General features: G+C 73.8%; 45 protein-coding genes and 1 pseudogene (1 of these 46 running past the window's edge). 24 read left to right on the top strand and 22 right to left on the bottom strand.

The window, feature by feature from the left end; all coding sequences use genetic code 11:
- The 3 genes from thrC to secA all read right to left on the bottom strand — a co-directional run.
- On the bottom strand, nucleotides 1-768 hold the 5' portion of the coding sequence (gene thrC / locus ACIBBF_RS15815) for a threonine synthase (protein ID WP_397415193.1). It extends 348 nt beyond the left edge of the window; only the first 768 of its 1,116 coding nucleotides appear in the window; its start codon is at nucleotides 766-768; its stop codon lies beyond the left edge, outside the window.
- 9 nt (nucleotides 769-777) lie between these two features.
- On the bottom strand, nucleotides 778-2,076 hold the full coding sequence (locus ACIBBF_RS15810) for a homoserine dehydrogenase (protein ID WP_397414945.1): 1,299 nt from the start codon (nucleotides 2,074-2,076) through the stop codon (nucleotides 778-780).
- A gap of 201 nt (nucleotides 2,077-2,277) precedes the next feature.
- Nucleotides 2,278-5,223: a preprotein translocase subunit SecA gene (gene secA / locus ACIBBF_RS15805; RefSeq protein WP_397414943.1), complete on the bottom strand. Its 2,946-nt coding sequence runs from the start codon at nucleotides 5,221-5,223 to the stop codon at nucleotides 2,278-2,280.
- A 298-nt stretch (nucleotides 5,224-5,521) separates the two neighbouring features.
- Between secA and ACIBBF_RS15800 the strand changes: the two genes are divergently transcribed.
- The 6 genes from ACIBBF_RS15800 to mnhG are packed head-to-tail and all read left to right on the top strand — an operon-like array spanning nucleotide 5,522 to nucleotide 12,032.
- On the top strand, nucleotides 5,522-8,575 hold the full coding sequence (locus tag ACIBBF_RS15800; protein WP_397414941.1) for a Na+/H+ antiporter subunit A: 3,054 nt from the start codon (nucleotides 5,522-5,524) through the stop codon (nucleotides 8,573-8,575).
- Nucleotides 8,572-9,081 (top strand): Na(+)/H(+) antiporter subunit C, encoded by a 510-nt coding sequence (locus tag ACIBBF_RS15795; RefSeq protein ID WP_397414939.1) that lies wholly within the window; start codon nucleotides 8,572-8,574, stop codon nucleotides 9,079-9,081. The genes ACIBBF_RS15800 and ACIBBF_RS15795 overlap by 4 nt, the downstream gene beginning before the upstream one ends.
- Complete coding sequence (locus tag ACIBBF_RS15790; protein WP_397414936.1) at nucleotides 9,078-10,745, top strand: Na+/H+ antiporter subunit D; 1,668 nt, start codon at nucleotides 9,078-9,080, stop codon at nucleotides 10,743-10,745. The genes ACIBBF_RS15795 and ACIBBF_RS15790 overlap by 4 nt, the downstream gene beginning before the upstream one ends.
- Nucleotides 10,742-11,374 (top strand): Na+/H+ antiporter subunit E, encoded by a 633-nt coding sequence (locus tag ACIBBF_RS15785; RefSeq protein WP_397414934.1) that lies wholly within the window; start codon nucleotides 10,742-10,744, stop codon nucleotides 11,372-11,374. Before ACIBBF_RS15790 ends, ACIBBF_RS15785 begins: the two co-directional genes overlap by 4 nt.
- Entirely contained in the window at nucleotides 11,371-11,685 is a 315-nt protein-coding gene (locus ACIBBF_RS15780; protein ID WP_397414932.1) for a monovalent cation/H+ antiporter complex subunit F, read from the top strand. The genes ACIBBF_RS15785 and ACIBBF_RS15780 overlap by 4 nt, the downstream gene beginning before the upstream one ends.
- Nucleotides 11,682-12,032, top strand: a complete 351-nt coding sequence (mnhG, locus tag ACIBBF_RS15775) for a monovalent cation/H(+) antiporter subunit G (protein WP_397414929.1) — start codon at nucleotides 11,682-11,684, stop codon at nucleotides 12,030-12,032. The genes ACIBBF_RS15780 and mnhG overlap by 4 nt, the downstream gene beginning before the upstream one ends.
- Before the next feature lie 29 nt (nucleotides 12,033-12,061).
- Here mnhG and ACIBBF_RS15770 read toward each other — a convergent pair whose 3' ends face one another.
- Nucleotides 12,062-13,783 carry a cation:proton antiporter gene (locus ACIBBF_RS15770; RefSeq protein ID WP_397414927.1) on the bottom strand — a complete coding sequence of 574 codons (1,722 nt, stop codon included), beginning with the start codon at nucleotides 13,781-13,783 and terminating at the stop codon, nucleotides 12,062-12,064.
- Between the two features lie 25 nt (nucleotides 13,784-13,808).
- Entirely contained in the window at nucleotides 13,809-15,071 is a 1,263-nt protein-coding gene (locus tag ACIBBF_RS15765; protein WP_397414925.1) for a winged helix-turn-helix domain-containing protein, read from the bottom strand.
- Nucleotides 15,072-15,159: 88 nt separating this feature from the next.
- On the opposite strand from ACIBBF_RS15765, the gene ACIBBF_RS15760 reads away from it, so the two are divergent.
- A complete protein-coding gene (locus ACIBBF_RS15760; protein WP_397414923.1) occupies nucleotides 15,160-15,960 on the top strand; it encodes a ComF family protein in 801 nt (266 codons plus the stop codon).
- A gap of 234 nt (nucleotides 15,961-16,194) precedes the next feature.
- Nucleotides 16,195-16,860, top strand: coding sequence for a ribosome hibernation-promoting factor, HPF/YfiA family (hpf, locus tag ACIBBF_RS15755; RefSeq protein WP_397414920.1), 666 nt, complete (start codon nucleotides 16,195-16,197; stop codon nucleotides 16,858-16,860).
- Between the two features lie 52 nt (nucleotides 16,861-16,912).
- Here the strand turns inward: hpf and ACIBBF_RS15750 are convergent, their stop codons facing one another.
- The 3 genes from ACIBBF_RS15750 to mtrA are packed head-to-tail and all read right to left on the bottom strand — an operon-like array spanning nucleotide 16,913 to nucleotide 21,083.
- Complete coding sequence (locus ACIBBF_RS15750; protein WP_397414917.1) at nucleotides 16,913-18,637, bottom strand: LpqB family beta-propeller domain-containing protein; 1,725 nt, start codon at nucleotides 18,635-18,637, stop codon at nucleotides 16,913-16,915.
- Nucleotides 18,637-20,403 (bottom strand): MtrAB system histidine kinase MtrB, encoded by a 1,767-nt coding sequence (gene mtrB, locus ACIBBF_RS15745; RefSeq protein ID WP_397414915.1) that lies wholly within the window; start codon nucleotides 20,401-20,403, stop codon nucleotides 18,637-18,639. Before mtrB ends, ACIBBF_RS15750 begins: the two co-directional genes overlap by 1 nt.
- Nucleotides 20,403-21,083: an MtrAB system response regulator MtrA gene (gene mtrA / locus ACIBBF_RS15740; RefSeq protein ID WP_171103320.1), complete on the bottom strand. Its 681-nt coding sequence runs from the start codon at nucleotides 21,081-21,083 to the stop codon at nucleotides 20,403-20,405. Before mtrA ends, mtrB begins: the two co-directional genes overlap by 1 nt.
- Nucleotides 21,084-21,276: 193 nt before the next feature.
- On the opposite strand from mtrA, the gene ACIBBF_RS15735 reads away from it, so the two are divergent.
- Together ACIBBF_RS15735 and ACIBBF_RS15730 are read left to right on the top strand one after the other, a co-directional pair.
- A complete protein-coding gene (locus ACIBBF_RS15735) occupies nucleotides 21,277-22,662 on the top strand; it encodes a sensor histidine kinase (protein WP_397414912.1) in 1,386 nt (461 codons plus the stop codon).
- Entirely contained in the window at nucleotides 22,659-23,345 is a 687-nt protein-coding gene (locus ACIBBF_RS15730) for a response regulator (protein WP_397414910.1), read from the top strand. The genes ACIBBF_RS15735 and ACIBBF_RS15730 overlap by 4 nt, the downstream gene beginning before the upstream one ends.
- 29 nt (nucleotides 23,346-23,374) lie before the next feature.
- On the opposite strand, the gene ACIBBF_RS15725 is transcribed toward ACIBBF_RS15730, so the two are convergent.
- The 6 genes from ACIBBF_RS15725 to ACIBBF_RS15700 all read right to left on the bottom strand — a co-directional run bounded on the left by ACIBBF_RS15725 (nucleotide 23,375) and on the right by ACIBBF_RS15700 (nucleotide 29,962).
- Nucleotides 23,375-24,727, bottom strand: a complete 1,353-nt coding sequence (locus ACIBBF_RS15725; protein WP_397414908.1) for a DUF58 domain-containing protein — start codon at nucleotides 24,725-24,727, stop codon at nucleotides 23,375-23,377.
- A gap of 10 nt (nucleotides 24,728-24,737) precedes the next feature.
- A complete protein-coding gene (locus tag ACIBBF_RS15720; protein ID WP_397415190.1) occupies nucleotides 24,738-25,667 on the bottom strand; it encodes an AAA family ATPase in 930 nt (309 codons plus the stop codon).
- Between the two features lie 95 nt (nucleotides 25,668-25,762).
- The gene (locus ACIBBF_RS15715; RefSeq protein WP_397414906.1) at nucleotides 25,763-27,034 is read right to left on the bottom strand and encodes a DUF4350 domain-containing protein; all 1,272 of its coding nucleotides are present in this window, start codon (nucleotides 27,032-27,034) and stop codon (nucleotides 25,763-25,765) included.
- Entirely contained in the window at nucleotides 27,031-27,654 is a 624-nt protein-coding gene (locus ACIBBF_RS15710) for a DUF4129 domain-containing protein (protein ID WP_397414904.1), read from the bottom strand. Before ACIBBF_RS15710 ends, ACIBBF_RS15715 begins: the two co-directional genes overlap by 4 nt.
- Nucleotide 27,655: 1 nt before the next feature.
- Complete coding sequence (locus ACIBBF_RS15705) at nucleotides 27,656-28,873, bottom strand: hypothetical protein (RefSeq protein WP_397414901.1); 1,218 nt, start codon at nucleotides 28,871-28,873, stop codon at nucleotides 27,656-27,658.
- A 99-nt stretch (nucleotides 28,874-28,972) separates the two neighbouring features.
- Nucleotides 28,973-29,962: a stage II sporulation protein M gene (locus ACIBBF_RS15700; RefSeq protein ID WP_397414899.1), complete on the bottom strand. Its 990-nt coding sequence runs from the start codon at nucleotides 29,960-29,962 to the stop codon at nucleotides 28,973-28,975.
- 55 nt (nucleotides 29,963-30,017) lie between these two features.
- On the opposite strand from ACIBBF_RS15700, the gene ACIBBF_RS15695 reads away from it, so the two are divergent.
- Nucleotides 30,018-30,845, top strand: a complete 828-nt coding sequence (locus tag ACIBBF_RS15695) for an RDD family protein (protein ID WP_397415188.1) — start codon at nucleotides 30,018-30,020, stop codon at nucleotides 30,843-30,845.
- A 40-nt stretch (nucleotides 30,846-30,885) separates the two neighbouring features.
- Here the strand turns inward: ACIBBF_RS15695 and ACIBBF_RS15690 are convergent, their stop codons facing one another.
- From ACIBBF_RS15690 to ACIBBF_RS15675, 4 genes are all read right to left on the bottom strand, one after another.
- Nucleotides 30,886-32,058: an acyltransferase family protein gene (locus tag ACIBBF_RS15690; RefSeq protein WP_397414896.1), complete on the bottom strand. Its 1,173-nt coding sequence runs from the start codon at nucleotides 32,056-32,058 to the stop codon at nucleotides 30,886-30,888.
- A 40-nt stretch (nucleotides 32,059-32,098) separates the two neighbouring features.
- On the bottom strand, nucleotides 32,099-33,340 hold the full coding sequence (locus tag ACIBBF_RS15685) for a glycosyltransferase (protein WP_397414893.1): 1,242 nt from the start codon (nucleotides 33,338-33,340) through the stop codon (nucleotides 32,099-32,101).
- A complete protein-coding gene (locus ACIBBF_RS15680) occupies nucleotides 33,337-34,533 on the bottom strand; it encodes a glycosyltransferase (protein WP_397414891.1) in 1,197 nt (398 codons plus the stop codon). The genes ACIBBF_RS15685 and ACIBBF_RS15680 overlap by 4 nt, the downstream gene beginning before the upstream one ends.
- 89 nt (nucleotides 34,534-34,622) lie before the next feature.
- Nucleotides 34,623-35,576 (bottom strand): hypothetical protein, encoded by a 954-nt coding sequence (locus ACIBBF_RS15675; protein ID WP_397414889.1) that lies wholly within the window; start codon nucleotides 35,574-35,576, stop codon nucleotides 34,623-34,625.
- Nucleotides 35,577-35,747: 171 nt separating this feature from the next.
- Between ACIBBF_RS15675 and ACIBBF_RS15670 the strand changes: the two genes are divergently transcribed.
- Complete coding sequence (locus ACIBBF_RS15670) at nucleotides 35,748-36,695, top strand: alpha/beta fold hydrolase (protein ID WP_397414886.1); 948 nt, start codon at nucleotides 35,748-35,750, stop codon at nucleotides 36,693-36,695.
- A gap of 6 nt (nucleotides 36,696-36,701) precedes the next feature.
- Here ACIBBF_RS15670 and ACIBBF_RS15665 read toward each other — a convergent pair whose 3' ends face one another.
- Complete coding sequence (locus tag ACIBBF_RS15665) at nucleotides 36,702-38,018, bottom strand: Nramp family divalent metal transporter (RefSeq protein ID WP_397414884.1); 1,317 nt, start codon at nucleotides 38,016-38,018, stop codon at nucleotides 36,702-36,704.
- 175 nt (nucleotides 38,019-38,193) lie between these two features.
- Here ACIBBF_RS15665 and ACIBBF_RS15660 point away from each other — a divergent pair, with 175 nt between their 5' ends.
- The 6 genes and pseudogenes from ACIBBF_RS15660 to ACIBBF_RS15635 all read left to right on the top strand — a co-directional run bounded on the left by ACIBBF_RS15660 (nucleotide 38,194) and on the right by ACIBBF_RS15635 (nucleotide 46,156).
- A complete protein-coding gene (locus tag ACIBBF_RS15660; protein ID WP_397414882.1) occupies nucleotides 38,194-39,849 on the top strand; it encodes an ABC transporter substrate-binding protein in 1,656 nt (551 codons plus the stop codon).
- Nucleotides 39,850-39,851: 2 nt separating this feature from the next.
- A complete protein-coding gene (locus ACIBBF_RS15655; protein ID WP_397414879.1) occupies nucleotides 39,852-40,805 on the top strand; it encodes an ABC transporter permease in 954 nt (317 codons plus the stop codon).
- Nucleotides 40,802-41,689 (top strand): ABC transporter permease, encoded by an 888-nt coding sequence (locus ACIBBF_RS15650; protein WP_397414876.1) that lies wholly within the window; start codon nucleotides 40,802-40,804, stop codon nucleotides 41,687-41,689. The genes ACIBBF_RS15655 and ACIBBF_RS15650 overlap by 4 nt, the downstream gene beginning before the upstream one ends.
- Nucleotides 41,690-41,694: 5 nt before the next feature.
- Nucleotides 41,695-43,581 carry a gamma-glutamyltransferase family protein gene (locus tag ACIBBF_RS15645; protein ID WP_397414874.1) on the top strand — a complete coding sequence of 629 codons (1,887 nt, stop codon included), beginning with the start codon at nucleotides 41,695-41,697 and terminating at the stop codon, nucleotides 43,579-43,581.
- A gap of 273 nt (nucleotides 43,582-43,854) precedes the next feature.
- Nucleotides 43,855-45,390 (top strand): annotated as a pseudogene (locus tag ACIBBF_RS15640) (dipeptide ABC transporter ATP-binding protein); the annotation flags it as partial.
- 55 nt (nucleotides 45,391-45,445) lie between these two features.
- The gene (locus tag ACIBBF_RS15635; protein WP_397414871.1) at nucleotides 45,446-46,156 is read left to right on the top strand and encodes a GntR family transcriptional regulator; all 711 of its coding nucleotides are present in this window, start codon (nucleotides 45,446-45,448) and stop codon (nucleotides 46,154-46,156) included.
- On the opposite strand, the gene ACIBBF_RS15630 is transcribed toward ACIBBF_RS15635, so the two are convergent.
- From ACIBBF_RS15630 to ACIBBF_RS15620, 3 genes are all read right to left on the bottom strand, one after another.
- Nucleotides 46,142-47,917 carry a glycosyltransferase family 61 protein gene (locus tag ACIBBF_RS15630; RefSeq protein WP_397414868.1) on the bottom strand — a complete coding sequence of 592 codons (1,776 nt, stop codon included), beginning with the start codon at nucleotides 47,915-47,917 and terminating at the stop codon, nucleotides 46,142-46,144. The two genes, ACIBBF_RS15635 and ACIBBF_RS15630, sit on opposite strands and share 15 nt — an antisense overlap.
- 107 nt (nucleotides 47,918-48,024) lie before the next feature.
- Nucleotides 48,025-49,524, bottom strand: coding sequence for an amidohydrolase family protein (locus tag ACIBBF_RS15625; RefSeq protein ID WP_397414865.1), 1,500 nt, complete (start codon nucleotides 49,522-49,524; stop codon nucleotides 48,025-48,027).
- Nucleotides 49,521-50,165: an FMN-binding negative transcriptional regulator gene (locus ACIBBF_RS15620; RefSeq protein ID WP_397414863.1), complete on the bottom strand. Its 645-nt coding sequence runs from the start codon at nucleotides 50,163-50,165 to the stop codon at nucleotides 49,521-49,523. The genes ACIBBF_RS15625 and ACIBBF_RS15620 overlap by 4 nt, the downstream gene beginning before the upstream one ends.
- Before the next feature lie 161 nt (nucleotides 50,166-50,326).
- Here ACIBBF_RS15620 and ACIBBF_RS15615 point away from each other — a divergent pair, with 161 nt between their 5' ends.
- From ACIBBF_RS15615 to ACIBBF_RS15590, 6 genes are read left to right on the top strand one after another with little or no spacing between them, the layout of a single operon-like run.
- Nucleotides 50,327-51,937 carry an ABC transporter substrate-binding protein gene (locus ACIBBF_RS15615; protein ID WP_397414860.1) on the top strand — a complete coding sequence of 537 codons (1,611 nt, stop codon included), beginning with the start codon at nucleotides 50,327-50,329 and terminating at the stop codon, nucleotides 51,935-51,937.
- Complete coding sequence (locus ACIBBF_RS15610; RefSeq protein ID WP_397414857.1) at nucleotides 51,934-53,358, top strand: M14 family zinc carboxypeptidase; 1,425 nt, start codon at nucleotides 51,934-51,936, stop codon at nucleotides 53,356-53,358. The genes ACIBBF_RS15615 and ACIBBF_RS15610 overlap by 4 nt, the downstream gene beginning before the upstream one ends.
- Entirely contained in the window at nucleotides 53,355-54,281 is a 927-nt protein-coding gene (locus ACIBBF_RS15605) for an ABC transporter permease (protein WP_397414854.1), read from the top strand. The genes ACIBBF_RS15610 and ACIBBF_RS15605 overlap by 4 nt, the downstream gene beginning before the upstream one ends.
- Nucleotides 54,274-55,185 (top strand): ABC transporter permease, encoded by a 912-nt coding sequence (locus ACIBBF_RS15600; protein ID WP_397414851.1) that lies wholly within the window; start codon nucleotides 54,274-54,276, stop codon nucleotides 55,183-55,185. Before ACIBBF_RS15605 ends, ACIBBF_RS15600 begins: the two co-directional genes overlap by 8 nt.
- Before the next feature lie 22 nt (nucleotides 55,186-55,207).
- On the top strand, nucleotides 55,208-55,735 hold the full coding sequence (locus ACIBBF_RS15595) for a GbsR/MarR family transcriptional regulator (protein ID WP_397414849.1): 528 nt from the start codon (nucleotides 55,208-55,210) through the stop codon (nucleotides 55,733-55,735).
- The gene (locus ACIBBF_RS15590; protein WP_397414846.1) at nucleotides 55,732-57,417 is read left to right on the top strand and encodes a dipeptide ABC transporter ATP-binding protein; all 1,686 of its coding nucleotides are present in this window, start codon (nucleotides 55,732-55,734) and stop codon (nucleotides 57,415-57,417) included. Before ACIBBF_RS15595 ends, ACIBBF_RS15590 begins: the two co-directional genes overlap by 4 nt.
- Nucleotides 57,418-57,671: the final 254 nt, after the last annotated feature.

Raw genomic sequence — 57,671 nt, 5'->3', positions numbered from 1 at the left:
GGTCGCGATGGTGTCCGGCTCGTCGACCGGGTGCCCCTTGACGATCGGGGCGGCGCCGGCGGCCTGGAAGCCCCACATGGCCGGCGTACGGCTCGCGACACCCGCCTCGGCGTACTCGGTGAAACCCTTCCAGTAGGCCGTGATATTCCCGGCGTTGCCGACGGGCAGCACGTGGATGTCCGGGGCGTCGCCCAGCGCGTCCACGATCTCGAACGCGGCCGTCTTCTGGCCCTCGATCCGGTCCGGGTTCACCGAGTTCACGAGCTCGACCGGGTGGGTGTCGGCGAGCTTGCGCGCGGCCACCAGGCAGTCGTCGAAGTTGCCGTCCACCTGGAGCAGGCGCGCGCCGTGCGCGACGGCCTGGCTCAGCTTGCCCATCGCGATCTTGCCGTCCGGCACGAGCACGGCGCAGACCATCCCGGCCCGCGTCGCGTACGCGGCGGCCGACGCCGACGTGTTGCCGGTCGACGCGCACACCACGACCCGGGCGCCCCGCCCGGCGGCCGCCGAGATCGCGGTGGTCATCCCCCGGTCCTTGAAGGAGCCGGTGGGGTTCATGCCCTCGACCTTGACGTACACGTCGGCGCCCGTGCGCTCCGACAGCGCGGGAGCGGGGACGAGCGGCGTGCCGCCCTCGCCGAGCGTCACGATCTTCTGCTGCAGGTGGGCGGGCAGGCGGTCGGCGTACTCGGCGATCACGCCACGCCACAGGCGTGAGGTGGGTGCGCCGGGAGCGGCGGACGGGAGGTTCGGTTCAGCGGGCAGCACGGGCACGGTTCAGCCTTCGACTCTCAGGACGGACGTGATCTCGCGGACCGGTTCGAGCGTGCGGACCGCCGCGATGGTGGCGGCCAGCGACGCCTCGCGGGCCGCGTGGGTGGTCAGGAGCAGCTCGGCGGTGCCCTCGGAGGGTCCGGTCTGGCGCACGGTGTCGATCGACACGCCGTGGTCGCCCACGACCCCGGCGACCTGGGCCAGCACCCCCGGCAGGTCGGCCACCAGCAGGCGGACCTGGTAACGCGTCACCGCGGCGTCGGGCGGGAGCAGCGGGCGGGCCGCATAGGTGGACTCCTGCGGGCCCTTGCCGCCGAGCACACGGTGGCGCGCCGCCGAGACGACGTCGCCGACGACGGCCGACGCCGTGGGGCGCCCTCCGGCGCCCTGCCCGTAGAACATGAGCGGGCCTGCGGCGTCCGCCTCGACGAAGACCGCGTTGAAGGCACCCTTCACGCCCGCCAGCGGGTGGTCCAGCGGGACGAGCGCCGGGTGCACCCGGACGGAGACGCCCTCACCGGTCTGCTCGGCGATGGCCAGCAGCTTCACGGCGTGCCCGGTCCGGGCCGCCCACGCGACGTCGTCGGACGTGATGCCGCGGATGCCCTCACGGGCCACGTCGTCCGCCGAGACCCGGGTGTGGAAGGCCAGGCTGGCGAGGATCGCGGCCTTCGCCGCGGCGTCGTACCCGTCCACGTCGGCGGTCGGGTCCGCCTCGGCGTAGCCGAGCTCCTGGGCCTGCTTCACCGCCGCGTCGAGGTCCAGCCCGCTCGTGGCCATCTGGTCCAGCACGTAGTTGGTGGTGCCGTTGACGATGCCGAGCACGCGGCGCACGTGGTCGCCCGCCAGGGACTCCCGCACGGGCCGCACGATGGGGATGGCGCCCGCGACGGCAGCCTCGTAGTAGATGTCGACGCCGGCGGAGTCGGCCGCCTTGTAGAGCGTGGGCCCGTCCGCCGCCAGCAGCGCCTTGTTCGCCGTGACCACGGCCGCGCCGCCCTCGATGGCCCGCAGCAGCAGGCCGCGCGCGGGTTCGGTACCACCGATCACCTCGACGACGATGTCCGCGCCGTCCACGAGCGACTCCGCGTCCTGCGTCAGCAGCTCGCGCGGGATCGCCGGGTCACGGGGCTGGGCCGTGCTGCGGACGGCGATGCCCACGAGCTCCAGCGGGGCACCCGCGCGGGCGGCCAGGTCGGCACCCTGCTCCAGCAGGATCCGGGCCACCTCGGTGCCCACGACGCCGCAGCCGAGCAGAGCGACACGCAGCCCGCGCGCGGGCTCGGAGACGTGGACGGGCACGGCGATCCTGCTTTCGTCGGGGGACTCATCGAGGCGGGCGGTCCGGTCCGGTGCGGGCCCGCACGGAGAGCTCCGGCCGTTGCGATCAGGGTAACCGGACCGTCCGACACCGGAGACCGCTGTCTCACACGGGGAACGCCGAGGCGGTCACCCGGCGGGCGGGCGACCGCCTCGGCGGACGGACAGGGTGACGGCGGGCCGTCAGGCCTCGTTGACCCCGTGGCAGACCTTGTACTTCTTGCCCGACCCGCACGGGCACTGCGCGTTGCGCGGCGTGCCGGGGAACGTCCGGCCGTCGCTCGCGACGGCGCTGGCCTCGCCGTGCAGCGCAGCGCGCCGGCGGGCGCCGTCGGACGACTGCATGAACGCCGAGCCCGAGCCGTCCTCGCTCGGTGCCGAGTAGGTCAGCGGCTGCTGCCGGTTCGGGGTGTCCAGGCCCTTGGCCAGCAGGATCGGCTCGGTCGCCGCACCCGCCGCACGCCGCGGCCGGGGGGCCGGTGCCTGCTGTGCCGCCGCGGCCGGCTGCACCGCGGGGATCTGGGTCGTGGGCGGCGCGTCGGGCTGTCCGGTGCCCAGGCGGCCACGCGGCGGCACCGGGCCGACGGTGGGCAGCTCCGGGGCGCCGTCGGCCTGCTCGGCGTCGGGCTGCTGCACCGTGACCTCGAGGTTGAACAGGAACCCGACCGACTCCTCCTTGATGGCGTCGGTCATCGCCTGGAAGAGCTGGAAGCCCTCGCGCTGGTACTCGACCAGCGGGTCGCGCTGCGCCATGGCGCGCAGCCCGATGCCCTCCTTGAGGTAGTCCATCTCGTAGAGGTGCTCGCGCCACTTGCGGTCCAGCACGGAGAGCACCACGCGGCGCTCGAGCTGGCGCATCGCGGGCGACGTCAGCTCGTCCTCGCGCGCCTGGTAGGCCACGCGGGCGTCGGACAGGATCTCCTCCAGCAGCATCTCGCCCGTGAGCCGGTCGAGGCCGCCGGCCTCCTCCGCGATCTCCTCCGGGGTCAGCGACACCGGGTAGACCGCCTTGAGCGCCGTCCACAGGGCGTCGAGGTCCCACTGCTCACCGGTGCTGCCGTCGGCCGTCGCGTTGGTGACGTAGTCGGTGATGGTGTCGGTCAGGAAGTGCTGCACCTGCTCGCGCAGGTCCTCCCCCTGGAGCACCCGCAGCCGCTCGGCGTAGATGACGCTGCGCTGGCGCGAGAGGACGTCGTCGTACTTGAGGACGTTCTTGCGGATCTCGAAGTTGCGGGACTCCACCTGGCCCTGCGCGGACATGATGCCGCGCGTGACCATCTTGGACTCCAGCGGCATGTCGTCCGGAAAGCCCGCGCGGTTCATCATCGACTCGGCAAGGCCCGAGTTGAACAGGCGCATCAGGTCGTCCTGCATCGACAGGTAGAACCGGGACTCACCCGGGTCGCCCTGACGGCCGGAGCGGCCGCGGAGCTGGTTGTCGATGCGGCGGGACTCGTGCCGCTCCGTGCCGAGCACGTAGAGGCCGCCGGCCTCCTTGACCTCGTCGTGCTCGGCGGCCACGCGCGCCTTGGCCTTCTCGAGGGCCTCCGGCCAGGCCGCCTCGTACTCCTCGGGGGTCTCGACCGGGTCCAGGCCGCGCTCGGCGAGCTCGGCCACCGCGAGGTACTCGGCGTTGCCGCCGAGCATGATGTCGGTACCGCGGCCGGCCATGTTGGTGGCGACCGTGACGGCGCCCTTGCGGCCCGCCATGGCCACGACCGCGGCCTCACGCTCGTGCTCCTTGGCGTTCAGCACGTTGTGCGGCACGCCGGCCTTCTTGAGCTTGGCGCTCAGGAGCTCCGACTTCTCGACGCTGGTGGTACCCACCAGGACCGGCTGGCCGTAGGCGTGCCGCTCCACGATGTCGGCCACCACCGCGTTGAACTTACCCTCCTCGTTCTTGTACACGAGGTCGGGCTGGTCGATGCGCTGCGGCGGCTTGTTCGTCGGGATCGGCACCACGCCCAGCTTGTACGTGCCCTGGAACTCGGCGGCCTCGGTCTCGGCCGTACCGGTCATGCCGGACAGCTTGGTGTAGAGGCGGAAGTAGTTCTGGAGGGTGATCGTGGCGAGCGTCTGGTTCTCCGCCTTGATCTCCACCCCCTCCTTCGCCTCGATGGCCTGGTGCATGCCCTCGTTGTAGCGACGGCCCGCGAGGATACGGCCCGTGTGCTCGTCGACGATCATGACCTCGCCGTTCAGCACGACGTAGTCCTTGTCGCGCTTGAACAGCTCCTTCGCCTTGATGGCGTTGTTCAGGAACCCGATCAGCGGCGTGTTCAGCGACTCGTAGAGGTTGTCGATGCCGAGGTAGTCCTCGATCTTCGCGATGCCCGGCTCGAGCACGCCGACGGTCCGCTTCTTCTCGTCGACCTCGTAGTCGACGGTGGGGACCAGGCGGCGCACCACCTTGGCGAACTCGTTGTACCAGCGGTTCGCGTCGCCGGCGGCGGGGCCGGAGATGATCAGCGGCGTGCGGGCCTCGTCGATGAGGATGGAGTCCACCTCGTCGACGATGGCGAAGTTGTGCCCGCGCTGGACCAGGTCGTCGGTGGACCACGCCATGTTGTCGCGCAGGTAGTCGAAGCCGAACTCGTTGTTGGTGCCGTAGGTGATGTCGGCCGCGTACATCTCGCGGCGCTGCGCCGGCGTCTGGCCGGACAGGATGACACCCGTGGTCATGCCCATGAACCGGAAGACGCGGCCCATCAGGTCACCCTGGTACTTGGCCAGGTAGTCGTTGGTGGTGATCACGTGCACGCCGTCGCCGCTCAGGGCGTTGAGGTAGGCGGCCGTGGTGGCCACCAGCGTCTTGCCCTCACCGGTGCGCATCTCGGCGATGTTGCCGAGGTGCAGCGCCGCGCCGCCCATGATCTGCACGTCGAAGTGCCGCTGGCCGAGCGTGCGGTGCGCCGCCTCGCGGATCGCCGCGAACGCCTCCGGCATGAGCTCGTCCAGGGTCGCGCCGTGCTCCAGGCGTTCCCGGAAGCGCGCGGTCTCCTCACGCAGCTCGGTGTCGCTCAGCTCGACAAAGCTGGGCTCCAAGCGGTTGACCTGCTCAGCCACGGAATGCAGCTTCTTCAGGACACGTCCTTCGCCGATGCGCAGGACCTTGTCGAGGATGGACACGCGGGTTCTCCCAGCTCGTCGTCACGTTTCGCCGTCGCCCATGGTAGGCCGTAAACCTGGGCCCGTGGCCCAGAGCCGGAGGCGGACCGGCGGGGTTCGCTCTCGGGGTAACGATCACGGGAAGCCCGCGGTTCCGGCGGACCGGTGTCCGCCCCATGCGGCGGTACCAGATAAAGTGGGTCGCACCGCCCACCCGCCCGCGCTCGTGGGGCAGGCCGCACCGTGCTCTCCCTCGGGGTTCCGCCCCGGCAAGGCCACGACGGCCGGCGCCCGCGAACCCTGACAGGACGGTACGGACGTGCTCCTCGTACTGCTTGCCCACGGGGCCCTGGCTCTCGCCGCCCCCGCACTCGTCGCAGCCCTGGGCCGGCGCGCCTTCTGGGTGCTGGCCCTCGGCCCTGCGGCGGCCGCCCTCTACGCCCTGTCCCGGACCCGTGCCGTGCTGGACGGCGACGTCCCCACCGAGCACGTGCCGTGGATCCCCGCGCTCGGTCTCGGCATCGACCTCCGGCTGGACCTCCTGTCGTGGGTCATGCTCCTGGTGGTGGGCGGCGTCGGCGCACTGGTGATGCTCTACTGCGGCGCCTACTTCTCCCGCGAGGCCCGCGGCCTGGGCCGGTTCGGCGGGTTCCTCGTGGCCTTCGCCGGCTCGATGGCGGGCCTCGTGGTGGCCGACGACATGCTCCTCCTCTTCGTGTTCTGGGAGCTCACCACCGTCTTCTCCTACCTGCTGATCGGCCACTACGCGGACCGCACCTCGTCCCGCCGGGCCGCCATGCAGGCCATCGTCGTCACCACCGCCGGGGGCCTGGCCATGCTGGTCGGCGTGGTCGTGCTCGGCGTGACCGCGGGCACCTGGAGCCTCTCCGCCGTCGTGGCCGACCCGCCGTCGGGCCCCGCCGTCACCGTGGCCGTGGTCTGCCTGCTGGCCGGTGCCGCCACCAAGTCCGCGCTCGTGCCGACGCACTTCTGGCTGCCCGCCGCGATGGCCGCCCCCACCCCCGTCTCCGCCTACCTGCACGCCGCTGCGATGGTGAAGGCGGGCATCTACCTGATCGCCCGCTTCGCGCCCGCGTTCTCCGACCTGCCGGCCTGGCGCGTGGTCGTGCTCGTGCTGGGCGGCGCCACGCTCCTGCTGGGCGGGTACCGGGCGCTGCGCCAGCACGACCTCAAGCTGGTCCTGGCGTTCGGCACCGTCTCCCAGCTCGGCCTGCTGACCATGCTGCTCGGCTACGGCACCCGCGCCACCGCGCTCGCCGGGCTCGCCCTGCTCGGCGCGCACGCGCTGTTCAAGGCCTCCCTGTTCCTGGTGGTCGGCGTGGTCGACGCCGCCACCGGCACCCGTGACCTGCGCAAGCTCGCCGGCGTCGCCCGCCGGCTCCCGGTGACCGCGCTGGCCGCGACGCTCGCGACGGCGTCGATGATCGGCCTGCCGCCCTTCGCCGGCTACGTCGCCAAGGAGGCCGCGCTGGCGGCCTGGGCGCACGACGGCGATCCGCTGAGCACCGTCATGATCGTCGTGGTCGCGGTGGGCTCCGCGCTCACCGTCGCCTACGGGCTCCGCTTCCTCTGGGGCGCCTTCAAGCCGCGGCTGCCCGCAGCGAGCACACCCGGCACACCCGGCACCCCGGACGACGACGGCGCACCGACGACCGTGCACCCGCAGCCGTTCTGGATGGTGGCCCCGCCATTGGTCCTCGCCCTCGGTGGCCTCGCCGTGGCGCTGGTGCCCCAGGTCGGCCAGGAGCTGCTGGGCCGCCACGCCGACACCTACCCCTCGGGCGACCCCGGCCACCTCACCCTCTGGGACGGGTTCACGCCCGTCCTGGCGCTCACCGTCGCGGTCCTCGCCGTGGGCGCCCTCGCGTTCTGGCAGCGCGACCGCGTCGAGCGGCTGCAGGCGGCGCTCTGGTTCCCCGACGGCGCCGACGTCGTGTACCGGCGCATCATGCGCAAGCTGGACCGGCTCGCCAGCGACGTCACCGCGGGCACCCAGCGCGGCTCCCTGCCCTTCTACCTCGGCGTCATCCTGGTGGTCCTGGCGGTCGGTCCCGGGGTCGCCCTGGCCACGGGCCTGGTCGGCGCGAGCGGCGCGGACGCCCTTCCCGGCGCGGCGCTCACCGCCGACCGCGCCGACGTGCTCCGGCTGGGCCCCTTCGCGATCGTGCCGTGGGACGGTCCCGCCCAGGTCGCCGTCGTGCTCGTGATCGTGGTGGCCGCCGTGCTGACGGCCCGGGCCCGGCGCCGGCTCAAGGCGGTCTTCCTCGCCGGGGTCGCGGGCTACGGGAACGCCGCGCTGTTCCTGCTGCACGGCGCACCCGACCTGGCCCTCACCCAGGTCCTGTGCGAGACGGTGACGCTCGTCGTGATGGTGCTGGTGCTCCGCCGCCTGCCACCCCACTTCTCGGACCGGCCGCTGGCGGCCAGCCGCTGGGTCCGGCTCGCGATCGGCGTGCTCACGGGCCTGGTGGTCATGGCGTTCGTCGCCGCGGCCCCGCTGGTGCGCGTGCACGGGCCGATCTCGGTCGACTTCCCCGGGGAGGCCGAGACGTTCGGCGGCGGGCACAACGTCGTCAACGTGACGCTCGTCGACATCCGCGCCTGGGACACCGTGGGCGAGATCTCGGTGCTGCTGGTGGCGGCCACCGGCGTCGCGTCCCTCGTCTTCCTGCGCCAGCGCAGCGGCGACGTGCTGCGGCTCGACCCGGGAGGCGACGAGCCGGCCGACCCGACGGGGCGGTCCCGCTCCCGGCAGACGCGGCCGGGCACCTGGCTGGTCGCGGGGCCGACCCTGGACCCCGGCGCACGGTCGGTGATGTTCGAGGTGGTCACCCGCCTGCTGTTCTACCCGATGATCCTGTTCGCGCTGTTCCTGCTGTTCAGCGGGCACAACGCTCCTGGCGGCGGGTTCGCCGCCGGGCTGGTGGCCGGCCTCGCGCTGGTGGTCCGCTACCTGGCCGGCGGCAGGTACGAGCTCGGCGAGGCGGCGCCCGTGCACCCCGGCCTCGTGCTCGGCACCGGGTTGTTCCTGTCGGCCGGCGTCGGGCTGGTCGCGCTGCTCGCCGGGCAGGCCGCGCTCGAGAGCACGATCCTCGACCTGCACCTGCCGGTGCTGGGCGACGTGCACCTGGTCACCAGCCTGTTCTTCGACATCGGAGTGTTCCTCGTGGTCGTCGGCCTGGTCATCGACATCCTGCGCTCCTTCGGGGCCGAGCTGGACCGGCAGGCCGAACCGTTCTCGGCGCGCGGCGCCCGCGAGCGCGTGCCGTTCGCCGTCGCGGGCACCCGGTCCGGTCCCCGGGCCGGGTCCCGAGCCGGGTCCCGTGCGCGGACGGGAGAGGAGGACGCATGATCGTGCTCGACAACGTCCCCTCCGGGACGCTCCTGGTGGCTGTCGGCGTGCTGGTCGCCGCCGGGGTCTACCTGCTGCTGGAGCGGTCGCTCACGCGCGTGCTGCTCGGGTTCGTGCTGCTGGGCAACGGGGCCAACCTCGCGCTCCTGCTGGCCGGCGGGCGCGCGGGTGCGCCGCCCATCACCGGTGTGACCACCGAGCCCATGAGCGACCCCCTGGCACAGGCGATGATCCTGACGTCGATCGTCATCACCCTCGCCCTGGTCGCCTTCGTCCTGGCGATGGCGTACCGGTCCTGGCAGCTCCACGGCCACGACGAGGTCCAGGACGACCTGGAGGACACCCGTATCGCGCGGCTCGCGGTCCAGGACGCACCGTCCTACGCGGACAGCGACGCCGACGAGCCCGCCGCGACGCTGGACGACGAGGCGGTGACGGCGCGCGACGAGGTCGCCCTGCCCGACCCGGTGACCGACCCGCGGCCTCGTGGAGGTGACGACGCGTGAACCTGTGGACCGTGCAGACCCTTGTACCGCTCCCCGTGCTGGTGCCGCTGTTCGCCGCGGGCCTGGCGCTCGCCCTGCACCGGCACGAACGGGCCCAGCGGATCATCTCGGTGGTGGCCCTCTCGGTGGCCGCGGCCGCCGCCGCGGGCCTGGTGGTCGCGGCCCAGGACGGCCCTGTCGTCAACGACCTCGGCGGCTGGGCCGCCCCGGTGGGCGTCAACCTGGTGGCCGACCCGCTGGCCGCACTGATGCTGCTGGTCAGCAGCATCATGCTGCTCTGCGTGCTGCTGTACTCGATGGCGCAGGGCATCGCGGACGGCAACGACCGCACGGCGCCCGCCGCCAAGGGCGCCGAGGCGCTGCGCCGCACCCTCGAGGCACAGGATGCGGACGCCGACGAGTCGGGGCGCCGCGACGTCCTGCCGGTCGCGATCTTCCACCCGACGTTCCTGATCCTGGCGGCGGGCGTGGCGGACGCCTTCCTGGCCGGCGACCTGTTCAACCTCTACGTCGGCTTCGAGATCCTGCTGGCCGCGTCCTACGTGCTGCTCACGCTCGGCGGCACCAGCGAGCGGATCCGCGCGGGCAGCGTCTACGTGGTCGTCGCCCTGCTCAGCTCGATCGTCTTCCTGCTCGCGGTCGGCCTCGTCTACGCGTCGACCGGGACCGTGAACATGGCCCAGCTCGCCGAGCGGCTGCCCGACGTCGACCCGGGGGTGCGGCTGGGCATCCAGGCGCTGCTGCTGCTCGCCTTCGGGATCAAGGCGGCCATCTTCCCGCTGTCGGCCTGGCTCCCCGACTCCTACCCGACGGCGCCCGCGCCCGTCACCGCCGTCTTCGCGGGCCTGCTCACGAAGGTGGGCGTCTACGCCATCCTGCGCACGCAGACCGTGCTGTTCCCGCAGAACGAGAAGCTGGAGGCGGTACTCCTGGTGCTGGCGCTCGCCACGATGCTCGTCGGGATCCTGGGCGCCGTGGCACAGGACGACGTCAAACGTCTCCTGTCGTTCACGCTGGTCAGCCATATCGGCTACATGATCTTCGGCGTGGCGCTGGCCACCCAGGCGAGCACCGCCGCGGCCATCTTCTACGTGGTGCACCACATCACCGTGCAGACCGCGCTGTTCCTGGTCGTGGGGCTGATCGAACGGCGCAGCGGCACCACGTCGCTGGAACGGCTGGGTGGGCTGGCCACGATGGCGCCCGGCCTGGCGATCCTGTTCTTCGTGCCCGCGATGAACCTCGCCGGCATCCCGCCGCTGTCCGGGTTCCTGGGCAAGGTCGGGCTCCTGGAGGCGGGCGTGGTGGACGGCTCGATGCTCGCCTGGGCCCTGGTGATCGGTTCGGTGGTCACGTCCCTGCTGACCCTCTACGCGGTGATCCGGGCCTGGAACAAGGCGTTCTGGCAGCCGTGCCCCGACAAGGAGAGCCTGCCGGCGGCGACCCCCCTGCCCTGGGGCATGGTCGGCCCGACCGCTGCCCTGGTCACCGTGGGCGTGAGCCTCACCGTGCTGGCGGGGCCGCTCTACGCCTACGCGGAACGGGCGGCCGAGATGGCCATGGACGGTCGCACGTACGTCGAGTCGGTGTTCCCCGACGGCGCGCCCCGGGGCACGGGCGAGTCCAACGAGGTGCGGGACCACGTCGAGGAGGGCGCACCATGACCGGCACAAACATGACCGGTACGAACAGGACCGGCACGGACGAGGCCGTCGCGGCGCAGGCCGCCCCCGGCACCGAGGGGCCGCGGCGCCGCTGGGCGCGGCGGCTGCGCAGGACGTGGCCCACGTCGGCCGTCGGCGCCGTGCTCTGGGTGCTCCTGTGGGGCGACCTGTCCTGGGCGAACCTGCTGTCCGGCGCCGTACTCGGCGCACTGGTGGCCGTCGCCCTCCCCCTGCCCCCGGTGGGTACGTCGGCGACCGTCCGGCCGGGCCCGCTGGCTCGGCTGGCGGGCCGGTTCGTCGCGGACCTCGTGGTCGCCTCCTTCCAGGTGGCCTGGCGGGCGGTCGCACCGGGCCCGACGCCGCGTGGCGGGCTCGTGACCGTCCCGCTCCGCGCGACCTCGGAGCTGTTCGTCGCGACCACCGCAGGGCTCTCGTCCATGGTGCCCGGCACCGTGGTGGTCGACCTGGACCGGAACCGCGGCACGCTGCGGCTGCACGTGCTCGACCTCGAACGGTCGGGCGGGCCGGACGCCGTCCGGCGGGAGACGCAGGCTCTGGAGGAGCGGCTGCTGCTCGCCTTCGCCCCCGGCGACGAGCTGGCCCGCCTGGCCCTGGGAGGAGAGCGATGATGATCGCCGTCGCCGTGGTGGCCACGGTCCTGCTCGCCGGCGCGGCGCTGCTCGCCGTCGTCCGGATGGAGCGCGGACCCTCGATGCTCGACCGCACGGTGGCGTTCGACGTGCTGACGACGGCGCTCGTCGGCGCGGTCGCGGTCGAGGCCGCGCTGTCCCGCCGCACCGAGTCCGTGCCGATCCTGGTGGTGCTGTCGATGGTCGGGTTCATCGGCTCCGTGGCCATCTCCCGGTTCGCCGCCGTCGAGCCGCCCAAGAAGGACCACACAGACCGCGACCACCCCGACCAGCAGGAGAAGACGCCATGACCGTCGTGACCGATGCCCTGGCCGCCGTCTGCCTGCTGCTGGGCGCCTTCTTCTCGTTCTCCGCGGGGATGGGTGTCGTGCGGTTCGACAGCCTGCTGTCCCGCCTGCACGTCGTGGCCAAACCGCAGGTCCTGGGCCTGCTGCTGCTCCTGGCGGGGGTCGCGCTCCGGCTGCGGGACACCGGGTCGGCGAGCATGCTCGTGCTGGTCGCGGTGTTCCAGCTGCTCACCTCGCCCGTGGCCGCGCACATGGTGGGCCGGGCGGGCCTGCGCACCGGCAAGGTGGACCCGGCCCTGCTCGTCTACGACGACGCCCGGCCCGGCGGACGCCCGGCGGACGACGCCTGATCCGACGGGCGGGCTCAGGTCGCGCGGGCTCAGGTCGTGCCGGTCACCTGCTCGGTGGCCGGCTCGTGGTCCGGGCCGTGTGCCCTGCCCCCGCTGCCCGCCGCGGTGCGCGGGGCCTCCGTGGCCGTCACCCGGCGTTCGGCCTGTGCGTCGCGCATCCGCTCGGCCGCGACGTAGCCGAGCGCCGCCTCGGCGGCCTCGTCGGCCAGCGCCTGCCCGGCGGTGCCGTACAGGTGGAACACCGCGTCGGCGCCGTGCCGCGCGAGCTCAGCCGCGTCGTCGTCGTACCGGGCGACCGCGGCCACCGTGCCCTCGAAGCCGCTCGCACGGAGCTGGGACAGGGCGATGAGGTTGGCCGCGTGGAACGGCATGGCGAGGATCGCGAGCCGCACGGCACCCGCGCTGCGGACCCGGCCCCAGAACTCGATGTCCGTCGCGTCCGCCTGCACCACCGTGAAGCCCTCGGTGCGCAGCGCGGCCACGCGCGCCGGGTCGTGCTCGACACCCACCACGTTCATGCCGTAGTCCTGCCGGAGCTGGCGCACCGCACCGCGCCCCACCCGGCCCATGCCGAGCACCAGCGCCTCAGCGCCGGAGACGTCGATGAGCCGTTCCTCGCGGTGCAACCACTCGTTGGGCTTGGAGGGGAAACGCCGGGCGAGCGCCGTCGCGAGCTCGTTGCCGCGGGTGTTGACGGCCGAGGACAGCACGAAGCTCGCGGCGACGGCCACCGCGAGCACGACGAGCCACTCGTCCTGCAGGAGGCCGGACTCCGAGCCGACCGCCACGACGATCAGGCCGAACTCGGAGTAGTTGGCCAGGACCAGCCCGGCCAGGATCGCCGTGCGCTTGCGCAGCCGCATCAGCCGCAGCAGCACCGCCGTCACGATCGCCTGCAGCGGCAGCATGAGCAGAAGGAGCAGGCCGATCATCCCGGCCTGCCAGGTGAGCTGCCCGGAGAAGCCGATCGAGACGAAGAAGCCGACCAGCAGCAGCTCCTTGACGGTGAACAGGTTGCGGGAGAGCTCGGTGGCCGCCGGGTGGCCGGCCAGGAGCATGCCCAGCACGAGCGCCCCGAGGTCGCCCTTGAGCCCGACCGCGTCGAACAGCGCGTACCCGGGACCGAGCGCGACCGCGACGCCGAACAGCGCCTGGAGCTCGCCGTGGCCCACGCGCGACCAGATCCTGCGCAGCAGCCAGGCGCCGGGGACGAGCAGCACCAGGGCGAGCGCCCACGGGCTCGGCGGGTGGTCGGAGGCCACCGACAGGAAGACGACGGCGATCAGGTCCTGCATGACCAGCACACCGATCGCGATCCGGCCGTAGAGCGCGGACTGGTCGGACCGGCCGTCCAGCACCTTGACCACGAACACCGTCGAGGAGAACGACAGGGCCAGCCCGAGCAGCGCGAGGACCCCCAGGCCCTCACCCGCGAGCATCGAGAACCCGACCACGCCGAGCAGGCCGAGGAACCCGACCGCGATGGCGATACTGACCAGCAGGTGCGCCACGGTGGTGAACCAGACGTCCTTGCGCAGGAGCGTCTTCACGTCGAGCTTGAGCCCGATGCCGAACAGGAGCAGCGTGACGCCCAGGTCCGCGATGGTCTCGAGGTACCCCGGGGCCTCAAGGCCCGCCGCGTGCAGGGCGAACCCGGCCACCAGGAAGCCGACCAGCGGCGGCAGCCGGAGCAGCACCGCGCCCAGCCCGGCCGCGACCGTGGCCACCAGGAAGATCGCAGCGGTCCCCATGACCAGAGTTTAGTTGTCGCGTGTTTCAGGGAGTCGTCACGGCCGCCCGCAGCGCGGGTGAAAGAGTGCCCTTGGCCTCGACCGACACCCCGTCCAGGCCCAGCCACCGGGCCATCGCGCGCAGCTCGTGCGCCAGCCGGTCCGGGGTGGCGGCGGTGAGCTCCGGTTCGGCGTGCGCCGACTGCACCCGCAGCACACCGGCCGCGCGGTCCGCCTTGAGGTCGACCCGCGCGGTGAGCCGCGAGTCCTCCAGGAACGGCAGCACGTAGTACCCGTCGACGCGCTGGGCCGCCGGTGTGTAGATGCCGATCCGGTACCGCATGCCGAACAACCGCTCCAGGCGCGCGCGCTCCCACACGAGCGGGTCGAACGGCGCCAGGAGCGCCTGGCCCGTGGCCCGCCGGGGCCGCGCGGCGTCCCGGTGCAGGAACCACCGCTCGGTGCCGCCCGCCACGCGCGCGGGCACGAGCACGCCGTCGGCCACGAGGCCGGCCAGAGCCTGGTCCGCGACGGGCCCCTTCAGCCGGTAGTAGTCCTTGATCGCCCGGGCCGTCCCGATCCACTGGGCCCGCGCGCCGAGCTCCAGCAGGGTGCGCTTGGCCTCGGCCTCGGGCACCTCCCCGAGGGCCGACGCCGGCAGGACCCGCTCCGGCAGGTCGTAGAGCCGCTCGAACTGGGCGTTGCGCCCCGCGGAGACCACCTCACCCGTGAAGAAGAGATGCTCGACCACGCGCTTCTCCGTGCTCCAGTCCCACCACGAGCCCCGCTTGCGGCGCACGGAGCGCCCCTCGGACACGAACCGGTCGTGGATCTGCGAGGCCGACACCGGGCCCTCCGCGGCCACCAGGGCCCGCACCTCGGCCACCTGCGGCGCGTCGGGCAGCCGTACGCCGTCGAGCTCGCCCCAGTCGTACTCCTGCGCGAACCACCGGCGGCGGAAGGCCAGCAGCGGCCAGACCCCGGGCGGGACGTAGGCCGCGACGTGCGCCCAGCTCTCGACGAGGCGACGGTCCGCGGCCGCCGCCCGGCTCGTGCGGCGGCTGTACCGGCCCGACGCCGTCGCCCGGTCCAGCAGGTCGGTGTCGTACGGTCCCAGCCGGGCGAACAGCGGTAGCAGGTGCGCCCGCGCGAGGACGTTCACCGAGTCGATCTGGAGCAGGCCGAGCCGGTCGATCACGCCCTGCACGTGCCGCATGGTGCGCGGCCCGTCGGTGCGCGCACGGTGCAGTCCCTGCGCGGCGACGGCGATGCGCCGGGCCTGGTCGAGTGACAACGAGATCGGTTCCACACCCCCATCCTGCCCGGCACCACTGACACTCCCCGGCGACGGCTGTGGACAGACGGCGCCGCCCGGGGCCGGCGGGCAGGGTGGTGGGATGCGCCCCGTCCGCGAGCTCGCCCGTCTGCTGCTGCCCGTCGCCTGCCCGTGCGGCGAGCCCGACGTGCACTGGTGCGCGCGCTGCGCCGCCCTCCTGTCCGGTGCGCCCCGCCGGGTGGAGCTGGGCGCACCACGGCTCGACCGGCTGGACGGCGTCGCCCCCGTACCCGTCTGGGCCCTCACCGCGTACACGGGGCCGGTGCGCGACGTCGTCGTGCACTGGAAGGACCGGGGGCGGGCCGACCTGGACGGGCTCCTCGCACCCGCCCTGCGGCGGGCCGCCGCACGCCTCGGGCCGGCGCTCGCGCCCGTGCTCTCCGGGCTGCCGGGCGACCCGCCCGCGGGCCCGGTCGCCGTCGTGCCCGTGCCCTCGACCGGGGCCGCACGCCGGGCCCGGGGCCGCGAACCCGTCGCCGTCCTGGCCCGGGCGGTGACCCGCGGCCTGCGGGACGGCGGCGTGCCCGCGGTGCTGGTGCCCGCCCTCGTGCGCCGGGGACGGGGACGGGACCAGGTGGGGCTGGGCGCCCGGGCACGCGGTCGCAACCTGGCGCGCGGGGTCCGCATGACGAGACGTGGGGCACGCTCCCTGGGACGAGGGGCCATGTGCCTCCTCGTGGACGACGTCCTGACGACCGGGGCCACCCTCGCCGCCGTCGAACGCACGCTGGAACGGTGCGGGCACGACGTGCTCGGAGCAACTGTGCTGGCTGCGACGCCGGCCCCGGGCGAGCGCCGCGGGAACCGACCGGAACCGGCGTCCGGCGCGCATCCGGAGCCTGTGCCGAACCTGAAAGTCTGACAGAGAACTCTCAGGTTGTTCACCGATGGTTGGGGCTGTCGTTACCCAGGAGAGAGAGTTAGCCTGAACGTTCCACGGCAAGATCCGAGCCCCGGCGACGTCGGCAGGGCTCGCGCGACGGGGAGGTGGTTCGTGCCCGGCACCCGGCAGCAGGGGTGCCACATCGAGTAGAGACGGGTGCACGCCGCCGGCAAGGGACGGCGTGGCCCAGATTCCCGGAGCGGAGTGACGCACATGGAGATTGTCGTTGTCGGCAGGCACACGGAGGTGGCGGACCGGTTCCGCCAGCACGTCGAGGAGAAGCTCGCGAAGGTAGAGCTGCTCTCTCCTTACGTACGTCGGGTCGACGTGGAGATCACGCACGAGAACAACCCCCGGCTGTCCGAGAACCGGGAACGTGTGGAGCTCACGCTGCGCGCCAAGGGTCCGGTGATCCGCGCGGAGGCCGCGGCGGACGACCGCTTCGGCGCGCTGGACCTCGCCATCGACAAGCTGAACGAGCGGCTGCGCCGCGCCCGTGACCGGCGCAAGGACCACCGGAACAACAAGGTGCTCGCACCTGTGGACGTCCGGCCGCTCGACGAGATCCTCACCGACGAGTCCGGCAGCGAGCCCGAGCCGCAGATCTCGGCCCCCGCCGCGCTGTCCGAGCCCGGCGACTCCGTGGAGACCACCATCGGCGACTCCCCCGTGGTGATCCGGCAGAAGCTGCACCACGCCGACCCGATGACGCTCGACGACGCCGTCTACGAGATGGAGATGGTCGGGCACGACTTCTACCTGTTCATCGACAAGGAGACGTCTCGTCCGTCGGTGCTCTACAAGCGCAAGGGCTGGACGTTCGGCGTGATCCAGCTCGACAACCCCTGCGGCGCCGCCCCGGTCACCGACCTGACGTGATCCCCGGACGCGGCGGAGCCCACCCGGGTTCCGCCGCGTCGGTCGTGCCCGGTCAGCCGGGGTAGGCGACGAGGTCGACGTCCTCGGCGAAGGGCTGCCAGACGCCCGTCTCTTCGTGCTCCAGGTGGCCGCCCTCGGTGATCACCAGGATCCCCTGGTCGGCCACGCCGGCCGCGAGCTGCTCGACGTCGGTGAGCCCCGTGAGCTGCCGGGCCGCACCACCCGTCCCGGCCAGCCCGCCGACCCCCGCCGTCCAGACGCCGGACGTGCCGTCCGCGGCCCGCGTGAGGAGCGCGAGCGTCGTGCTCCCGGACCAGCGGGCCTCCTCGATGTCGTCCACCGGTGCTGCGACGGACAGCCGCGGCGTGAGGCTGACCGGCTTGTCGGCCTCGTCGCGGACGATGCCCGCCACGTGCACCTGCGTACCCGACGGCGCCTCGCTCACGACCGCCACCCGCGACCCCTCCGGCGCCACCGAGACGCTGATGACCTTGCGGCCGGCGAGCCAGTCGGGCTTCAGGGAGAACTCGTCCGTCTCCTCGTCGCGCACGCGTAGCGCGCCCGTACCGCCGCTGGTCCAGACGTAGCCGAACGTGTCGACGGACGGCGCCGCCAGGTCGCCTCCCTCGAACATCTCCACGGCCCCCTCGTCGCCGAGGCTCACGATCCGGTCCGTGCCGTCGCGCACGACGATCGGCGAGCCCGCGGGGCTGACCGCGAACGCCGTCGGGTCGCCGACGGCGGACAGGTCCGCCGTCGTCTCGTACGTCTCCAGCACGCCGTCGGTCACCAGCTTGATCTCGCCGTCCTGCACGGCCAGGGCCTGGCCGGCGGTGCCGGGCACGGTCACGTCGGCCGCGTCGACCGCGAGGCGGTTGGTCCCGCTGTACAGGTCCACGGGCACGGTCCGGCCGGCGCCCTCGGAGAAGGTCGCCGACAGCTGCGCCGCGATGATCGCCCGGTCCGTGGCCGGGGCCGCGCTGACCTGCTCGCTGAGCCGGACCGCGACGGCCTCCTCGCCATCGGACTCCCGGACCGACGCCGAGCTGAGCTGGGTGCCCTCGGGCACGAGCGACTGCGTGGCGCCCTGCAGCCACTCGGGCGGGCCGGCCAGCACCTGCTGCACCGCCACGCTGCGCCACTGACGCCGCGGGAACCAGCGCAGGTCGGGCACGAAGCTCTTCGCGTCCGTGGCGGCAGGGAAGTACAGCCGGGTCGCCCGGTACTGGTTCGCGAACAGGTTGGCGGGCACGATCACGCCGTCGTCCAGGACGGAGATGCGCCACTCGTTGCCGACCCGGACCAGGGTGAACCGGTAGCCGAGCTCGCGCGGGTCCCCGACCTCCGTGTAGGACCCCACGCTGTCGACGGTGGCGATGGTCGTCGCGCGCACCACCACCTCGACGGTGTCCGCGCCCTCGATCTCCACGCCGGGGTCGGTGAGCTGCGCCAGCGGCGCCTCGCGGACCACCCGCACGGCCGCCTCGGCGTCCCAGGCCACGGAGACGTCCTCCGTGAGGAACTCACGGGCGGTCTGGAACTCCTTCGGGGACGTCGCGGCGGCCGCCGCGGCACGCAGGAACCCGGACACGATCGTCTGCGGCTCCGCACCGGAGGTCGGCCCCTCGGGCAGTATCGCGATGTCGACCTGCGGGTCCTCGTCCGCGTTGCCCTCCAGGACCGGGCCGGACATCGGGATCTGCGCACAGGCCCCGACTCCCGCGACCGCGGCCAGCACCACGACGGCGCCGAGAACGGCGCGGACCGCCCGGCGCATCAGCGCACCTCCACATCGGTCGTCCGGCCGGCCGGCCGGTCGGACGGCGTCGTCGTCGTGGCACCGGACAGGTCCGGGATCGCCGTCGGTGTCGGGCCCGTGGGCGGACGCACCGCCGGGACCTGCCCGGTCTGCGCACCGAACTCGTGCGAGGCGGGCGCGAGCGTGATCGGCGGCTCGCCGATCTGCACCCCGGCGCTGCGCGGCAGCGTGAGGCGGAAGCTCGCACCCTGCCCCGGCCGGCCCCACGCGTCGAGGCGCCCGGCGTGCAGGTGGGCGTCCTCCAAGGCGATCGCCAGCCCCAGGCCGGACCCACCGGTGGTGCGGGCCCGCGCCGGGTCGGCACGCCAGAACCGGTCGAACACGTGCTCCACCTCCTGCTTGGTCATGCCGACGCCGTAGTCGCGCACCACGACGGCGACCGACCGGTCGTCCTCCGCCACGGTCACCTCGACGGGGCGCTCCTCGGCGTGCTCGATCGCGTTGACCACCAGGTTGCGCAGGATGCGCTCGATGCGGCGCGGGTCGAAGTCGGCGGCCGCGTCGGCGTCGGGCAGGCGCACGGAGACCCGCACGTCCTTCGTCTCCGCCAGCGGCGACGCCTGCTCCACCACCGACATGACGAGGTCGCGCAGGTCGCGGCGCTCGGCGTCCAGCACGGCGGCGCCCGCGTCGAAGCGGCTGATCTCCAGCAGGTCCGACAGGAGGGACTCGAACCGGTCGATCTGGCCCAGCAGCAGCTCGGCCGAGCGGGCGGCGTCCTCGTCGAGCTGGTCGCGCGACTCGTGGACGATCTCGCTGGCCATGCGGATGGTCGTCAGCGGGGTGCGCAGCTCGTGCGAGACGTCGGAGACGAACCGGCGCTGCATGGCGGACAGCTCCTCCATGCGCCGGATCTGGTCCTGCAGGCTCTCGGCCATCTCGTTGAAGGAGCGCGCGAGGCTCGCCATCTCGTCGGTACCGCGGGCGCCCGGCATCCGCTCGGACAGGTGCCCCTCGGCGAGACGCTCGGCCACGGTGGCGGCCCGGGTCACCGGCGTGACGGTCTGGCGCGCCATGGTCCAGGTCACCACGCCGAGCAGCGCCAGCATGCCGAACCCGCCGGCGAGCAGCACGCGGTGCACGAACGACAGCGTCTCCTGCTCCGGCTCCATGGAGTAGAGGTAGTAGATCTCGAAGGTGGCGTCCGGCGACGCCTGCACCGTCGAACCCACGATGACGCCGGGACGCACCTCGCTCGTGCCGTCCAGCGGCGGGATGGCCACGGCCTGGAGCACCTGGTCGTCCTCGGAGGCGATGTTCGCCTGCCGCAGCTCGTCGCTGATCACCACGTCGGTCAGGTCACCCCGGGAGGCCACGTTCGACACCTGTGCGGTGCCACCCGGCACCTGCAGCAGGAAGTAGTCCTGCGCCGTGGACCCGCTCGTGACGGTGAGCGTCGCGATCGTGTCCAGCAGGAGCGTCTGCAGCTCGCCCTCGGACGTCGTCGACGCCGTCGAGAAGCTCTCCGACACCTGTGCCGTCAAGGCCGCGGTCTCGCGGTCGATCGCCGCGATCCGCTGTTCGTAGATGCCGTCCCGGACCGACGTCGACAGGTACAGGCCCAGCACCACGATCGCGGCCAGGCCGATGGTGAGCGCCGTGGCGACCACCCGGAGCTGGAGCGAGGAGCGCCACTGCGCGACCGCCCGGCGGGTGCCGCGGACCGTGACCACCCGGGCCCGTGCGACCACCCGGCGCAACCGCGTGGCCAGGCCGGAGCGCATCAGCGGGTAGCGCCCGCCTTGTAGCCGACGCCGCGCACCGTGAGCACGATCTCCGGGTTCTCCGGGTCGCGCTCGATCTTGGAGCGCAGGCGCTGGACGTGGACGTTGACCAGGCGCGTGTCGGCACTGTGCCGGTAGCCCCAGACCCGCTCCAGCAGCACCTCGCGCGTGAACACCTGCCAGGGCTTGCGCGCCAGCGCCACGAGCAGGTCGAACTCCAGCGGGGTCAGCGCGATGCGCTCGCCCCCGCGCGTCACGGTGTGGCCGGTGACGTCGATCTCGACGTCACCCACCACCAGGCGCTCCGGTCCCGGGTCCTCGCTGCGCCGCAGCCGGGCCTTGATCCGGGCCACGAGCTCCTTGGGCTTGAAGGGCTTGGAGACGTAGTCGTCGGCGCCCGACTCCAGGCCCACGACGACGTCGAGCGTGTCGGACTTGGCCGTGAGCATGATGATCGGCACGCCGGACTCGGCGCGGATCTCGCGGCACACCTGCACGCCGTCCTTGCCCGGCAGCATGAGGTCGAGCAGCACGAGGTCGGGCTGGTGGGTGCGGAACATCCCCAGCGCGGAGTCGCCGTCGGCACAGAAGATGGCCTCGATACCCTCACCCTTGAGGACGATGCCGATCATCTCGGCCAGCGCTGTGTCGTCGTCGACGACGAGAACTCGTACCTTCATGCCCTCCAGTGTGCCAGGCCGGTCCAGCAAAGCCGGTCTCCGGCGTCCGGCGACACCAGGTTCACCCGTGTCGGACGCACCACTCCCGGTGCGGCGGACCCGCACCCGGCCGGCGGCAGGGGGGACAACCCCCGCCCGAACCGGGCGGCCGGCACCATGGTCCGAGCACCCCCGCCGGGGCGAACCTGGCACCATGACGACCATGACCTTCGACCGGCCCGCGGCCGGCACCGCGACCCGGCGCGCCGGGCACCGGGAACCGGGCTTCCTCACGGCCCCGTTCGCGAGCCGCACCTGGCGCGAGCAGGGCTATCTCGCCCTCGTGCTGCTCCTCGCCCCCTTCGCCTTCACCTACGCGGTGTTCGCGGTGAGCCTCACGGCGGGCATCGCCGTCACGGTGGTCGGCCTGGTCGTGTCGGGCGGCGTGGTGCTCGGCGGACGCGGCTGGGGCGGCGCCTACCGTGGCCTGGCCCGCGACCTGCTCGACGTCGACGTCCAGGCGCCCGCACCGTACGTGCGACCGCGCGGGTTCTGGCGCACCGTCGGTTCCCTGATCGGTGACGCCACGGGCTGGCGGGCACTGCTGTTCATGGTCGTCACCTTCCCGCTGTCCGTCCTGTCCTTCGTCGTCAGCGTCACGTTCCTGGCCACCAGCCTGGGCGCGCTCACCTACGGCATCTGGTACCGGTTCCTGCCCGAGCAGCTCGGCACCGACGGTGAGCTGCACCGCGGGGCGCAGTTCGGCCCGGGGTACTTCGTGGACACGCCCCCGCGCATCGCGCTGACCGCGCTGGCCGGTCTCGTGCTCCTGTTCTGCTGGCCCTGGATCACCCGGGCGTTCACGCTGCTGTTCCGTGTGCTGACCGCCGGGTTGCTGAGCCCCACGCGAGCGAGCCTGCGGGTCGCGGAGCTGGAGCGGTCGCGCACCGGCACCGTGGACGACGCCGACGCCCGCCTGCGCAGCATCGAGCGGGACCTGCACGACGGCACGCAGGCCCGCCTGGTCGCCGTGGCGATGCAGCTCGGCGAGGCGCGCGAGCACCTGGCCGACGGCGGCGACGTGACCCAGGCGGCCGAGCTCGTGGAGACCGCCCACACCTCAACCAAGGAGGCGCTGACCGAGCTGCGCGAGCTCGCCCGCGGCATCCACCCGCCGGCGCTCGACAGCGGCCTGACCGTCGCGCTCGAGACCCTCGCGGCGCGCTCGCCCCTGCCGGTCACGGTCGACGTCGACGCCGGCGTCGAGGCCCACGGCCGCCTGGCGCCGGCCGTCGAGTCGATCGCCTACTTCAGCGTCGCCGAGCTCGTCACCAACGCCGCCAAGCACGCCCGGGCCGCCGGGGTGTACGTGCTGGTCGAGTCCGTCGGCGGCATGGTGCGCATCCGGGTGCGCGACGACGGGCGCGGCGGCGCGCGCGTGGTGCCGCCCGACGGTTCGGGGCTGCGCTCCGGCCTGGCCGGCCTGGCCGAGCGGGTGCGCTCGGTGGACGGCACGTTCGACCTGTCCAGCCCGGTCGGCGGGCCTACGGTGGTGACCGTGACCCTGCCGAGTGCCACCAGCCCGTCGGAACCCGCATGACCAGGCCGGACGACCCGTCGCCGGGCCTGCGGGTGGTGCTGGCCGAGGACTCGGCGATCCTCCGCGACGGCCTCGCCGCCCTCCTGACGCGCCGCGGCCACGCCGTGACCGCGGTCGGCGACGGTGCGGCGCTGGAGGACGAGATCGCCCGGCTCGCCCGCGAGGGGTCCCTGCCCGACGTCGTCGTGGCGGACATCCGCATGCCGCCGAGCTTCACCGACGAGGGGCTGCGGGCGGTGCTCGGCCTGCGCGGCCGGCACCCGGACCTGCCCGTCCTGCTCTTCTCGCAGTACGTGGAGACCCGGTACGCGAGCCGGCTGCTCGCCGGCGACGCGCGCGGCGTCGGCTACCTGCTCAAGGACCGGGTGGCCGACGTGCGGGACTTCGTCGACGCGCTCGGCCGGGTGGCCCGCGGCGCGACGGTGCTCGACCCCGAGGTGGTCTCCCAGCTCATGGGCTCCGCCCGGCAGGACGACGGGCTGGACCGCCTGTCGGCCCGCGAGCGCGAGGTGCTGGGGCTGATGGCGCAGGGCCGGTCGAACGGGGCGATCGCGGACCTGCTCCACCTGTCCTACGGGGCGGTGGAGAAGAACGTGGCAGCCATCTTCACCAAGCTCGACCTGCCGCAGGACGCCGCGGACCACCGCCGTGTCCTGGCGGTGCTCCGCCACCTGGGCGTCTAGCCACCGGGCCGTTGAGTGCGCGAAGCGGGCTAGAGTCTGCCCGCTGCCTTCAGGGCCAGGTACTCGTCGGCCAGGCGCGGGGCCAGGTCGTCGGGCAGCGCCTCCACCACGTCCGCGCCGTAGCGGCGCAGCATCGTGGTGACCGCGGTCCGCTCCAGGTCGCCGCGAGCCGCGGCCGCGGCGTCGTAGACCTCGGCCACGGTCTCGCGGCCGGCACGCAGCCGTGCCACCTCCTCGTCCGCCACGGAGGCGACGACGACGGTGTGGTCACGGGCGAGCTGGTCCACCACGGGCAGCAGACCGTTCTCGACGGCCGCGGGGTCCAGGGTGGTCAGCAGCACCACGAGCGCACGCTGTGTCATGCGGGTCCGCACCTGGGTGACCACGCCGGGCCAGTCCGTCTCCAGGAGCGCGGGCTCCACCGTGGCCAGCGACTCGGCCATCGCGGGCATGAGCCGCGGCCCGGCCGCCCCTGCCACGCGCGAGCGCACGGTGCGGTCGAACGCGACGAGCTCGACCCGGTCGCCCGCGTGCCCCGCCAGCGCCGCGAGCAGCAGGGCCGCCTCGATGCTGGCGTCCAGGCGCGGGGCCCCCGTGGAGTCCGCGGCCCCCACCCGGGCGGCGGACGTACGCCCCGTGTCCAGCACGATCAGCACGCGCCGGTCCCGCTCGGGGCGCCAGGTGCGCACCACGACCTCGCGCCGCCGCGCGGTGGCACGCCAGTCGATCGAGCGGACGTCGTCGCCCACCACGTACTCGCGCAGCGAGTCGAACTCCGTGCCCTCGCCACGGATCTGTACCGCGGCGCGGCCGTCCATCTCGCGCAGCCGCGCCAGGCGGGAGGGCAGGTGCTTGCGGCTGGCGAACTCCGGCAGCACGCGCAGGCGGCCCGGTACCGGCAGGGTCACCTGACGGCCGGCCAGGCCCAGCGGACCCAGGCTGCGGATCGTCACGCCGCCGGCTGCCCGGTCGCCGCGCCGCGTCGGCACGAGCGTGGTGGGCAGGCGCGCGGCCTCGCCGTCGGGCAGGTCGACGTGGTGCCGGCCGGAGCCGCCCGACGCCGGCCGCACCCGCTCGCTCGTCCCCCGGCCCGGGCCGGCGCCCGCCGACGGCCCCCACGCGTCCCGGACGACGGCGCGCAGCCGCCGGCCGGAGACGTTGCGGACCACGAGCTCGCTGACGGCCTCGGAGCGCAGGCGCACCGAGCCGGGTACCCGGCGCTGCACCGCGACGCGCCGCGGCGACGCCGCCAGCACGACGTCCGCCAGGCAGGCCAGGACCACCACCGTCGCCCACACCAGCACCGTCCCGTTCGCCGGGAGCAGGAGCACGGGAATCACGCCGAGCCCCATCAGGGCGGCGGCCCGCCACGTCACGACCATGCGGGCCGCCTCAGCGCGGCACGGGCACGGAGGCCAGCACCGTGTCCAGCACACCCTCGGCGGTGACACCCTCCAGCTCGGCCTCGGCGCGCAGCTGCACGCGGTGCCGCAGCGTCGGGTGCGCCAGGGCCTTGATGTCGTCCGGCGTCACGAAGGAGCGCCCCGACAGCCAGGCCCACGCCCGCGCGGTGCGCAGCAGGGCCGTCGCGCCACGCGGCGAGACGCCGAGCGACAGCGAGGGCGAGAACCGGGTCGCCCGGCACACGTCCACCGCGTACCCGAGCACCTCGCGCGACACCTGCACCTGGGACACCTCGGCGCGGGCCCGCGCCAGGATGCCGGCGTCGGCCACCGGCGTCACGCCGGCCGCGGCCAGGTCCCGGGGGTCGAAGCCGGCGGCGTGCCGCGCCAGCACCTCCACCTCCTGGTCCCGCTCGGGCAGCGGCAGCACGAGCTTGAGCAGGAACCGGTCGAGCTGTGCCTCGGGCAGGGCGTAGGTGCCCTCGTACTCGACAGGGTTCTGGGTGGCGATCACCAGGAACGGGTCGGGCAGCGGGCGCGGCGTGCCGTCCACCGAGACCTGCCGCTCCTCCATCGCCTCCAGCAGCGACGCCTGGGTCTTGGGAGGTGTGCGGTTGATCTCGTCCGCCAGCACCAGGTTGGTGAAGACGGGGCCCTCGCGGAAGGAGAACTCGGCGGTCCGCGCGTCGTACACGAGCGAACCGGTCACGTCGCCCGGCATGAGGTCCGGCGTGAACTGGACGCGCTTGGTGTCGAGCCGGAGCGCGGCCGCGAGGGTGCGCACCAGGAGCGTCTTGGCCACGCCCGGCACCCCCTCCAGGAGCACGTGCCCCTGGCAGAGCAGGGCGATGAGCAGGCTGGTCACCGCGGCGTCCTGCCCGACGACGGCCTTGCCCACCTCCGTGCGGACGGCCGCCAGGGCGGAGCGGAGCTCCTGCGACGGGGCGGGCGGGGCGGTCGTCTCCCGCGGCTGCGCGGTGTCGAGGGCTGGCTGCTGGGGGAAGTCTGGTTCGGTCACGGGCGGTGGACCTCGCTCTCCAGGGTGTCGAGTCGGCGCGCGAGCTCGGCGAGCGCGGCGTCGTCAGCGGGGGGTGGACCGTAGAGCAGGTCTGCCACCTGCTGCGACGGGCGGTCGGTCGCGGCCACGACGGCATCGACCACGGTGTTGGCGTCGGACGAGCGGGCCAGGCCCAGCCGGGACGCGATCCGGTCGGCCGCGGAGGCGCGCAGCCCGGCGGCGGCGTGCCCGCGGGCACGCGCGGCGCGGTACAGGCGCGCCCGGCCGCGCGTGGCCTCGGCGGACCGGACCAGGACGGGGAGGTCCTCGACGACCAGGGGGCCCAGGCGGCGGGCACGCCACAGCGTGAGCAGCACGGCCGCGAGCACCACGACGAGGGCGACGGGCGCCGAGCCCGGCGGCATGAGCGCGTCGACCTGCCCGCGCTCGGCCGGCGTGGGCTCGTCGCCGACGGTGCTGACGTCCATCGGGTCGGGCACCAGCCACACCAGGTCCTCGTGCCCGCCCAGCATCCACAGCGCGAGAGCCGCGTTGCCGTCCTGGAGCACCGCGTCGTTACGGATCACCGTCGGGTCGCTGACCACGGTGACCGACCGGTCGGGGTAGTCCAGGCGGGCGTAGGCGAACGCGCCCACACCGTCGGGCCAGCACAGCACGGGGCGTACGGTGCCGGAGCCGTCGGAGCTGTCGTACAGGCCCGGCCGGAGCCGGAGCGGGCCCGCCGCACGCGCGGCCGGGTCGGCGCACTCCGGGTCGACCGGACCGGCGGACTCGCCGTACGTCGAGTCGACCGAGCCCCGGGTCAGGCCCGCGAGCATGCTGTAGTCCGGCTGCAGCACCACGAGGTCGGCGCCCGTCCGGTTCAGCGCCGAGATCTGGTCCTCGGCGAAGAAGGACGGGTTGGGGGTGATCAGGAGCGTGCTGTCCGGACCGGCGGCCGCGGAGGCCTCCGCCACGGTGGTCACGTGCGTCACGCGCACCCCCTGGTCCCGCAGCACCTCGGCGACCGCCATGGCACCGCCCTGCTCCGGGTTGTCCGGGGCGTACGGGGCGGCGGACGTCGCCGGGCGCACCACGGCGAGGAACCCGACCAGGAGGGCGACGGCCACGAGCACCGTGAGCGGCCAGCGCGCGCGACGCCACCTGCGGGCGGCCCGTGACCGGCCGGTGGTGTCGTCGCCGACGACCACGGGCGGCTCGTCGGCGGGGCCGGTCTGCGCGGCGAGCACCGCGGGTGGTGTCGGAGGCGCGGGGGCGGGCAGGGTCATGCGGGGACCTCCGGCCGGGCCGCGGTGACCTCGGCGTCCAGGGCGCGCAGCGCCGCGTCGTCGTCGGCCGTGGCGACCCGGTCGCCGTACTCGACGCCGTCGAACACGTCGGCGCCAGCGCGCAGGCCGTCGGCCTGGGCGGCCAGCCGCGCGCCCGCGTCGGCGGCGGCCTCCTGGGCCGTGCGGCCCGGTCGTGGCTCGATGACCACCCGTTCCTCCAGGGAGCGCACGACGGCGCGGAAGCGCTCCACGACCGCGGTGCGCCAGTCGCCCGCAGACGCCGCGGCGTCGGCCGACGCGCGCAGCTGGGCCGCCGTGCGCGTGTCCTCGGCGCCGAGCACCTGCGCCGACCGCGTGCGCTCGCGCCCGAGCCGCACCGGGCCGGCCACCAGCCAGGCGATCAGCACGATGACCGCCACGACCACCACGACCACGATCCCGAGCTGCGCCCCGGACATCGACGCGTCCGGCCAGTCGATCTCGTCCAGGCGCTCCATGACCCAGGTGATCGCGCGCACGAGCAGGGACTCGCGCTCGGCGTACTCGGGCTTCTGGAGCTCGCTGCCGAGCAGCTCGCGAGCGGTGTCCCGGTCGGGGACGACGGGCAGGTCGGCCCTCATGTCACTTGTCCGCCACGGCCGCCGCGGCCTGCAGCTGCACGTCCAGCCCCTCGCGTCGCATCCGGGTGTCGATGTAGAGCAGGGCGGTCACGCCGCCGAGGAACAGCACGCTCATGCCGCCGCTGACCACGTAGGTGATGCCGTAGCTGACGGCGAGGCCGACGTCGTTGGACTGCACCATGAACACGCTCATCAGCAGGCTCACCGGGATGGACACGATCTGGCCGATGACGCTGAGGATGATCGAGGTCAGCAGGTAGATGCCCAGCACCCGCCAGAACGTGCCGCGGGTGAGGCGCCAGGCCCGTGCCACCGTCGCCCAGAAGCCACCGCCCTCGACCGCGAGGGCGGGTGCGGCGAGCAGGACGCGGGTGAACAGCCAGACGCCGCCCACCACGGCGGCCGCGAGCGCCAGGAAGATACCGATCACGCCGAGCGTGACGTCGACCGCGAACAGCCCGGCGACGACGGCCACGAGCAGGGCGTAGGCGACGAGCCAGGCGAGCAGGCTCAGGAGCGAGAACCCGATGAGGTACCAGGCGCGCTTGCCGACGCGCCGCCAGGCCTCGGACACGGTGATCTTGCGTCCGATCACCGACTCGCTCACCGAGACCGCCATGACGCCCATGGCGAGCGGGGTGGCGAGCAGGAGCAGCAGGCCGGTGCCGAGCATCGAGCCGTAGGTCACGCCGAGGATGTCCTGGGTGAATCCGAGGTCCTGCATGGTCGGGTCGCTCTCGACCTCGGCGAACAGCCCGCCGAACAGGTCGGTGAACCACGTGGTGAGCGGGATGCTGAGCAGGGTGCCGATCGCGACGGCCACGACCACGACGATCGCCGTCAGGCCGAGGGTGACGGCCGGGTTGTGCCGGACGGCGCCGAACGCGCCGTCGTACAGCTCCCCGAGGCTGAGGGGGCGCAGCGGGACGATGCCGGGCTTGTCGGCCGGGGGCCGGTAGCCGGGGACCTGGGCGGTGGGCGGGGAGTACTGCCCGTACTGGCTCTGGCCGTACTGCCCGGCCGCGGGCGTGCCCGGTGCGGTGCCGTACTGCGGGGTGCCGTACTGGGGCGCGGCAGGAGTCTGCGGGGCGGCCGGGTCGTACCCGGGCGCGTACTGCCCGTACCGCGGCGGCTCGCCCCAGCCCGTGGGCTGGGACCCGCCGGGCTGCGGCGGCGTGGGCTGCGCCGGCTGGTCGGGTGCGCTCTCGGGCGTCGTCATGGGGCCTGCTCCGGATGTCGTCTCGAGTCGTTCCTGCGCCGCAACCCTAGTACGCGCAACTGACAGCGGGCCGTGCGACCGGCACGGACGCCGGGGTCGTCACCCAGCCGTGACCACGGTGGCCCCGGACTCGTGCTCCGCGAGGTCACCGGTGGCACCGGCCCGCACCGCGCGGCCGCCCAGCACGTACACGTAGGCCCAGAAGGCGGCGAGCACGATCGCACCGATCACGATCTTGAGCCACCAGTACAGCTCCGAGCCGGTGACGAAGCCCTCGACGAGGCCCGACACGCCGAGCGCCACGGCGAGCCCGATGACCGTGGTGATCAGGGCGCGGCCCTCGGCGGCCAGGGCGACCGTGCGCCTGCGGTGGCCGGGGTCGATCAGGGTCCAGAAGAGCCGCAGGCCGGCCGCGCCCGCGACGAAGATGCAGGTGAGCTCCAGCAGCCCGTGCGGGGCGATGAGCGTGAGGAACAGGTCCAGTTCGTCGTGGGCCGCCATCATGCCGCCGGTGGCACCCACCTGCACCGCGTTCTGCCACAGCACGAGCAGCGTGAAGAAGCCGGTGATACCGCCCGCCACGGCCAGCGCGGCGATGCGCGCGTTGTTCGTCCACACCACACCGGCGAACTCGATGCCGGGGTCGTAGTAGGACGCGAACGCGTCGTTGACGTACTGCTCCTGCTGCGCCGGCGTCATCATGGCGTCGAGGGCGGCCGGGGTGGTGGCGACGTAGACCCCGGCGACGACACCCACGAGCAGACAGGCCGCCGTCACCGCGTGCGACCACCACCGGATCCGGTAGAACGCGGCGGGCAGCGACACCACCGCGAAGCGCACCACCTCGCGCCAGGCGGGTTCGTGCGCACCGGCGATCCGCGTGCGGGCGCGGTTCAGCACGTCGGACAGGCGGGTGACCAGCGCCGGGTCGGGCGCGGTGGACCGGACGGTCGACAGGTGCGTGGCCACCGACTGGTACAGCCGCACCAGCTCGTCGGACTCGGCGCCGTCCAGACGGCGCCGGCCGGAGAGCTCCTTGAGCCGGTCCCACTCGGCGGCGTGCACGGCGGTGAAGGCGTCGATGTCCACGACGGTAGTCTGCCGCACAGGAGTCACGACCCATCGCACCCCGACCGGAGGACCCGTGCAGGACGGCATCGTCATCGGCGAGGGCGTGGTGCTGGACGCGCGCCCGGCGTCGTTCATCACGCGCGCCATGGGCGCCATGCTCGACTTCCTCGTCATCGGCGTCGTCGTCTTCCTCCTGCTGGTCGTCGGTGGCATCTGGTTCCTAGAGACCGCGACGGCGAGCCAGGACGTGGCGCTCATCGTCTACTCGGTGGCCAGCGCCGTGATCGTGGTGGGCGTGCCGGTGACCGTCGAGACGCTGACGCGCGGCCGGTCGGTCGGCAAGCTCGCGTGCGGCATCCGCGTGGTGCGCGACGACGGCGGCCCGGTGCGGTTCCGGCACGCGCTGGTCCGCGCGCTGATCGGCGTGTTCGAGCTGTGGATGACGTTCGGCGGCATCGCCGCGATCGTCTCCCTGTCCAACGCCAAGGGCAAGCGGCTGGGCGACCTCGCCGCCGGCACCTACGCGGTGCGGGTGCGGGGCGGCAAGCCGCCGTCGGCCCCCGTGGTGATGCCGCAGTCGCTGGCGGCGTGGGCGCACACCGCCGACATGCGCCGGCTGCCGGACGGGCTGGCGCTGGCCGCCCGCCAGCTTCTGGGGCGCGCGGCGCGCCTCGCGCCCGAGTCCCGGGCGCGGCTGGCCGACGACCTCGCCGGCCGGGTGGAGCCGTACGTCGCCCCCGGGCCGCCGCCCGGGACGCACCCGGAGGCCTTCCTGCACGCCGTGCTCGCCGAGCGCCGGGAACGCGAGCTCGCCGCCGGCCAGCGGGAGCGCCGCCGGGCCGAGGAGCAGGCCGAGCTGCTGCACCGGCTCCCGTTCGCGGTGGCGGACCCGCCGCGCTGATCCCCGCCCCGCCGACTCCCCGCCCGGCCGACCGTCCGGGTCAGGCCCGTGGTATCGGGACCCGGCCGCGGGGGCGCAGGGCGTCACCGGCGCGCACCAGACCGGACTGCACCGCCCGGCGCAGCCGGGCCGACGTCGGGCGCTCGACGCCGTAGTGGATGACGACCGCCAGGACCAGGCTCAGGGCCCCGGCCGCGAACAGCGCGACGGTCCGTGTGGTCTCGTGCGCCAGCACGTCGATCACCGCGTACCCGAACTGCGTGTGCACCAGGTACACGGGGTAGGTGAGCGCGCCGACCGTGCCGAGCACCGCCGTCACCCGCCGGGGCGGTGCCGTCCGGCCCCGCAGCGTCGTGGCCCAGACGGCGGCCACGCTCGCCAGGAGCACCATGACCGTGATGACGGGGTTGACCGGTACGCCCTGGAGGTCGGAGGCACGTCCGGCGGCGTCCAGCACGCGCAGCACGCACAGCACGAGCCCGCCGGCGAGCAGCGTGCTGGTGACCACGTCGAACCCGTCACGGTAGGCGAGGAACAGCAGCATGCCGACGGCGAAGTAGGGCGCGTAGTCCGGCACGAGCCAGTCCGCGAGCCAGCGCGCGCCCGCCTCCTGCGCGGCCCAGCCCGCGAGCGGCCACAGCGCCGCGAAGGCCAGTACCCGGTTGCGCGTGAGCGGGCCGAACGCGAGCACCACCAGCACCAGCAGGTAGAACTTGAGCTCCACGAGCAGGGTCCAGAAGACCACCTGCACGCCCGTCACCTCGAACAGGTCCTGCACCATCGTCAGGTTGACCAGGGTCTCCACCAGCGTGGTCTGCCGCCCTCCGGACCAGAACTGCTGCAGCCCCGCGGTCAGCACGATGCACGCCCAGTAGGCGGGGAACAGGCGGCCCACGCGCGAGGCCACGAACCCGGCGACGCCGCGGCCGTCCGCGCTGAGCAGGATGACGAACCCGGAGATCATGAAGAACAGCTCGACGCCCAGCCAGCCGTAGCGGGTGACCTCGTTGAGCAGCGGGAAGGCGTGGACCGGGTCGGCACCCCAGTAGCTGGTCACGGTCGAGGTGGCCGTGAAGTGGTAGAGCAGCACCGCCGCCGCGGCGGCGAAGCGCAGGCCGTCCATGGCCACGAGCCGCCCGGAGCTCTTCCGGCCCGGGCCACCCGTGCCCGCGGTCGCGTCGGGCAGGCTGGGTGAAATGTCTGGGCGGGTCATCGCCGCCGACCCTAGATCACGGAACGGTAACGGTCAAAAATCACCCTACCCGAACGTCCGTTGCAGCGCGGGTCCGGACGGTCACGTCGGTGTACAGCTCCAGCATCCGCCGGGCGTGCGTCGCCGGGGCGAACTCGGCCCGCGCGCGTTCGGTGGCTCCCGAGGCGGCCACGACCAGGTCGGGCCGCCCGGCGAGGTCCACCAGGGCCGCGCTCATCCCCTCCTCGTCCACCGGCACCTGGATACCCGGTCCGGCCAGCCCCTCGCTGAGCGCGGGGTCGCAGTACAGCACCCCGCGTCCCGCGGTGACGGCCTCGACGATCGTCATCGGCTGGTTGTCGAACCCGTACGAGGTCAGGGCCGCCAGGTGCGCCCCGGCGAGCAGCCCCGGAATCCGGTCACGCTCCTGCCGGCCCAGGAACTCGATCTCGGCGTCGCCCGCGGCCTGGCGTGCCGCGGCGAGCTGGCTCCCGTCGCCCACGACCACGCCGTGCAGCCGGCCCGGACCCAGCCGGCGCTGTGCGCCGGTGAGCGCCCGGACGAAGGGCAGGACCCGCTTCTCCGGTTCGCAGCGGCCGATCCAGACCACGCGCAGCGGACCGTCGACCTGCTCCAGCGGCTGTGCCGCCGGGCCCGGCGGCGTGACGGTGTTCGGCACCACGGCCACGTGCTCCAGCCCGGCGGCCCGCAGGCGCGCCGCCTGGTGGGCGGAGGGGGAGACGACCAGGTCGGCCTGCCGGGCCACGCCGAGGGTCATGTTGCGCAGCGCGCTGTCGCCCGGCCGGTCCGCCAGGTGTACTCGGGTCGGGCGCAGTCCGGTGATGCCACGGTGGAACGCGCGCACGAGCGCGGCGACGATCCGCTGGGGTCGCAGGTCCGTCTGCCAGAAGAACGTGTGCACGGTGTGCACCACCGGCAGCCCCAGGTCGGCCGCCACGGCGGCCGCGGCGGCGGCAACGCCGAACTCGGAGTGGAGCTGGACCACCTCGATCCGGCGCTCGGTGAGCACGGCCGCCAGCCGGCGGCGCAGGCTCGCCGAGTTCGGCACCACGGGCAGCGCCAGACCGGGCAGCACCCAGCGTGCGGGCACCCGGTCGTAGGTCACGCCCTCGCCCAGCCCGGCGCGCACCGCGGCGGAGGCCGACGAGGGTGCGACGACCACCACCTCGGCTCCGTGCGCCGTGAGCGCCGCGACCTGCTCGACGAGGGCGGTCTGCGCGCCGCCGAGGTAGTCCAGGGCGTAGTCGCAGACCACGGCGACGCGCCGGGGGCCGACGGTCATGCGGCCACCGGCGTCCCGCTCATCACCTTCTCGTAGAGCGCCTCGAAGATCCCGAGGGTGGCGCCCATCGCGTGCGCCTCGATGAGCTCGCGGCCGGCGGTGCCGTACCGCTCGCGGAGCGTCACGTCGGTCATCAGCGCCCTCAGGTGGCCGGCCAGGCCGGCCACGTCGCCCGGCGTGAACAGCTCGCCGTTGGTGCCGGGCCGGACCAGGTGCGGCAGCGCCATCGCATCGGCCGCGACCACGGGCAGCCCCACGGCCATCGCCTCCATGGTGACGATGCTCTGCAGCTCGGAGACGCCGGGCATGCAGAACACGTCGGCGGTGGCGTAGGCGGACATCAGGTCGTCGTCGGACACCCGGCCGAGGAACCGTACCCGGTGCGCCACGCCCAGCCGGTCCGCGAGCGCCTCCCAGGTGGCACGGCACGCGCCGTCGCCCACGACCTCCAGGCGGCCGGGCACGTCCGGGGCGATGCGGGCGAACGCCCGGATCAGCTCGTCGACCCGCTTCTCCTGGTCCAGGCGGCCGACGAACAGCACGGTCGGCTCGTACAGCGTGTCGGGTCCGCCGGGCGTGTTCCGGCGCGCGGCCACCGCGACGCGGGCCTGGTCGTAGGACTCCGCGTCGATCCCGTTGGAGACGGGGAAGGCCGCGGTCAGTCCCGCGCGGCGGTTGATGAGCTCGACGGCGCGGGCGGTGGGCGCTGTGACGGCGTCGGCACGCGAGTAGACGCGGCCGAGGTCGCGGTACATCCACTCGGCGAAGACGGAGCGGAGCGGCCCGAACAGCGGCAGGTAGCCCACGATGTTCTCGGGCATGAGGTGGTTCGTCGCGACGAGCGGCACCTCCTCGCGCAGCGCCTGCTGCACGACGGCACGGCCGAGCAGCATGTGCCCGTTGGTGTGCACGACGTCCGGGCGCACGTCCCCGAAGACCTTCTTCACCTCGGAGGACACCTCCCAGGGGAGGCACACCCGCATCGCGTCGAGCCCGGGCATGCGCCGCGAGGCGAGGCGGTGGACGACGACGCCGTCGCGCATCTCGACGCCCGCGCCGCCCGTGGGCGAGGGGGCGACGACGTGCACCTCGTGGCCGCGGCCCGCCAGCCCGGCGGAGAGCCGGTCCGCGAAGCGTGCGGCGCCGTTGACGTCGGGGGCGAACGTGTCGGCGGCGACGAGGATCCGGAGCATGTTCACTGTAGGGACTCCCATGATTCCGCCCCGGGTGGGGCTGGTCTGGACGATGCGCGTTCAGGCGTTCAGGTCAGGCTCTGGGCGGCTCAGGCTCCGACGGCGAGGGTGTCCTCGCGCTCGGCGCGGGCGGCCACCGCATCCGGGTGATGGTGGGCAAGGGTAAGGACTCCGACCGTCGCGGTGAGGGCCGCAGCGCCGAGGATGACCCAAGCCGTGACCGGGGTCGACGATCCCTCGCCGAGCAGGACGGCACCCAGCAGGACGGCGACGATCGGGTCGACGACGGTCAGGCAGGCGATGACGATCTCCGGCGCACCGGCGTGGTAGGCGTGCTGCACGAGCCACGCACCGACAGCGAACGCGACGAGGGCGCCGGCGGCGCACCCCAGCACGAGCGGCGACAGGATCCCGGTGTCGGCAGCGGCCTGCGCCGCGACCCGGACGAGCGCGGAGAGGAGGCCGTAGGCGACGGCGACGGCGCTGGCGAGCGCGAGGCAGCGCAGAGGCCCCTGGCCGCTGCGGGACAGCCCGGCGACGGCGAGGACGGCGACGAGCCCCATGACGACGAGGCCGGCCACGACGGTCGCCGCGGCGGTCGGGGTGTGCGTGGTGGCCGAGCCCGCCGACGCCACGACGAAGACGACCACGCCCCCGACGGTCAGTGCGGCGCCGAGCAGGACACCGCGCGAGGGCCTGCGGCGGGCTCGTGCGGCCGAGAGCAGCACGGCCAGAGGGACGGCGAGGACGCCGACCGGCTGCACCACGCGCAGCGGAGCCAGCAGGAGGGCGAAACCGTTGACGAGCGACCCGATGCCGGCGAGCCCCGCGCCCTGGAGCCAGCGCCGTCGCCGGACGATCGCCAGGAGGTGCCGGGTGCTGAGGTTCCGCCGCCCCGCGAGCTCGCCGGGTCGCGTGGCCCCGCGGGTCCCGTCCAGCACGTCGGGGTGCTCGGTGGTCGTCACGGCGTGGTGCTGGAGCACCGAGGCGACCGCGAAGCACACCGCTCCGACGAGCGTGAGGCCGATGGCGAGGATCGTCATGGGCTCCATCTTGACCGGCCCGGCACTCGCCAACCATAGGGGTCTCCCCCTATTCATCTGGGGTTCACCCCCGACCTTTTCGTCGGGTTCACCCCCGGGCCGTCCCGGCTTTCGTGAATGCCTCGGTCATCCCCGTGATCTGGGGCGTCACGGGTGGCTAGGCTCTCGGGAATGGCACGCCGACCGCTCCCCTCCCCGTACGCGGCGCTGATCGCCGCGACCCCCGTGGCGCGCTCGCAGCTCGCGCTGCGCGGCGGCACGACGCACGTGTGGCAGTACGGGCCCGACGACGCCACCGACCACATGGTGGCGCTGCACGGGTTCCGCGGGGACCACCACGGGCTCGAGCCGATCGTGGCGCACCTGCTCCGGGAGCGCCCGGGCCTCCGGGTCACGGTGCCCGACCTGCCCGGGTTCGGCGCGTCACCCGCGCTGCCGGGACGGCACGACGTGCCCGCCTATGCCGCCTGGGCGCGCGAGCTGCTCCGAGAGGTGGCTCCCGACGGGACGTCGGTGCTGATGGGCCACTCGTTCGGCTCGGTCGTCGCGGCCTCAGCGATGTCCGGCGCGACCGTGGCCGATGACGCACCGGACGCCGGACACCTGGCGCGGGAGCTCGTGCTGATCAACCCGATTCCCCGGCCGCCCCTGTCAGGCCGAGGCCGGGTGAGCACGGGGGCGACCGCCGTCCTGCACGACCTGGCCGGGGCCCTGCCCGAACCGACCGGTACCGCCCTCCTGCGGCACGCCGCGCTCACCCGGGTCGCGAGCGTCGCCATGGTTCGGACGCCGGACCGCGCGCTGCGCCGCTGGATCCACGAGGAGCACGGACGGTACTTCGCCGGGTTCGCGACCCGACGCTCGCTCCTGGAGTCGTTCCGCGCCTCGATCACCGGCAGCGTCCGCGAGTGGGCGGCGGACATCGACGTGCCCACCCTCCTCGTCGGCGGCTCCCGGGACGACCTGGCGCCGGTGCGCGACCAGCGGGAGCTGCTCGCCCTGTTCCGTGACGCGCGCCAGGTACTCGTTCCCGGCGTCGGCCACCTGACGCACTACGAGACGCCCGGCACGGTGGCCCGGCAGGTCGCCGGCTTCCTCGACCTGCGCGGCACCGCCTGACGGAGATCAGCCCCCGAACACCGGCGCCACCGCCTTGATCAGCTCGTTCCCGCCCAGGACCAGGAACATCGCCGCCACCAGCACCAGGATCACGTTGACCCACCAGCGGTTGCGCCACTGCGCCGGCACGGCCTTCGAGTTCATGAGGAACAGGAGCGTCAGCGCCAGGAACGGCATGAACAGGGAGCCGAGCGCGCCGTAGAGCACGACGAGCAGGATCGGCTTGTCCAGGAACAGCAGCAGCATCGGCGGGAACGTGAGCCACAGGATGTACCAGCGGTAGTAGGTGCCGCCCGCGCCCCGGCGCCGGTCGTCGGCGGGCAGGTTGCGCATGGTGGCCACGAAGTCGGCGAACATGAGCGACACGCCGTGCCAGACCCCGATCACCGACGAGAACGTCGCCGCGAAGAAGCCCACCAGGAACAGCGGCGCCATGAAGGCGCCGTACCGCTGGGCCAGCACGTCCGCGACGTCGACCAGCCCCTGCTCGCCGTCGGCCACGGCCAGGCCGGCCGAGTACAGCAGCTCCGAGCCCACGATCAGCATGGAGATCACGAAGACGCCGGACATCACGTACGCCCAGGCGTTGTCGAGGCGCATCACGCGCATCCACCGTGGCGTGTCCCAGCCCTTCTCGGTGAGCCAGTAGCCGTAGGCGGCCAGGGTGATCGTGCCGCCGACGCCGCCCGCGAGGCCGAGCGTGTTCAGCACGGCACCCTCCGGGATGATCGGCACGAGGCCGGCCGCGATCTCACCCAGGTTGGGCGTGGTCAGCACCGCCGAGCCCACGACGGTCACGAACATGACGCCGATGAGGACCGCCATGACGTTCTCGAACGGCTTGTACTTGCCGAACCAGACCAGCAGCAGGCCGGCGACGCCGGCCAGCATGGCCCAGTACCGCACCTCGACCCCGGGGAACAGCCCGTTCAGCGCCAGGCCGACGCCGGACATCGCCGCCGCGCCGTAGCTGAAGCCCCACACCACCACGTAGACGCCGAAGTAGACGACGGCCCACAGGCCGAGCGACTTCCAGCCGTCGAAGATGGTGCGGCCTGTCGCGAGCGTCCAGCGGCCCGCGCCCTCGACCAGCGCGATCTTGACGACGACGCCGAGGATCACCGCCCACAGCAGCGCGTACCCGTAGTTGCTGCCGGCGACCATGGTGGCGACGAGGTCACCGGCGCCGATGCCGGTCGCCGCCACGACGAGGCCGGGACCGATGATCCGCCAGCGAGGCTTCTCGACCGCGCCCTCGTACCCGGCCTCAGCCGTCGCCTCCGTGCCGCCTTGGCGCAAAGTGACCTCATTGTCCTTTTCCATGGCGTGACTCTACCCAGAGGATTCACCCGCCGGAAAGCCTGCGCCCGGCCGCGTCGCGAGGGCGTGGACCGTGTCACCGAGGTTTAACAGGACTGCAACACATTGCATACACACAGTTGAATCAACGAGTGATTGTATGCAATCGTCCCTGTCAGACCCGGATTGGATTCTCCCAGTGCGCACTCCTCCGCCGCGGCTGCGCGGCCCGCTCGCCCCCGCCGCCGGTCTCCTGGCCGCGGCCCTCGTCCTGTCCGGGTGCCAGGAGGTGCAGACCAGCACCGGACCCGCCCAGGAGACGGCCGACGTCACCGGCACCTCCCTGGAGGGCCGCACGATCACCGAGGGCGGCGACCTCGTCATGGCGCTGTCCGCCGAGCCCGACGTGCTCGACCCCACGACCTCCTCGTCGCTCTACACGCGCTACGTCATGGAGACGATGTGCGAGAAGCTCTACGACATCGACGAGGCCGGCGAGATCGTCCCGATGCTGGCCACGGAGCTCCCGGAGGTCTCGCAGGACGGTCTCACGGTCACGTTCCCGCTCAAGGAGGGCGTGCAGTTCGCCGACGGCACCCCCTTCGACGCCGACGCCGTCAAGACCTCGATCGAGCGCCACCTCACCAAGGAGGACTCGTCCCGGCGCAGCGAGCTCGGCCCGATCACCGAGGTGACGGCCGTGGACGAGCACACCGTCGAGATCGACTACGAGACGCCGTTCGCCCCGCTCACCGCGGTCCTGGCCGACCGGGCCGGCATGATCATGTCGCCCACGGAGCTGGAGAAGGCCGGCGACGACTTCGGCGAGCACCCCGTGTGCGTGGGCGCCTTCAAGTTCGTCGAGCGCGTGCCCCAGACGTCCATCACCGTCGAGCGCGACCCCCTGTACTACGACGCCGAGAACGTGCACCTGGACTCGATCACCTACCGCATCATCACGGACGCGAGCATCCGCGCCGCGAACCTGCGCTCCGGCGACGTGCAGGTGGCCGACACGATCTCGACCCAGGACCTCGGCGAGCTGGAGAACGACGAGAACGTCGGGCTCCTGGAGGTCGGCTCGCTGGGCTACCAGGCGATGACGGTCAACGTGGGCAACACCGACGGCGTCGGCAACCCGCCCGGCCAGATCGACACGCCGATCGCCACGGACCCGCGCGTGCGCCAGGCGCTGTCGATGGCGGTGGACCGCGAGCAGCTCGTGAAGTCGGTCTTCAACGACCGGTTCGACCCGGCCTGCTCCCCCATCTCCCCCGCGTCGCCGTTCAGCACCGACGCGAGCGAGGCCTGCCCGGAGCACGACCCTGAGGGTGCCAGGGCGCTCCTGGAGGAGGCGGGCGTGGAGGTGCCGTACGAGATCGAGATGAAGGTGACCAACACCCCCGACACCCTGCGCCTCGCGCAGGCCGTCCAGGCGTCGGTGGCCGACGGCGGCTTCGAGCTGACGATCGTGCCCGTCGAGTACTCCTCGCTGCTGGAGGTCCAGGAGCAGGGCGACTTCGACCTGCTGCAGCTCGGCTGGTCGGGCCGCGTGGACCCGCACGGCAACATGTACAACTTCCTGTCCACGGGCGCCGGCAACAACTACTCCGGGTACAGCAACCCCGAGGTCGACGACCTGCTCACCGAGGCGGCCACCGTGATCGACCCGGCCGAGCGCGCCGACCTGTACGGGCAGGTCGTCACCCAGGTCCAGGAGGACGCCCCGATCATCTACCTCTACCGGACGCGCAACCTGACCGGCCACGCCGACGAGGTCGCGGGCATCTCCACCTACGCCGACGGCGTGGTGCGGCTCAGCCACGCCGCGTTCGTCGAGGCAGGCGAAGGCTGAGGATGCGTCGTTACCTCCTCGTCCGCCTCGGCCAGTCGGCGGTCACGCTCCTGCTGGCGTCGATGGTCATCTTCCTGGGCGTGCGCCTGCTGCCCGGCGACCCCGCGCTCGCGATGGCGGGCGAGGAGGCCACGCCGGAACGGCTCGCGATGATCCGCGCCGACCTGGGCCTGGACCAGCCGGTCTGGGTGCAGTACGGGAGGTTCCTCGCCGAGGTCGCCTCGGGCGACCTCGGCGAGTCCACCCGTACCGGGGCCTCGGTCGCCGACATGATCGGTGCCACGCTGCCCGTGACCCTCTGGCTGTCCCTGTACGCGATCGTCGTCGCCGTCGTGACCGGCGTCGCGCTCGGTCTGCTCGCGGAGCGCTACCGCGGGCGCTGGCCCGAGTGGATGGCGAACGCAGCGGCCCTGACCAGCCTGTCCGTGCCGAACTTCTGGCTCGGCATGCTCGCCATCCTGTACCTGTGCGTGGGTCTGGGGCTGTTCCCGGCGTCGGGCTATGTGCCGTTGATGCAGGACCCGCTGGGCTGGCTGCTGCACCTCACCTTGCCCGCCCTGATCCTCGGCACCGGGCTGGCCGCCGTCATCATGCGGCAGACCCGCGCGTCCATGATCGAGGCCATGCGCACCGACTACGTGCGCACCGCCCGCGCCAAGGGCCTGGGCCGCTCCCGGGTGCTGCTGCGGTACGGGCTGCGCAACTCCCTGATCGTCGTGGTGACGATCGCCGGGCTCCAGCTCGGCGGGCTCATCTCCGGGGCCGTGGTGACCGAGCAGATCTTCGCCCTGCCCGGCTTCGGCAAGCTCACGCTCGACGCCGTCTTCCAGCGTGACTACCCGGTCATCCAGGCCGTCGTCGTGCTCACCACGGTGGGATACGTGCTGGTCAACCTGGCCGTGGACGTCCTGTACTCCGTCATCGACCCCCGGATCCGGGTGGGAGGCCGCTCATGACCGTTATCGAGCACAGCGATCTCGCGCCCGAGCCGGCGCCCGCCGTCGTCGGCCCGCGACGCCTGCTGTCCCGGCTGCGCACGCCGCAGGCGATCACGGGCGCCGCGATGCTCGCCGTCGTCGTGCTGGCCGGGCTGCTCGCGCCCCTGCTGGCGCCGCACGGACCCGCCGAGGTGCACTTCGACGCACCGTTCCAGGTGCCCGGCACGGTGGGTTACGCGCTCGGCACCGACGACCTGGGCCGCGACATCCTGTCCCGGATGATGTACGGCATCCGGGCCTCGCTCATGGTGGGGGTCGTGGCGGTGGGCCTCGCCGTCGTCGTCGGCACGCCGCTCGGGCTGGCCGCCGGGTACTGGCGGTGGCTGGACGGGCCCGTCTCCCGCCTGACCGACGTGACCCTGGCGTTCCCGTTCCTCATCCTCGCGGTGGGGCTGGCCGCCATCAACGGGCCGAGCCTGGCCGGGGCCGCGATCTCGCTCGGCATCGCGCAGGTGCCCACCATGGTGCGCGTGGTGCGGGCGGAGACGCTGCGGCTGGCGGAGAGCCCGTTCGTGCTGGCCGCCACCGCGATGGACGCGTCCGGTCCGCGGATCCTGGCCCAGCACATCCTGCCCAACTGCCTGTCCGCGATCATCGTCCAGGCCACGGTCATCATGCCGACGGCGGTGCTGGGCGAGGCCGTGCTCTCGTTCCTGGGGCTCGGCATCCAGCCGCCCACGCCGAGCCTGGGCATCATGCTCTCGGACGCGCAGCAGTACCTGGGCCGCGCGCCCACCGCGGCGCTGTTCCCCGGTCTCGCGATCGTGGCGCTGTGCCTCGGCTTCAACCTCCTCGGGGACGCCCTGCGCGACGCCCTCGACCCGACCACCGACCGTAAGTGAGCGTCATGACGTCCTTCACCCCGCCCGCAGCCGCCGCCACCCGACCCGATCTCAAGGGCACCTTCGGGATGGTGGGGTCCACGCACTGGATCGCCACGGCGAGCGCCCAGGCCGTCCTGGAGCGCGGCGGCAACGCCTTCGACGCCGCGGTCGCGGGCGCCTTCGTGCTCCATGTCGTGGAGCCGCACCTGAACGGGCCCGGCGGTGACATGACCGGCGTCTTCGTGACGGCGGACGAGCCGGCGCACCCGCGGGTGCTGGTGGGCCAGGGCCCGGCACCCGCCGGCGCGACCATCGAGCACTACCGGTCCGAGGGCCTCGACCTGGTGCCCGGCTCGGGGGCGCTGGCCGCGGCGGTGCCGGGCAGCGTGGACGCCTGGCTGCTGCTCCTGCGCGACCACGGCACGTGGGACCTGGGCGACGTGCTGGCCTACGCGATCGGGTACGCCCGCGACGGGCACCCGGTGCTCGGCCGGGTCAGCGCGACCGTCGCCCTGGTCGCCGACCTGTTCCGCGACCACTGGCCCACCTCGGCCGCCCGCTGGCTGCCCGACGGCGAGGTACCCGCCCCGGGAACGATCGTCACCAACCCGGAGTACGCCGACCTGCTGGACGCCGTGGTCGCCGCCGGTTCCGGGGCCACGGACCGGGCCGAGGCCATCGACCTGGCGCGCGCCGCCTGGCGCGAGCGCGTGGGCGCGGCCGTCGAGGAGTTCGTCGCCACGCCGCACCGGCACGCCGACGGCGCCGACCACGCGGGCGTCATGACCGCCGCTGACGTGGCGGCGTTCGAGGCGTCCTACGAGGACGCGACCACCGTGACCTTCCGCGGGTACACGATCGCCAAGACCGGCGCGTGGGGCCAGGGCCCCGCGCTGCTGGCCACGCTGAAGATCCTGGAGGGGATGGACGACGCCGCCCTGGACCCGTCCACGGAGCTCGGCGCCCACACGGTCCTGGAGGCGCAGAAGCTCGCGATGGCCGACCGCGACGTCTGGTACGGCGACCCGGCGGCCGACGACGTGCCGCTGGCATACCTGCTGAGCGAGGAGTACGCGGCGCGGCGCCGGGCGCTGATCGCGGACACCGCGAGCCACGAGGTGCGTCCGGGTGACGTGCCGGGCCGCCCGACGCCGCCCGTGCCGGTGCTGCGCACCGAGTACGCCACGAGCGCGCCTGCCGGGTCGCTGCCGGGTGCGCCGGGCGGCGGGGCGGCCGCAGGAGTGGGCGAGCCGACGGTGGAGGTCTCGACGGACCCGGCCCGCGGCGCGGAGCCCGACTCCCCCGAGCACACCGGCGCCACCCGCGGCGACACCTGTCACATCGACGTCGTGGACCGCTGGGGCAACATGGTCTCGGCCACGCCGTCGGGCGGCTGGCTGCAGTCCTCCCCCACGGTGCCCGGCCTCGGCTTCTGCCTGGGCACGCGGCTCCAGATGACGTGGCTGGACGAGGCGTCGCCGTCGGCCCTGACGCCCGGGCGGCGGCCGCGCACCACGCTGACGCCCACGCTCGTGCTGCGCGACGGCGAGCCGCTGATCGCGCTCGGCTCCCCCGGCGGCGACCAGCAGGACCAGTGGCAGCTCCTGTTCCTGCTCCGCGTGCTGGTGGGCGGGTACACGCCACAGCAGGCGATCGACGCGCCCGCCCTGCACACGACGTCGTTCCCCGGTTCCTTCTGGCCCCGCACGTGGACGCCGGGCGGCGCCGTGGTCGAGGACCGGCTGGGCGACGACGTCATCGCGGGCCTGGAGCGCCGCGGCCACGTCGTGACCCGCGCCGGGGACTGGGCGCTCGGCCGCCTGTCCGCCGTCACGCGGGACCCCGCCACCGGCCTCCTGGGGGCCGCCGCCAACCCGAGAGGGGCACAGGGCTATGCCGCAGGACGTTGACGCCGCACCGCTCCTGTCCGTCCGCGGACTGAACGTGTCCTACGGCGACACGCCGGTCGTGGGGGGGGGGGGGGGGGGGGGCGGGGGGGGGGGGGGGGGGGGGGGGGGGGGGGGGGGGGGGGCGGGGGCGGGGGCGGGGGGGGGGGGCGCCCGCGGGCCCCGCGCGCGCGGCCGCGGGGGGCGCCCCCCCCCCGGCCGCCCGGGGGGGGGGGGCGGGGGGGGCCCCCCCCCCCCGCGGGGGCGGGGCGCGCCGCCCCCCCCCCCGCCCCCCGCGGCGAGCGGGTGGCGATCGTGGGCCAGTCCGGCTCGGGCAAGTCCACGGTGGTCGCCGCGCTCCTGCGGCTGCTGCCCGGTGCAGGCCGCATCACGGGCGGCACGATCCAGCTCGACGGCGAGGACCTCGCCGCGGCCGGCGAGGCGCGCATGCGCACCGTCCGCGGCAGCCGGATCGCGCTGGTGCCGCAGGACCCGGGGACCAACCTCAACCCGGCCATGCGCGTGGGCGACCAGGTGGCCGACGCGCTGCGGGCCGACGGCCTGCGGGGCGCCGCCGTGCGCCGGCGCGTGGTCGAGCTGCTCGACGAGGCCGGCGTGCCCGAGCCGGAGCGGCGTGCCCGGCAGTTCCCGCACGAGTTCTCCGGCGGCATGCGGCAGCGGGTGCTCATCGCGACGGCGCTCGCGCGCGCCCCGGAGCTGCTGCTGGCGGACGAGCCGACCTCCGCCCTGGACGTCACCGTGCAGCGGCGCATCCTCGACCACCTGGTGGCGCTCGCCGAGGCGCACGGCACGGCGATGGTGCTGGTCACGCACGACCTGGGGCTGGCCGCCGACCGCGCGGACCGGGTGATCGTCATGCTCGACGGGCGGATCGTCGAGCAGGGCACGCCCGAGCAGGTGCTGCGTGCCCCGCAGCACGAGTACACCCGGCGGCTCGTCGCCGCGGCGCCCGCCGTCGTCGCCCGCACCGAGGAGCGGACGGCGCCGGCCGGGGGCGTGGGCGACCGGGGCGAGGACGACGCCGTGGTCACCGTGCGCGACCTGGTCAAGGAGTACCGGGTGCGCGGGCGCGGCGGAGTGCTGCGCGCCGCCGACCACGTGACGTTCGCGGTACCCCGCGGCGGCACGACGGCACTGGTGGGCGAGTCGGGCTCGGGCAAGACGACCGTCTCACGCATCCTGCTCGGCCTGGAGACGCCGACCTCGGGCGAGGCCCTGGTGCACGTGCGGGGCGCCGAGGGGCGCAGCATCGCCGGGGCGTCGCGCGCGCAGCGGCGGGAGCTGCGGCGCCGGGTGCAGCCGGTCTTCCAGGACCCGTACGCGTCGCTCGACCCGACGCACACCGTGGAGCGGGTGATCGACGAGCCCCTGCGGATCTTCGGCATCGGGGACCGGGCGTCCCGCGCGGCGCGGGTCGCCGAGCTGCTGGACCAGGTGGCGCTGCCGCGCGACGTCGCCCAGCGGCACCCGGGCGCGCTGTCCGGAGGGCAGCGCCAGCGGGTGGCCATCGCGCGGGCGCTGGCCCCCGGGCCGGAGCTGCTGGTGCTCGACGAGGCCGTCTCGGCGCTCGACGTGCTGGTCCAGGAGCAGATCCTGGACCTGCTGGCTGACCTGCAGGAACGGCTCGGCGTGTCGTACCTGTTCATCAGCCACGACCTCGCGGTGGTGCGCGGCATAGCGGATAATGTGGTGGTACTGCGGCAAGGCCGCGTCGAGGAGCAGGGGTCCGTCGACGACGTGTTCCACGCACCGCGTGCCGACTACACCCGAGACCTGCTAGGAGCCATCCCCGGTGCCGCCTTCGCCCGATGAGCCCGCGCTCGCCGTCCCTGCCGAACCTGCCGGGCCCGCCGGGCCCGTGAGGCCGGTGTCGGTCCAGGACGCGATCCGGCGCGACATCATCGCGGGCGTGCTGACGCCCGGCGCCCGGGTCACCGAGGCCTCGCTGGCCCAGCGGTACGACGTCTCCCGGGTCCCGGTCCGGGAGGCGCTGCGGGGGCTGGAGAGCGAGGGGTTCATCGACTCCCGCCCGCACGTCGGTTCCCGGGTCGCGCCCATCCCGGCGGGCGACGCCGACGACCTCTTCGCGGTGCGCGAGGCGCTGGAGGTGGCCACCGCGCGCGGGGCCGCCCGCCGGGCGGCGGCGCTGTACTCGGGCGACGAGAGCCCCGAGGACTGGTGGCGCATCCGCCGGGAGATCGCCGGCCTGCTCGACGCCGGGGACGCGCACGTGGCGGCCGACGACCTGGACCCGCTGGTCGCGATCAACGACCAGATCCACATCGCGATCTCCGAGCTCAGCGGCAGCGCCACCCTGACGCGGCTGCTGCGCCAGCTCTCGTGGAAGATCGAGTGGCTCTACGCCGCGGACATGCAGTCACGGGGCAAGCGCCTCTGGCCCGACCACCGCGTGATCGTGGGCGCCATCGACGCCGGCGACGGCGAGCGGGCCGCCGAGCTCATGGCCGCGCACGTGCGGGAGTCCCGCATCGGGTACCTGCTGCGGTACGGCGTCACGACGCCGAGCTCCGACCCCGAGGTGGCGGCCGAGGTGGCCCGGCGGTCAGCGACCGCCTGACCGGCTCAGCCCGAACATCCGCCGGGGCGCGAGCGACCGCAGCAGGGCGTCGAGCGCCGGGCCGTCCCGTTCCACGTCGAACACGTAGTCCGCGTGGAACGGGTTGTAGGCCGGGGCCGGGCCGTCCGCGCCGTCCTCGCCCTCCCCGGGGGGCACGGGGTCGCACCAGAAGTAGTGCAGGTCGCCCCCGTACAGGGCCGCGATGTGGTACTCGTTCGTGGCCCAGTAGCTCTTGGAGGCCAGCACGACGCGCGTGGCCGGGCCCGCCGAGAACACCGTGTTGATCAGTCCCGAGCCGGCATACCCGGCGATCGTGGTCACGGTCGAGAACAGCCGGGCCTGGTCGGGCAGCGTGAGGTCCTCGGGGTAGACCACCGTGAAGCCGGCCTTGCGGAACCGCCGCTCCACCTCGTCGCCGTTGAGGCAGCGCCGGCGCGCCGCGGCACGCCGCGAGACGAACACCCGCTGCGGCAGGGGGTCGTCCCCCGCCCGCGGCAGCAGGCCGGCCACCACCCGCGCCCAGACGTCACGCGCCACCGGGCTGAGGAACTGCGGCTGCTGGAACGCCTGGGTCGCCGTGACCAGCCGCTCGGCACGGACCGGGCCGGTGATCACGTGGACCCGTTCGGGACCGATGCCGAACGCCGCCAGGAGCTCGTACGTGTAGCCGGGCACCTCGCCGGTCTCCGTGCTCGGGCTGAGGAGCACCTTGAGGTCGGGGTACTCGGCCAGCGCCGCGTCCCAGGCCCACAGCTTGGACAGGTCGTGCGTGATGACGTGCCCGTAGTGGCCGGGCACCTGGTTGTCCAGGTGGTAGTAGGTGCCCGGCAGGTCGGCGGGCGCGCCGTCGTCCGCCTCGAGCGCGGAGAAGTCGTGACCGTGGTACCGCATGCCGAACGTCTTGCGCGCCGGCTGCCAGGGCAGGAAGTAGGACGTGGGCAGCAGCAGCCGCTCCAGCACCGCGACCTGCTGCGGGGCCACCAGCACGTGGTCGTAGGCCGTGCAGGTGAGCTCGCCCACCTCGATGGTCCCGCTCAGGCGCTCGGCGGCGAGCCCGGCGTCGCTGGACCAGACGGTCGACGCGGACTCGTGCCGTTCCGGCGCGACGCGCGCGATCACCCGCGGTTCGACGCCCCGGGCCGCGAGAGCCACCCGGGTGTCGTCCACGCCGAGCTTGATCACGTGCTCCCCGCTCTTGCGCAGCACGAGCAGCTCCTCGTCGACGGCGACGCCCGCCAGCGCGCGCCCGAGGCCCAGCTCGAGGGCCGTGCTCAGGGCGCGCCGCCGCGGCGTCGGCAGGGCCCGGCGGCGGGCGAGCTCGCGGACCTCGTCGACCAGGTCGCCGTCCTCGGGCCGGTGCCCGGGCTCCTGGCGCGTGACGTACCGGCCGCCGTCGGCCAGGGTGAGGAACGCGCGGTGGAACGTGGCGCGGACGGCCTCCGGCCGGCCGGCACGCAGGTCGACGACAAGGTCGGCCGGCACCAGGCCGGCGAGGGCGAGCAGCACGTCGTGGTCGTCGTCGAACCGCAGCAGACCGAAGGCCGGGTTCCGCACGTCGGGCAGCCACCCCTCGGACAGGACCGTGAGGTCCGCACCGGGGTAGCGCTCCCGGACGCGGCGGCCCAGGACGACCGGGCGGTCGTCGCAGATCAGGACGAGGGTGCGGACCTCCGTGGGGGCGACTGCTCGTTCCAGGGTGTCGAGCAGCCGGCGGGTGACGGCCGGCTGCTCGCGCTCCGAGCCGGTTTCGGGATCGCTCATCGGTACCTTCGGGCAGGGGACGCCGGACCGGGCTCGGCCGGCCCGCCCATCGTCCGTCGGGCCCTGCCGACCCGCCACAGCAGCCCGTGAAGAGGCCGGCCCCGAGGTCAGAGCGCCCGGTGCGTCCAGCGGCCCGACAGGAGCGTGCCCGCCACCGGCATCTCCCGGAGCGCCACCGCGGCAGTCTCCGCACCGGCCGTCAGCGGGTCGGCGTCCAGCACCACCAGGTCGGCGGGTGCTCCCGCCGTCGGGCGCAGGCCGCGGCCGTCGGTGGAGGCCGCCAGGGCGGTCGCCAGGCCGATTCGCTGCTCGGGGTGCCAGGCCGGACGGCCGTCGCGCGTGCGGCGCACGGCCGCCGCGACCGCGATCCACGGGTCGAGGGGTGCCACCGGCGCGTCCGAGCCGAGAGCCAGCACGGCCCCGGCGCCGGCCAGGGCGCCGTACGGGAAGGCGCGGCCGGTGCGGCCGGCCCAGTGCCGGTCGGCGACGTCGCGGTCGTCCAGGGCGTGCTCGGGCTGGACGGACGCGACGACGCCGAGCTCGGCGAAGCGCGCCAGGTCGGCGTCGTCGAGGAGCTGCGCGTGCTCGACCGAGCCGCGTGCCCCCGAGGCGGCGAAGGCGTCCAGGGCGAGGGTGTTGGCGTGGTCGCCGATCGCGTGGATGGCACAGCGCAGGCCGCCGGCGTGGGCGCGCCGCATGAGCGGGACCAGCTCGGCCGGCGGCACGGAGAGGATCCCGTGCGCCTCGGGCCCGGTCAGGCCCGGGTAGGGATCGTGGCAGTAGGCGGTGCGGGTGTTGAGCGAGCCGTCGGTCACCACCTTGTACGGCCCCTGCTCCAGCAGCCCGCCGGTACCGGGCAGCACGTCGCCGGTGCGCAGTCCCTCCGCGAGCACGTCGTCCAGCCAGGACGTCCAGACACCGGCGCGCACGCGCAGGCCGTCGAACCCGGCACGGAACCGGCGCCGCCAGGCCGTCAGGTTGTCGGTGATCTCCAGGTCGACGACGCCGACCACGCCACGTGCGGCCGCTGCCGCGGCGGCGTCGGCCACCCAGGCGTCCGCGAGGTGGTCCGGCACCCGGTCCACGGCGGCGGCCAGCGGCAGCCACTCGGCCTCGCGCAGGACCCCGGTCGGGTGGGTCCCGACACCCACGAACCGCAGCCCGGCCGTGCTGAGCCAGGCGCAGTGCAGGTCGCCGGACACGAGCACGACGGGCACCTCGCCCACCGCCTCGTCGAGCAGCGCGGCGGTGGGGACGTCGGGCCACAGCGCGTCCCGGAACCCGTAGCCGACCAGCGCCGTGCCGGGCTCGGGCGGCCGCTGCGCGAGCCGGTCGCGCACCAGCGCGACGACCTCAGCCGCCGATCCCGCGCCCGACAGGTCGAGCCGGCGCCGCACCAGCGCCCACTGGGTGAGGTGCACGTGCGCGTCCCACAGGCCGGGCAGGACGAACCGCCCGCCGAGATCGACCCGCTCCACCCCGCTGTCACCCGGCCGTCCGGCCGCCGCGACACCCGCAACCACCCCGTCCCGGACCAGCACGTCCACGAGCCCGTCCGCGGGGCCGTCCCCCACCAGGCGGGCGTTCGTCAGGAGCAGAGCCGTCATGGCGCGTCCGCCGGGCGGCGGGCCAGCTCCGCGCGGACCTCGTCCGCGAGCGCCGGCTGCGCGTAGTGCGGGTCCGTCTCCAGCGCCGCCACGACCCGTTCCACCACCTCGCGCGGCTTGTCCTGGCTCAGCTTGGCCTTGCCCTGCCAGCGGACGACGCGCAGGCGGAACCCGGCGGCGCCCTTGGCGATGCGGTGCGCGTACTCCTCGACGGCGGGGAGCCGCACGGGCTCGGGCATGACGGACTCGTACCGGTCGACGGTGTCGGACAGCACGGCGTACGTCTCCTGCGGCCCGAGCAGCTCGACGGTGCAGTACAGGTGCACCGCGAGGTAGTCCCAGGTGGGTACGGCCGGCGTCATCGCGTACCAGCCGGGCGAGACGTAGCCGTGCGGGCCCTGGACGACCAGCAGCGACTCGCGGCCGCTGTCGAGCGAGTGGAGCACCTCGTCGGGCCGGCCGACGTGGGTGAGCAGGCTCATCGGCTCGCCCGGCGCCGTCTCCTCCAGCAGCACGGGCAGGTGGGAGGCGACCGGGGCGCCGTCGTCGGCCACGGAGACGAGGGTGGCCCAGCCGTGGTCGCGGACGAGGTCGCGCACGCGGGCCTCGTCCTGGATCTCGTAGTCGCTCGTGTGGATCACAGGGGTATCGAACCACTCCCGGGGGGCCTGGACGTGTGACCGCCGCGTAAAACTTTCATTTCCTTCTGAAACTTCATTGACCTTGATCGGCGAGGTGCGCTCAACTGTTCGGCACCCGAGCTGGACCCGGTGCGCGAGAGCGCACTACCCGTGGAGGAACCATGAACCCGAGACACCGGCCGCTCCCCCCTCTGGCGACCGTCCTCGCGCTGACGCTGGCCCTGTCCGCCTGCGGCACGGCCGGAGCCGACGACGACGCCGGCACCGGCGGCGGCGGATCGATCAGCGTCGCCGTCACCGACCCGCTGCAGACGATCCCCGCCCGCCAGACCGTGGCCTACGACCTGAACATGGCCGTCTGGTCACCCCTGACCTGGGTCGACGCCGACGGTGAGCTCACCTACGTGGCCGCCGAGTCCATCGAGTCGGACGACGCCACCACCTGGACGGTCACGCTGCGCGACGGCTGGACGTTCCACGACGGCACGCCGGTCACCGCCCAGTCGTACGTCGACTCCTGGAACGCCGTCGCCTACGGGCCGGACGCGTTCGAGAACTCGGGCCAGCTCGCCGGGATCACGGGGTACGACGACCTGAACCCCGCCGAGGGCGAGCCGAAGACCACCGAGATGTCCGGCCTGGAGGTGACGGGCGACCTGACCTTCACGGTGACGCTGGAGGGCCCGGACGGCCAGTTCCCGATGCAGGTCAGCCAGGCGCAGACCGCCATGTACCCGATGCCCGCCTCCGCCCTGGAGGACATGGACGCCTACAACCGGCACCCCGTGGGCAACGGCCCGTTCGCCGTGGTGGGTGACTACGTGGAGAACGAGCCCATCGAGACCGAGGCGTACGCGGACTACCAGGGCCCGGAGCCGACGGTCGACGCCATCACGTTCGTGCCCTACGCCGACGCCACCACCGCGTACACCGACGTCCAGGCGGGCAACATCGACGTCGCGAGCGTTCCGGCGGCGCGCCTGCCGCAGGCCTCCGCCGACTTCGGCGACCGCCTGTACACGTTCGACGCCCCGGGCATCTCCTACCTCGGCCTGCCGCTGTGGGACGAGCGGTACTCCGACGTGCGGGTGCGCCAGGCCATCTCCATGGCCATCGACCGCGACACCATCTCCGAGGTGGTCTACGGCGGCCTGTACACACCGGCCACCGCGTTCACGCCGGCCGTCGAGGCGGGCACGCCCGAGGGCATCTGCGGCGAGTTCTGCGAGTACGACCCGACCGCCGCCAAGGCGCTGCTGGACGAGGCCGGCGGGTTCGACGGCACCATCGACATCTACTTCCCGGGCGGCATCGGGCTCGACGAGCTGTACAAGGCCATCGCCAACCAGCTGCGGCAGAACCTGGGCGTCGAGGCCGTCGCCACGCCGAGCGCCGACTGGGCCGAGTTCTCCGAGAAGCGCACGGCCGGCGACATCGACGGGCCGTTCTTCTCCCGCTGGGGCGCTCTCTACCCCAGCCAGCAGAACACGCTGCGCTCGTTCTACGTCGAGAACGGCGGCTGCCCCAACTGCATCCCCTACTACGAGGACGACGTGGCCGACCTGATCGCGGCCGCCGACGCCGAGGCGGACCCGGACGCGGCGGCCGAGGCGTACGCGGCGGTGCAGGAGCGCCTCCTGGCGGACTTCCCCGCGCCCCCGCTGTTCTTCGAGACGTACTCCTACGTCACCTCCGAGCGGGTCGCCGAGCTGCCGACGTCGGCGGTCGGCAACCCGACGTTCTCCGCCGTCGTGCTCGCCGAGGGCGCATGAGCCGCCCGCTGACCGACGGGGGTCTCGACGCGGGCCTGCTCGACGACGTGCTCGACCGGGCCCGCGCCGTCCCCCCGACCACCGACTTCCCCACCGTCGACGCCTTGCTGGACTGGTTCGCGGCCCTGGCCGACGACCACCCGGCGGTCGTCCGGCGGCGGCGCGTGGGCACGTCGCGGCTCGGGGAGCCGATCGAGATGTTCTCGGTGGGCGACGGGCCGCGGCCGCACCTGCTGTTCGCGGGCGTGCACCCCAACGAGCCCATCGGGTTCCGCACGCTGCAGCACCTGGCCGCCGAGCTGGTGGCCGACCCTGGGCTGCGCGCGGCCACGGACGCCACGTGGCACCTCGTGCCCTGCATCGACCCGGACGGCACCCGGCTCAACGAGTCCTGGTTCGGCGACCCCGCCGACCGGGCCGCCTACGCGCGGGGCTTCTACCGCCCCGCGCCGGCGGAACAGGTGGAGTGGACGTTCCCGTTCGCCTACGAGGACGCGTACTTCGACGACGTGATCCCGGAGACCCAGGCGCTCATGCGCCTGATCGACGAGCTGCGCCCGGAGCTGATGGTCAGCCTGCACAACGCGGAGCTCGGCGGCGTGTACTACTACCTCAGCGAGGACCTGCCCGACGCCGTCGGGCCGCTGCACGCCGTGCCCGCGGCGCTGGGCCTGCCGCTCGACACGGGTGAGCCGGAGTCGCCGGCGCTGGAGCTGCTCGCCCCGGCGGTGTACCGCGCGGGCTCGACCCGGGACGAGTACGACTACCTGAAGTCGCTCGGCCTCGACGCCGCGTCGCTGGTCGGCGGCGAGGGGTCGGCGGCCTACGCCCGGCGGCACGGCACGGTCACCCTGATCGCCGAGCTGCCGTACTGGTCGCACCCGTCGGCGGACGACACGAGCGAGACGTCCGCCGACTACGCCGACGTCGTCCGGGCCAAGGCCGAGGCGCTCGTCGAGCTCGGCACCACCCTGACGGGGCTCCTGGACGAGGCCCGGGACGACCTCACGCTGCGCAGCCCGTTCCTGCGGGCCAGCGAGGCGTTCGTGCCGATGATGACCCAGTCCGGCACCAGCGAGCTCGCCCGCGCCGCCCGGCTGCCGGCACGACCCGCGACCGGCGCCGAGGTGTTCAGCAGCGAGGAGGTGGTGCGGATGTTCCGGCTGCGGTTCGGCGGCATGCTCGTCCGCGCGCTGGAGGCACAGGCCGGGGCCGGTCTCGCCACGGCCCGGCTGCGCCGCGTGCACACCCGGGCCCGGGCGGTCTACGACGCGTGGCTCGCCGACGCACAGGCCGTGACCGGCCTGGAGGTGCTGCCGGTCGAGCGGCTCGTGGGCGTGCAGTACGGCGCCACGCTCGCCGTGTCGCACGTGCTCGCCGCCCGGGACGGCCGGGCGGGCACCGGGGGCGGACGCCGATGACCCGGCGCATCGCCCGGCGTCTGGTGGACCTGCTCGTGGTCTTCCTCGGCGTGACGCTGATCATCTACCTCATGGTGTTCGCCCTGCCCGGGGACCCGATCGCCGCGCTCGGCGGGGACCGGCCCCTGGCACCGAACGTGGTGGCCGAGCTGCGCGAGCGGTACCACCTGGACGAACCCGTGCTCCAGCAGTACCTGCGCTACCTCGGCGGGCTGCTCCAGGGCGACCTCGGCACCACGTTCCAGGGCCAGTCCGTGGCCGACCGGATGGCGCTGCGCTGGCCCGTCACCATCACGCTGGCCCTGACCGCCTGGGGCATCGAGGTGCTCCTCGGCGTGCTGCTCGGCCTGTTCGCCGGTCTGCGGGCTGGCACCGCCGGCGACCGCCTCGTGCTGGCCGGCACCGTGGTGGCCACCTCGATCCCCGTGTTCGTGCTGGCCGTGTCCGCGCAGCTCTGGCTCGGCGTGGAGCTCGGCTGGTTCCCCGTCGCGGGCACCGGCGAGGGCTGGCCGACGGCGTACCTGCTGCCCGCCGCGGTCGTCGCCGTGTTCGGGCTCGCCTCCGTGGCCCGGCTCATGCGTGGCTCCGTCATGGAGACGCTCCGCACCGACTTCGTGCGCACGCTGCGGGCCAAGGGCCTGCGCGAGCGCCAGGTGGTCGGGGTGCACGTGCTGCGCAGCTCGTCGATCCCCGTGCTCACCTTCCTCGCGATCGACCTCGGCTACCTGCTGGGCGGCACCGTCGTCGTGGAGGGCGTGTTCAACCTGCCCGGTGTCGGGCAGCTCCTGTTCCAGGCGATCCGCGCGCACGAGGGACCCACCATCGTCGGGGTGTCCACGGCGCTGATCCTCGTGTTCCTGCTGACCAACCTGCTCGTCGACCTGCTCGCCTCCGTCCTCGACCCGAGGATCCGCCATGACTGAACCGCTGCGTGAACCCCTGACCGAACCCTCTGCTCCCGGGGACGCGCCGGCCGCCGTGCGCCGCGGTGCCTGGCGCACCCTGCGCCGTCGGCCCCTGTTCTGGGTGGCCGCGGGCGTGCTGGTCGTGCTCGCGCTGGTCGCCCTGGTCCCGTCGGCGTTCGCCGGCTGGTTCGGCCACCCCGACCCGCGGGCCTGCGACCTGGCCGCGAGCGCCCAGCCGCCCGGCGCCGGCCACGTGCTCGGCACGGACGTGCAGGGCTGCGACGTGTGGGCGAACGTCGTGTACGGCACCCGCGCGTCCCTCACCGTCGGGCTGCTGTGCACCGCCCTCGCCCTGCTCGTCGCGCTCGTGGTCGGCACCCTGGCCGGGTACTACGGCGGCGTGCTGGACCGGGTGGTCGCCCGGCTGACCGACGTGTTCCTCGGGTTCCCGTTCCTGCTCGGCGCGGTGGTGGTGCTGACGTCGGTCGGCACCCGGTCCGCCGTCACCGTGGCGCTCGTGCTCGCGCTGTTCTCGTGGCCCACCATGGCCCGGCTCGTCCGGGGCTCGGTGCGTGCGGTGCGCGACGCGCCCTACGTCGAGGCGGCGCGGGCCATGGGCCTGCCGGACCGGCGGATCGTGGCCCGGTACGTGCTGCCGAACGCGCTCGGCCCCGTGCTGGCGGTCGCCACGACGATGGTGGGCGGCGTCATCGTCGCGGAGTCCACGCTGACGTTCCTGGGCCTCGGCCTGAACGCGCCGTCGATCTCGTGGGGCCTGCAGCTCTCCAGCGCGCAGTCCTACTTCCAGACCTCGCCGCACATGCTCGTGGCGCCCGGCGTCGTGCTCACCGTCACCGTGCTGGCGATGATCACCCTGGGTGACGTGCTGCGCGACGTCCTCGACCCCAGGGGTCGATCGTGAACCCGGCTCCTAGGGTGGCCCCATGACCAGCCACACCCCCGCTGACCAGCCCGCCGACGAGCCGACCCTCGACGCCGCCGCCGAGCACTTCGTGGAGCAGTTCGCCCTGACGTGGACCGCCTCGCACAGCCCGCGCATGGAGGGCCGGATCGTCGGCCTGCTGATGATCGTGGACCGGCCCTACCTGTCCTCGCAGCAGATCGCCCACCTGCTCAAGGCGAGCGCCGGGGCGGTCTCCACCGGGACCCGGCGGCTGGTCGAGACGGGGTTCGTCAAGCGGCACTCGGTACTCGGCGACCGGCAGCACTACTTCCGCGTCGAGGACGACATCTGGGGCAGCTTCCTGGCGGGCGAGCGGGCCTACCTCGGCCACCTGGGCCGGGTGATCGACGACGGCCTCGCGATCGCCGGCGACGCCGAGGGCCCGCACAAGCGGCTCGTCAACGCACGCAACTACATGGAGTGGCTCGCCGGCTACCACCGCAAGATGCTCGCCGACTGGGAGGCGTACCGCGACGCCCAGCCGGCCGACGGAACAGGAGAACCGTGACCGACGCCGCCCCCGCGCCTGCGCCCGTGCTCGCGCCCGTGCTCGCCGTCCGCGACCTGACGGTCACCTTCCGCGTCGACGACGGGCGCGCGCCCGACGTGCACGCCGTGCGAGGTGTCTCCTTCCACGTGCTGCCGGGTGAGGTACTCGCCGTCGTCGGCGAGTCCGGCTCCGGCAAGAGCGTGACCTCGCTCGCCCTGCTGGGCTTGCTCGGCCGGCACGCCACCGTGGGCGGCAGCGCGCTCCTGGGCTGCGAGGGCCAGGAGCCCACCGAGCTGATCGGCCTCGACCGGCGTGCCCTGCAGGACGTGCGCGGCCGGCGCGTCGCGATGGTCTTCCAGGACTCGTCGAACGCGCTCGACCCCGTGTTCACCATCGGGTTCCAGCTCGACGAGATGCTGCGGCGGCACGCGCCCGACCTGACCCGCGCGCAGCGCCGCGACCGTGCGGTCGAGCTGCTGCGCATGGTCGAGCTGCCCGACCCGGCCGGGCGCCTGCGGTTCTACCCGCACCAGCTCTCGGGCGGTCAGGCGCAACGGGTGATGATCGCGATGGCGCTGGCCTGCGACCCCGAGGTGCTGCTCGCCGACGAGCCCACCACCGCGCTCGACGTGACCGTCCAGCGCGAGGTGCTCGACGTGCTGCGCCGGCTGCGCGAGCGGGTGTCCACGTCGATCGTGCTGATCACGCACGACATGGGCGTCGTGGCCGACCTCGCCGACCGCGTGGTGGTCATGCGGCACGGCGAGGTGGTCGAGACGGCGCCCGTGCGCCGGCTCTTCGCCGCGCCGGAGGCGGCCTACACCCGCCAGCTCCTGGCGGCCGTGCCGCGTGTGGGGACCCCCGAACGGCCGAGCGGCGCCGTCGGGACGGACCGGCCCGCCCTCGCGTTCGAGGACCTGGTGGTCGAGTACCGCGACCGGCGCGGGCGGACCGTGCGCGCCGTCGACGGGGTCACGCTGGACGTTCGCCCCGGCGAGATCGTCGCCCTGGTCGGCGAGTCGGGGTCCGGGAAGTCGTCGATGGGCCGCTGCGCGCTGGGCCTGGCCCCCGTGTCCTCCGGCACGGTGAGCGTGGTCGGCACGCGCCTCGGCCAGGACCCGCCGCGGGCCGTGCGCGCCGCCCGGTCGCGGGTCGGCGTGGTGTTCCAGAACCCGGCCGCTTCCCTGAACCCGCGGTACTCGATCGGGGAGTCGGTCGCCGAGCCGCTGGCCGTGCACGCGGGACTGCGCGGTGCGGAGCTGGAACGGCGCACCGCGGAGCTGCTGGAGAGCGTCGAGCTGCCGGCGTCCTGGGTGTCGCGGTATCCGCACGAGCTGTCCGGCGGGCAGCTCCAGCGCGTGTCCATCGCACGCGCGATCTCGCTGGGCCCCGAGCTGCTCATCGCCGACGAGCCGACGTCGGCCCTCGACGTCTCCGTGCAGGCCACGGTGCTGGAGGTGTTCCGCGAGGTGCAGCAGTCGCTCGGGTTCGCCTGCCTGTTCATCAGCCACGACCTGGCGGTGGTGGACGAGCTCGCCGACCGCGTCGCCGTGCTGCACCAGGGCCGGCTGGTCGAGTCGGGGCCGCGGACGCGGGTGCTGGGGCAGCCGGAGCAGGACTACACCCGGCGGCTGCTCGCGGCGGCACCGGTCCCGGACCCGGTGGCGCAGGCGGACCGGCGGGCGCTGAGTGCGCGGTAGCCAGGTGCAGGTTCCTGCAACCGGCGCTCCGCGTGGCGGAGCATGCTCCGTTCATGATGAGACGAGGAGTTGTGAGCGCGCTGACGCTGCTGACGATGGTCTTCGCAGCGCCGGCGCGGGCCGTGGCCATCGAGTACAACGTGGCGATCGACCACTAGGTGTGATGTCCAGGGAGGTTGTTCCTGGATTCGGGCGACACGCGCTCGGGGTTAGGGGCTGAGGAAGGCCTCCGGTAGTGGAGTGGAGTTGTCGAG

This window comes from Promicromonospora sp. NPDC050880, from assembly GCF_044456525.1.
In the GTDB taxonomy this organism is placed as follows: domain Bacteria; phylum Actinomycetota; class Actinomycetes; order Actinomycetales; family Cellulomonadaceae; genus Promicromonospora.
Note: the sequence above shows the minus strand (reverse complement) of the source record. Positions and strands in the feature narration are given on the sequence as shown.

Coding starts and splice junctions, on each gene's coding strand:
- ACIBBF_RS15600 (WP_397414851.1), top strand. CDS start 54,274: ATGACTGAACCGCTGCGTGAACCCCTGACCGAACCCTCTGCTCCCGGG.
- ACIBBF_RS15715 (WP_397414906.1), bottom strand. CDS start 27,034: ATGACCCTGCCCGCCCCCGCGCCTCCGACACCACCCGCGGTGCTCGCC.
- ACIBBF_RS15735 (WP_397414912.1), top strand. CDS start 21,277: ATGACGACCATGACCTTCGACCGGCCCGCGGCCGGCACCGCGACCCGG.
- ACIBBF_RS15610 (WP_397414857.1), top strand. CDS start 51,934: ATGAGCCGCCCGCTGACCGACGGGGGTCTCGACGCGGGCCTGCTCGAC.
- ACIBBF_RS15760 (WP_397414923.1), top strand. CDS start 15,160: ATGCGCCCCGTCCGCGAGCTCGCCCGTCTGCTGCTGCCCGTCGCCTGC.
- hpf (WP_397414920.1), top strand. CDS start 16,195: ATGGAGATTGTCGTTGTCGGCAGGCACACGGAGGTGGCGGACCGGTTC.
- ACIBBF_RS15645 (WP_397414874.1), top strand. CDS start 41,695: ATGACGTCCTTCACCCCGCCCGCAGCCGCCGCCACCCGACCCGATCTC.
- ACIBBF_RS15770 (WP_397414927.1), bottom strand. CDS start 13,783: ATGGGGACCGCTGCGATCTTCCTGGTGGCCACGGTCGCGGCCGGGCTG.
- ACIBBF_RS15625 (WP_397414865.1), bottom strand. CDS start 49,524: ATGACGGCTCTGCTCCTGACGAACGCCCGCCTGGTGGGGGACGGCCCC.
- ACIBBF_RS15605 (WP_397414854.1), top strand. CDS start 53,355: ATGACCCGGCGCATCGCCCGGCGTCTGGTGGACCTGCTCGTGGTCTTC.
- ACIBBF_RS15680 (WP_397414891.1), bottom strand. CDS start 34,533: ATGCTCCGGATCCTCGTCGCCGCCGACACGTTCGCCCCCGACGTCAAC.
- ACIBBF_RS15705 (WP_397414901.1), bottom strand. CDS start 28,873: ATGACGACGCCCGAGAGCGCACCCGACCAGCCGGCGCAGCCCACGCCG.
- ACIBBF_RS15670 (WP_397414886.1), top strand. CDS start 35,748: ATGGCACGCCGACCGCTCCCCTCCCCGTACGCGGCGCTGATCGCCGCG.
- ACIBBF_RS15685 (WP_397414893.1), bottom strand. CDS start 33,340: ATGACCGTCGGCCCCCGGCGCGTCGCCGTGGTCTGCGACTACGCCCTG.
- ACIBBF_RS15795 (WP_397414939.1), top strand. CDS start 8,572: ATGATCGTGCTCGACAACGTCCCCTCCGGGACGCTCCTGGTGGCTGTC.
- ACIBBF_RS15675 (WP_397414889.1), bottom strand. CDS start 35,576: ATGACGATCCTCGCCATCGGCCTCACGCTCGTCGGAGCGGTGTGCTTC.
- ACIBBF_RS15650 (WP_397414876.1), top strand. CDS start 40,802: ATGACCGTTATCGAGCACAGCGATCTCGCGCCCGAGCCGGCGCCCGCC.
- ACIBBF_RS15725 (WP_397414908.1), bottom strand. CDS start 24,727: ATGGTCGTGACGTGGCGGGCCGCCGCCCTGATGGGGCTCGGCGTGATT.
- ACIBBF_RS15710 (WP_397414904.1), bottom strand. CDS start 27,654: ATGAGGGCCGACCTGCCCGTCGTCCCCGACCGGGACACCGCTCGCGAG.
- ACIBBF_RS15655 (WP_397414879.1), top strand. CDS start 39,852: ATGCGTCGTTACCTCCTCGTCCGCCTCGGCCAGTCGGCGGTCACGCTC.
- mtrB (WP_397414915.1), bottom strand. CDS start 20,403: ATGCGCTCCGGCCTGGCCACGCGGTTGCGCCGGGTGGTCGCACGGGCC.
- ACIBBF_RS15665 (WP_397414884.1), bottom strand. CDS start 38,018: ATGGAAAAGGACAATGAGGTCACTTTGCGCCAAGGCGGCACGGAGGCG.
- ACIBBF_RS15595 (WP_397414849.1), top strand. CDS start 55,208: ATGACCAGCCACACCCCCGCTGACCAGCCCGCCGACGAGCCGACCCTC.
- ACIBBF_RS15690 (WP_397414896.1), bottom strand. CDS start 32,058: ATGACCCGCCCAGACATTTCACCCAGCCTGCCCGACGCGACCGCGGGC.
- mnhG (WP_397414929.1), top strand. CDS start 11,682: ATGACCGTCGTGACCGATGCCCTGGCCGCCGTCTGCCTGCTGCTGGGC.
- ACIBBF_RS15780 (WP_397414932.1), top strand. CDS start 11,371: ATGATGATCGCCGTCGCCGTGGTGGCCACGGTCCTGCTCGCCGGCGCG.
- ACIBBF_RS15750 (WP_397414917.1), bottom strand. CDS start 18,637: ATGCGCCGGGCGGTCCGCGCCGTTCTCGGCGCCGTCGTGGTGCTGGCC.
- mtrA (WP_171103320.1), bottom strand. CDS start 21,083: ATGAAGGTACGAGTTCTCGTCGTCGACGACGACACAGCGCTGGCCGAG.
- ACIBBF_RS15730 (WP_397414910.1), top strand. CDS start 22,659: ATGACCAGGCCGGACGACCCGTCGCCGGGCCTGCGGGTGGTGCTGGCC.
- ACIBBF_RS15785 (WP_397414934.1), top strand. CDS start 10,742: ATGACCGGCACAAACATGACCGGTACGAACAGGACCGGCACGGACGAG.
- ACIBBF_RS15630 (WP_397414868.1), bottom strand. CDS start 47,917: ATGAGCGATCCCGAAACCGGCTCGGAGCGCGAGCAGCCGGCCGTCACC.
- ACIBBF_RS15615 (WP_397414860.1), top strand. CDS start 50,327: ATGAACCCGAGACACCGGCCGCTCCCCCCTCTGGCGACCGTCCTCGCG.